The sequence below is a fragment of the Pseudomonas sp. W22_MBD1_FP4 genome, assembly GCF_052113765.1.
GTDB classification, from domain to species: Bacteria; Pseudomonadota; Gammaproteobacteria; order Pseudomonadales; family Pseudomonadaceae; genus Aquipseudomonas; species Aquipseudomonas sivasensis.
On record NZ_JBGQOI010000026.1, the window covers coordinates 1 to 55,442 of the forward strand.

Sequence of the window (55,442 nt, forward strand, 5' to 3'; positions counted from 1 at the left end):
GCGGTAGACCAGTCAACAGATTCATTGACTGGTCCACCGCCATCGGGAGCAAGCCCCCTCCCACAGTTGTTTCCGGTGTTCTCTAACGCAGGTTCAGGCTGAACCCCACTCGTGTCAGCCACTCCGCTTCCTGGGCGAAGTCCGCCTGGGTCAGTTGGTTCTCATCCAGCCAGCCTTTCGGGAACACGACATCCAGGCTCTCGCCATTGGCGCGCAGGCTCACCTGGGGCATTTCCTGGGTGCCGCGAATGTGGTGGAACAGGATCGCGAAGCGCAGCAGTACGCACAGGCGGATCAGCTTGATGCCTTCATCACCGAACTCGGCAAACTTATCCTTGGGAATATTGCGACGATGACCGCGCACCAGCAGTGCGAGCATCTGCTGGTCTTCCCGGGAGAAACCGGCCAGGTCGGAGTGCTCGATCAAGTAGGCGCCGTGCTTGTGGTAATGGTAGTGGGCGATATCCAGGCCTACCTCATGCACCTTGGCGGCCCAGCCCAGCAGCTCTCGCCATACGCCGTCTTCCAGGTCCCAGTCCTCGGCCACTTGGTCGAACGCGTGCAAGGCTTTGCGTTCCACACGGGCGGCTTGTTCCAGGTCGACGTGATAACGCTCCATCAGCGAGCTGAGCGTGCGCTCACGTACGTCCTCGTGGTGATGGCGGCCCAGCAGGTCGTAGAGCACACCTTCGCGCAGGGCGCCGTCACAGTGGTCCATGCGTTGCAGTTCGAGGGCGTCGAAGATGGCTTCGAGAATCGCCAGGCCGGCCGGGAAAATGGTGCGACGGTCGGGCTTGATGCCGTCGAAGTCGATTTTCTCGGCGTCCCCCAGTTTGAATAGCTTGCGCTTGAGCCACGCCAGGCCTTCGGCGTTGACCTCACCCGTGCCATGGCCGCCGGCCTTGAGTGCCAGGCCGATAGCACGGATGGTGCCAGACGAGCCGATGGCCTCATCCCAGGTCAGGCGGTGCAGGGCGTGTTCGATACTCATGATTTCCAGCCGCGCTGCGGTGTAGGCCTGGGCGTAGCGCGCCGGAGTGATCTTGCCGTCCTTAAAGTAACGTTGGGTATAGCTGACGCAACCCATCTGCAGGCTTTCGCGCAGCAGCGGTTCGAAACGCTGGCCGATGATGAACTCGGTACTGCCGCCGCCGATGTCCGCCACCAGACGCTTGCCGGGGGTGTCGGCCAAGGTGTGGGACACGCCTAGATAGATCAGGCGCGCCTCTTCACGGCCGGAGATGACTTCTACCGGGTGGCCGAGGATTTCCTCGGCGCGGCGGATGAATTCGCCGCGATTGCGCGCTTCGCGCAGGGCATTAGTGCCGACAATCCGCACCGCGCCCAGGGGCATACCGTTAATCAGCTGCGCAAAACGCTTGAGGCAATCGAGCCCGCGCTGCATGGATTCTTCATTGAGCTGGCGGGCGTCGTCGATCCCGGCAGCCAGTTGCACTTTCTCGCCGAGCCGTTCAAGGATGCGTATTTCGCCGTTCTGGGCCTTGGCCACGACCATGTGAAAGCTATTGGAACCCAGGTCTATGGCGGCGATCAGGGACAGATTCTTGGCTTGGGATTGCGGCATGGTTTGGGGGTCTCGGTCGATAACCTGACCATCGTGCCACGATCGACCGCTGGCGCCAACGCGTAGCGCCATAGGATTTCCAATCAGGGCTTCAGCGGAAATTGCCGATGCGGGTTGTAGGAGATTTTCATGACGATTGCATTACAAAGTTAACAGATGCCGTAGTCCTTGATTTCCGGGGCTTTATTTATGGGGTTGGTAACTAATTCCTACATGCTTCTGTATTAGTCCTCCAAGTTGTTGTTTTGATTCGCACAACGAATATTCCAGTGTGGAATGGCTGCCGCTGAGTACTCTTACAACCATTGATATTTTTTCCGGTTTAATTGAAGGGGTGGAGTGTTAATACTTCGGTCCGGCGATTTTGCCTAGGTGTTATTTATTTATAGTTGAGCGTTCGGTGTGGGCGGCTTTTAAATGTGGGCTTGTAAGATTGGCTTTTAGATAGTTTGAGTTTTTAGTTGTACGCGGATAAATGATCTTTGATAGTAAGGTGGACTGTATATGAAAAATAAAAGTGCTTTGTTTGGGGGCGTGTTCCTTGCAGTTGCTTGCCTGAGCGTTCAAGCTGCGGACTTACGTGTCAAAGGCTCCATTGCACCTTCCAGTTGCAGTTTTACACTCACAAATTCGACCATTGATTATGGCAAAATCAATCCGAGCTCTTTAAGCGCCACCCAATATAATCCGTTACCAAACAAAAGCACTCCGTTCGTCATAAAGTGTGCTGCACAAGCTCGGGTCGCTATAAGTGCAACGGATAATCGTGTGGCAAGTAAAGTGGGTGGCATAACACTTCAATATGGCTCGCAGTACAATGATAACTATAACTACGGGCTTGGTAATACCGGTAATGGTGAGCATATCGGCGGTTATATTTTATACATGAGAAGTTCGGTGGCTGATGGCAAGGCTGTCAATATTATGCAGTCATTCGACAATGGTGGCGTTTGGCGCGGTATCGCCGGTGCCATGGCGCAAACTCCTGTCTTGACCAGCTGGTGGTCGGGTGACCTTACACCGCTGAAGTTTTCCACGCTGTCCGGTACGCTAAACGTTCGGGCCATTCTTAATAAGACATCCGCTCTCAGCCTCAGTAATGAAATCAAGCTGGACGGTCATGCCACGCTGGAACTGAAGTACATCTGAACATAACTACCCTAATGGTCAACTGGCGCTGATTGCTTTTCGGCGGGGCGACGGCGCTCTGCAGTGAATTTTTTCAGTGCCAGGCCTATGGGCGAGTTTTATCTGTGGCTATCCATTTTTTTGTTAAAGGTGATAAGTTTGAAAAATAAAATTATTGTAATGATGGGTGTATGTTTGGCTGCGACGGGGCTCAATGCCCAAGCAGCTGATGTCCGTGTTAAAGGAACCATCGCGCCCGCAAGCTGCAGCTTTACGATAGTCAACTCGGTATTTGATTACGGTATGATTCGACCGAGTTCGCTAAGTGCCACCCATTACACAAAGTTGGATAAAAAAAGCACGCCCTTTACCGTCAAATGCGATGCACCTACTTTGGTAAGCATCAAGACACAGGACAATCGTGCAAGCAGTAAAGTGCCTGGTATGATGCGAAGTGCATTTAATCAGACCTATGTTGACACCTTTAACTATGGGCTAGGCACGTCATCCAAAGGTGAGAAAGTTGGCGGTTACGTTATGTTCATGGCCAATACCGTTGCTGACGGTAAAACGGTCAGGGTTAATGGTTCGAACAATAACGGCGTTACTTGGTCCGTCGGCGACGGGGCCCTGGCACAGCCTCCGCATTTGACAAGCTGGGCGTCTGGGACCACTACGCCGATTAAGCTTTCAGTGGTTTCCGGAAACTTGCAAGTGCAAGGGGTTATCAACAAGACCTCTGCTTTCTCCGTCGGTGAGGGTATCAATCTGGATGGCCATGCCACCTTGGAGTTACGTTACTTGTAAGCAATGTTGAGTCGGTCAGCACACGTTGAAACTTTAGGTGTTTGAAGTTTTAACGTGTTCTGACTGTTTTGCTGTGTTCGAAGTAAAGGAAACGTCGGATGTGTATCGTCTCCAAGTCGAAGTTCTTTTTAGCGTTTAGCGTGTGCGTTAACTTTCTTTTATGCGGTGTGGCGTACGCCGATGGCATGGAGCCTGAAACCACTGTCATTGTGCTAAATGAGTCCGATGGCGAGGCCAGTATTAACGTCAAAAATACTGACGTCGGGCCTGCGCTACTCCATTCGGCTATTGAAGATGTTCCGGAAGACCTGGAACCCTTGGTGGTTGTCACTCCCCCGGTTGCAAGGGTGGATGGTGGCCAACTGCAAATGGTGAGGTTCATGTTGATTGGCAAGGAACCGCTCAAGACTCAGCGTTTGAAGCGTGTCACCTTCGAGGGTATCCCACAAACCCAGCCAGGCTCGGGTGCGACGATCGGTATCAGCCTGCGACAAAACCTGCCGCTGATTCTCCATCCCAAGGGACTGCCACAGCACAATGCGCCTTGGGAGTTACTGACCTGGCGCCTGCAGGGCAAAACGTTGAGCGTGCATAACGACAGCCCCTATGTCGTTCGTTTGGCCGCCGAGGTGCAACTGAACCCGCAAAAAGCCAAAGCCTATCTTTCACGCACCTATATCTTGCCGGGTGAGGTGCTGAGCGCTGAATTTTCAAGCGCTCACCCTGATGCCACGTCAGTCACCATCATGCCTGCCACTGTTTATGGATTTACCGTAGACAACTACGATGCCTTGCTCCTAGCCAACATGCCTTGACCTCGTATGGGAAAAATAAACGAGGTTACCGGCGCTGTTGGTAAAAAACGGTGTGGGGGTAAAAAGGCCGCAGCGCCTTTTAAGTTCAACCGAGTCAGTCTCTCAGCCTGCGTAGCGATGTTTTCTGGCGCCGCAGGACACGTTTACGCCGGGCCCGGGGCGCACCCGCTGGAATTCGATCTGACTATCTTGCAGCATCGCGGACTCGATCCTTCAGTTGCCCGCTATTTTCGAGACGCGCCACGATTCACTGAAGGTGTTCGGGTTGTTGATCTGACGGTCAATGGTGATCGCGTTGGATTGACCGATGCGCGGTTCAACCATGAAGGGGCGTTGTGCTTTACCCGTGGCTTGCTGGACCGAGCAGGGCTGCGTGTACCTGCTTCAGTGATAGATAAACAGGTTTCTGCTGACCAGGCCTGTCATGACTTCCTTACCGAGTTTCCCAGCACGGAATTGAACCTGCGTCCGGGCAACGAGGAGGTAGCGATCGTCGTTCCCACCCAGGCGATCCGTGAGCCGCAACGAGCCACTGGCCATTTCGCTCGAGGTGGAGCGGCGGGCTTGCTCAACTATGACGTGCAAGGTATCAACAGTCATTCGCGCGATGCCAGGGGCCGTTTTCTATCGGCGTCCACGGAGGTGGGGTTTAACGTAGGCGATTGGATTGCGCGCAGTCGTCAGCTCTATATCTCTACCGATGGTCGGTCTGGGGCCGAGCACCTGTACGCCTATGCGCAACGGGATATTGCGCGGTTGGCGTCGACCCTCCAGGTGGGGCAGATATCCGGTAACAGCCCGGTGTTCGGCGGGGTGCAACTGACCGGTTTCCAACTGTCTCCAGACGGTGTCGACGGCGGTGCCGGCGTTAATGGAGTAGTGGTCGAAGGCCAGGCCCTTAGCCAGTCTCGGATAGAGGTACGCCAGTCGGGCGCTCTGATCTACACAACAGTCGTGCCGGAAGGGCCGTTTGCATTGAGCAACCTGCCGTTGCTCAACGGCACGAGTGACCTTGATGTACGGGTCATTGAGACCCGTGGCGGACAGCGTAGCTTTGTAGTGCCGGCCGCTTCGTTTCGCGATGCTATGCCGGTGAAGTCTGGGTATACCGCGGCCGTCGGCAAGATACGGGATGTGGAACGTAGCGGTGCCGATGAGCCTATGCTGGCCGTGGCAAGCGGGACCTGGGCGCTCACCCCCGCCACGGCCCTCAGTTCGGGTGTGCAGGTTACCGATCATTACAATTCGGTGGGGCTTGCGCTGGACAGCAGTTTCGCGCAGCGATTCTCTGTTGGCCTGCGTAACAACCTCTCACGGGACGACAAGAACAACGTACGGGGTGTGCGTAATAGCGTTTCGTTGGGCAGCGTGCTGCCGGGTGACGTGCAGATGACCCTGAGCGCTACGACCCAGACACCTGGCTATCGTGATGTGCTCGATAGTGTGCGCGCTGACAGTGGTGAGTTGGCGAACTCGCGGTTCAAAAACCAATACACGGCAGGTCTCAGCTGGGCGGACCCGCAATTGGGTGTGTTCACGATTGGGTACACCCGTGCTGCAAACTTCAACAGTAGCACCTCTCAGTATGTACATGGCGCCTGGAACAAGCAGTTCAGGTACGCCAATGTCGGGTTGAGCGTGGACTCGCAAGTTGGCACTTCTGGCACTAACAAGAACAACAACGATGGGCTAGGCGTGCGTTTGCAAGTCAGTGTTCCCTTGGGGGGTGATCGTTCGCTCACTTCTACCGCCAGGCACCAGGGGCGTCGATCGAGTATTGGCGCAGCCTTCAACGAACGCGTCGACGACACACTCAATTATGAACTGCGCACTGACAGCGACCTTGGTACGGCCGCCCGGCATGCGCAGGGCGGTTTGCTGAACATGACGTCCCGTTATGCTCAGTTGGGCCTGGGCATCAACCGGGACTCGACCAACACCAGCTATAGCGGTCAGTTGCAAGGCGCGGTCGTGGCTCATGAACGGGGGCTGACGCTGTCTCCGTACAGGGTCGAGGATACGTTTGGGATTGCGTCGGTCGGCGATGTGTCGGGCGCGCGTATCACTACACCCCAGGGGCCTGTATGGACCGATCGGTGGGGAATGGCGGTGATACCGGGATTGCCCGCTTATCAGAGCAGCCTTGTCGAGGTGGAAGGCAAATCCCTGCCACGGCAGGTAGATATCAAGAACGGCACCCAATCCCTGGAAGTTGGACGAGGCTCATTCAGCAAGGTCGACTTTGAAGTGGTTAAGGTCAGGAGGGTGCTGTTGCGTGCCGTCGATCAGAGTGGCCAAGCGTTACCCAAAGGTGCTTCGGTGCTTACGGCAGACAATGCATTCCTGACCTCCGTCGTCGGAGACGGCCTGATTTTCCTGAATAACATCGACGCGCCACAAACCTTGACCGTGTCATCGCCGAACGCGACCTCCTGCAAACTGCAACTCGAACTGTCGGAACAAATCGATGAAAGCCAACTTTATGAAAATACAGCGGCGGTCTGCAGCTAAAAGTGCTTTGACGTCAGGGATGCTCGCGGCGGTGGTGAGCCTATTGACGGTTTTTGAGGCGTCGGCTTCTGAGTGCCACCTGTCAGTGAGCCAACCGCAAATTGATTACGGGCTTCTGCGCCCCGTTTCAAAGCCTGATGCTCGCGGGGTTTTCCTGGGTAAGCGCATGGTGCGTGTGAGCGTGGTGTGCACTGATGCTAGGTTTATAGCCCTGCGTTTTATGGGCGTGCCTGCCGACGGTCAAGGTTTCAGGTTTGGTCGTGAGGGGCGGTTTGACCTGACGCTGCAGCAGCCAGTGCTCGATGGCCAGGCGATAGAGTTGGCGCCGATGCACAACAGGGCCGAGCGGGGTGGTCACCTGAGGCCGGACCAAGCGCTGGTGCTGTTGAAGGCAGGGCAGCCTGTCAGCGGGCGGGTGTTTTCAGCGCAGGTGCAGATTGACACCTATCTCTCGAACGCCGCCGCCTCAGTACGCGATAAAACGTTATTGGAGGGCGGCGGGCGCTTCGAGTTGGTACCTGGCGGCTAATCGATCAGGCGTGGGCTTCTGTTGTACCGATGAAGTTTGCCAACTCGGCGGTCTGGGGATTGGCAAACAGCAGTTTTGGATCGCCGACTTCATGCACCTTGCCCTGGTGCATGAATACCAGCTTGTCACCGACTTCCCGGGCGAAGCGCATTTCGTGCGTCACCATGATCAAGGTCATACCGTCCTTGGCCAGCTGGCGCACCACGCTGAGCACTTCGTTGACCAGCTCCGGGTCCAGGGCTGAGGTGATTTCATCGCACAGCAGCACTTTGGGTGACATAGCCAGGGCCCGGGCAATGGCGACGCGCTGTTGCTGGCCGCCGGACAAGCGATCTGGGAAAGCGTCGAATTTCTCTCCCAGCCCAACGCGTTCCAGCATCTGCTTGGCCAACTGTGCCGCTTTGGCCTTGGGTACTTTCTGCACCACTTGTGGCGCGAGCATGACGTTTTCACCCACCGTCAGGTGCGGGAACAGGTTGAACTGTTGGAACACCATGCCGACTTTCTGCCGCAGGCTGCGCAAGTCAGCGCGGGCGGCATCAAGGTATTCGCCGTCGACCTCGATCACTCCATCGTTGATCGACTCCAGGCCATTGAGGGTGCGCAGCAGGGTGGATTTACCCGAGCCGCTGCGGCCGATGATCGCCACCACCTGGCCTTCTTCAACCGTCAGGTCGATGCCCTTGAGGACGTGGTGATCGCCGTAATACTTATGCAGGGCGGAAATTCTAAGCAGAGGCATGCAGTCTCCTTTCCAGGTAGCGAGCACTGAGGGACAAGGGGTAGCAAAGCAGGAAGTAACCGAGGGCCACCAGGCCGTAGACCATGAAGGGCTCGAAGGTCGCGTTGGCGAGCATGCCGCCGGTCTTGGTCAATTCGGTGAAGCCGATGATGGAGGTCACGGCGGTGCCTTTGACCACCTGCACCGAGAACCCCACCGTTGGCGCCACGGCGATCCGCAGGGCCTGGGGCAGGATCACGTAGCGCAGTTGTTCAAGAGGATTCAGCGCCAGGCTGGCCGAGGCTTCCCACTGCCCGTGGGCGATGGAGTCGACACAACCGCGCCAGATTTCAGCGAGGTAGGCGCTGGTAAACAATGTCAGGGCAATCGCCGCTGCCAGCCACGGTGAAATATCCACCCCCAGCAGCGCGATGCCGAAGAACACCAGGAACAGCTGCATCAACAACGGTGTGCCCTGGAACAGCTCGATGTAGGTGCGCGCAAGATTGCGCGCGAACGCCTTGCTGCTGATGCGCATGGTCATCACCAGCAAGCCGATCAGGCCACCGCCGATAAACGCCACCAGTGACAGCAACAGCGTCCACTGCAGGCCCGTAAGCAGATTTCGTACGATGTCCCAGAAGGAAAAATCACTCATCGGCTATTCCTCATCACAAAGCGGCGGCCGATCCAGTTGAGCAACTGGCGAATCATTAACGCCATGCACAGGTACACCAGGGTGGTCAGGGCATAGGTTTCAAACGCGCGAAAATTACGCGACTGAATAAAGTTGGCGGCGAAGCTCAGCTCTTCGGTGGCGATCTGTGAACACACCGCCGAACCGAGCATCACGATGATGATCTGGCTGCTCAGTGCCGGCCACACTTTGCCCAGCGCCGGCAGCAACACCACATGGCGGAACGCTTCGAAACGCGTCATTGCCAAGGCTGCCGCAGCCTCCAGTTGCCCGCGCGGGATGGCCTGGATGCCGGCGCGAATGATCTCCGTGGAGTAGGCCCCCAGGTTGATCACCATCGCCAATACGGCGGCTTGCCACTCAGTAATCTTTAGCCCCAGGGACGGCAGGCCAAAGAAGATGAAGAACAGTTGCACCAGGAACGGCGTGTTGCGGATCAACTCGACATAGACGCCGAAGAACCAGGCAAACGGCTGGATCTTCCACGCCCGCACCACCGCGCCGACGGTGCCCAGGGCCACCCCCAGGATCGCACCGATGGCTGTCAGCTCAAGGGTGAACAACGCGCCGCGCAACAGCAGATCGGTATTGGCCAGCACCGGCACAAAGTCAAATTGATACGCCATGAGTCAGCTCCGTCGTATCAAAGATCGGCGGGCAGCGGCTCTTTCAGCCATTGCATCGCGTTCTTTTCCAGGCTGCCATCGGCCTTGGCCGCGACCAGGATCTGGTTGACCTTCTCCAGCAGCGCCGGCTCGTTTTTGTTCACTCCGACGTACACCGGCGAATCTTTGAGTTTCACTTTCAGCGCTGGCACGCGTTTCGGGTTGCGCTCGCTGATCGCCACCATCACCACGTTGCCGCTGGCGATCAGGTCGACCTGGCCTGCCAGGTAGGCGGCGATGGTGGAGTTATTGTCTTCGAAGCGCTTGATGGTCGCTTCCTTGGGCGCTACTGCGGTCAGCTCGATGTCTTCGATGGCGCCACGGGTCACGCTGATGGTCTTGCCCTTAAGGTCGTCGGTGCTGCTGATGGCGGCATCAGGTGGGCCGAATACGGCCAGGTAGAACGGCGCGTAAGCCTTGGAGAAATCGATGACTTTTTCCCGCTCCGGGTTTTTGCCCAGGCTGGAGATCACCAGATCAACCTTGCCGGTGGTGAGGAACGGGATGCGGTTGGTGCTGTTGACCGGGGTCAGCTCCAGCTTGACCTTGAGTTGGTCGGCCAGCAGCTTGGCAGTATCGATGTCCAGGCCGCGCGGCTTCATGTCGGGGCCGACCGAGCCAAACGGCGGGAAGTCCTGGGGCACGGCTACCTTAAGGGTGCCACGGGCGACGATATCGTCCAGCCCATTGGCCTGGGCGGGTGCCTGGCTCAGCATCAGGCTGGCAAACAGGGCAGTGAGCAGGGCGCTGTAGCGCTTAGTCATGGCAACTCTCCGAAAAGGGCGAAAGGATTTTCTGGATTTGGCTTGCTTGCGTGATTGCACAGCCCATGCCAGTAGGCTCGAAATCGTCTGTAAGGCTGGGATTTGTTGAGCTTCATTGGTCTTACTGGTCTGAACAGTGGCATAGCCTTTCGCACCCTTTTCGAGCGCCGGCAAAAACATGCGAGCCCCTTTGGGGCGTGGCTTGCCGCCGGCCGCGAATAGCTTTACAACTAGCCGCTCTGCTGACTGAAACCTTGAGTTTTTTATGAATTCCATCGCCCAAGCCGTACCGGAAGCGGCCCTGCAGGCCATTCGCAAACTGATCAAGGAGCAGGGCTTCGGGCCAGGCGACGCGTTGCCGTCACAACGCGACCTGGCGGTGCAGTTGGGCGTGAGCCGAGCGTCGTTGCGTGAGGCGTTATCGTCCCTGAGTGCGTTGGGCGTGGTCAGCGTGCAGCCGGGCAAAGGCGTATTCGTGCAGGCGGCGGAGGACGCGCCGGGCTTTGCCTGGCCTTTCGCGGCCCAGGCCACGCCGTTGGATATCTTCCAATTGCGCTATGCGCTGGAGGGGTTTGCGGCGGGGCTGGCAGCGGTCACGCTGACCATCGATGAGCTGGACAGTCTTGAGGACAACGTTGAGGCGATGCGCAAGGTGCTCAAGGCCGGCGACTTCGACGCCGCGGCGCGGCTGGACTTCGAGTTTCACCAGCGCATCCTGTTGGCCAGCGGCAACCAAGCGATGGTGAGTATTCTCAGTGCCAGCGCCGAGGTGTTCCTGGAAAGTCAGAAATTACCGTTCATCCGGCCAGAGCGGGCCATGGAAACCTGGCAGGAACATCGCAAAATTTTGCGTGCCTTGGCCCGGCGTGCGAGTGCGACAGCGCAGAAAACCATGCAGGAACACGTACGTAATGCAGCGTTACGCACGGGCATTACCTTTGTGAGTCCCGTCGCGTCTTGAATTGGGCTATACCCAAACTCATGCATCACCATAGCAAGACTCAATCAGAGGCGGCTTCCTGAACGGGGGAAGGGCGGCTATGATGGGCAACGTTTTTTTTGCTTACAATCCGGAGACATCCATGAGCAACGATCTTATCAAGCACGTCACCGACGCGACCTTTGAGGCCGAAGTACTCAAGGCTGCTGGCCCGGTGCTGGTTGACTACTGGGCTGAATGGTGCGGCCCTTGCAAAATGATCGCTCCGGTCCTGGACGACATTGCAACTACTTACGAAGGCAAGCTGACCATTGCCAAGCTGAACATCGACGACAATCAGGAAACCCCGGCCAAGCACGGTGTGCGCGGTATTCCTACACTGATGCTGTTCAAGAACGGCAACGTTGAAGCCACCAAAGTAGGTGCGCTGTCGAAGTCCCAGCTGCAAGCTTTCCTCGACGCCAACATCTAAGCGTCGTCAAAAAGGCCCCGCAAATTGCGGGGCTTTTTCGTTAAACAGGGCTAGACGCTCCGAAATTCAGGTGGTACATTCGGCCCCGCACTGGTTTCTCCACTGCCCCCTGCAAGCCGTCGCCGACGCATTCCTTTTCGATTAGTACGCGATCCTGTCGCCTTCTCTGCGGCGCGGCCTCATTAAGCCAAAAGCTTAATTTCCCCCCTCCATAAATGATTACGTCATTCCTATATGAATCTGACTGAACTCAAGCAAAAGCCGATTACCGACCTGCTCCAATTGGCCGAAGAAATGGGCATAGAAAATATGGCCCGTTCGCGCAAGCAGGACGTGATTTTCTCCCTGCTCAAGAAGCACGCGAAAAGCGGCGAGGAAATCTCCGGTGATGGCGTGCTGGAGATTCTCCAGGACGGCTTCGGCTTCCTCCGCTCTGCAGACGCTTCCTATCTCGCCGGCCCAGACGATATCTACGTCTCGCCGAGCCAGATCCGTCGCTTCAACTTGCGCACCGGTGACACCATCGTTGGCAAGATCCGTCCACCGAAGGAAGGCGAGCGTTACTTCGCCCTGCTCAAGGTCGACACGATCAACTTCGATCGTCCAGAGAACGCGAAAAACAAGATTCTCTTCGAGAACCTGACCCCGCTGTTCCCGACTGTGCGCATGAAGATGGAAGCCGGTAACGGTTCCACCGAAGACTTGACCGGTCGCGTGATCGACCTGTGCGCTCCGATTGGCAAAGGCCAGCGTGGCCTGATCGTCGCACCGCCGAAAGCCGGTAAGACCATCATGCTGCAGAACATTGCAGCGAACATCGCGCGTAACAACCCTGAAGTTCACCTGATCGTATTGCTGATCGATGAACGTCCGGAAGAAGTGACCGAAATGCAGCGCACCGTGCGCGGCGAAGTGGTTGCCTCGACGTTCGATGAGCCGCCAACCCGCCACGTGCAGGTTGCTGAAATGGTGATCGAGAAGGCCAAGCGCCTGGTCGAACACAAGAAGGACGTGGTGATCCTGCTCGACTCCATCACCCGTCTGGCCCGTGCTTACAACACCGTGATCCCGAGCTCCGGCAAGGTATTGACCGGTGGTGTCGATGCCCACGCCCTGGAGAAGCCGAAGCGTTTCTTCGGCGCCGCGCGGAACATCGAAGAAGGCGGCTCGCTGACCATTATCGCCACCGCGCTGGTTGAAACCGGCTCGAAGATGGACGAAGTGATCTACGAAGAGTTCAAGGGTACCGGCAACATGGAACTGCCTTTGGACCGTCGCATCGCGGAAAAACGCGTGTTCCCGGCAATCAACATCAACCGTTCCGGCACCCGCCGCGAAGAGTTGCTGACTGCCGACGACGAACTGCAGCGTATGTGGATCCTTCGCAAGCTGCTGCACCCGATGGACGAAGTTGCAGCCATCGAGTTCCTTATCGACAAGCTGAAAACCACCAAGACCAACGACGAGTTCTTCCTGTCGATGAAGCGTAAGTAATACGACGTTTCAGGTCCGAAAGAATGGCGCCCCCAGGGGCGCCATTTTTTTTTGCGCGTTTTTTAAGCGCATTCGGCAGTCAAATGCACCGCGATAAGCTGCCAGCCAGCCTCAGAGCAGGTAGGATGTACGCCTATTTTACGGGTGGCATGGTTAATGAAATTCAAGGATCTTCGGGATTTCGTGCAGCAACTTGAGCAGCGCGGAGAGTTGAAACGTATCCAGGTGCCGGTTTCCCCAGTGCTGGAAATGACTGAGATTTGCGACCGTACCCTGCGTAGCAAGGGCCCGGCGCTGCTGTTCGAAAACCCGACCGGCTTTGATATTCCGGTGCTCGGCAACCTGTTCGGCACGCCCGATCGCGTGGCGTTCGGCATGGGCGCGGAGTCGGTCAGCGAACTGCGCGAGATCGGCAAACTGCTGGCCTTCCTCAAGGAGCCCGAGCCGCCCAAGGGGCTGAAGGACGCCTGGTCGAAGCTGCCGATCTTCCGCAAAATCATTGCCATGGCCCCCAAAGTGGTCAAGGACGCGGTGTGCCAGGAAGTGGTCATCGAAGGCGATGACGTCGACCTGGCCATGCTCCCGGTGCAAACCTGCTGGCCCGGCGACGTCGGCCCGCTGATCACCTGGGGCCTGACCGTCACCAAAGGCCCGAACAAAGACCGTCAGAACCTCGGTATCTACCGTCAGCAAGTGATCGGCCGCAACAAGGTGATCATGCGTTGGCTGAGTCACCGTGGCGGCGCGCTGGACTTCCGTGAGTGGTGCGAAAAACACCCTGGCCAGCCGTTCCCGGTTTCCGTGGCCTTGGGTGCAGACCCCGCCACCATCCTGGGCGCTGTGACCCCTGTGCCGGATAGCCTGTCCGAATACGCCTTCGCGGGCCTGTTGCGTGGCAACCGTACCGAGCTGGTCAAATGCCGTGGCAACGACCTGCAAGTGCCGGCCACTGCTGAAATCATCCTCGAAGGCGTGATCCACCCTGGCGAGATGGCCGACGAAGGTCCTTACGGCGACCACACCGGCTATTACAACGAAGTCGACAGCTTCCCGGTATTCACCGTCGAACGCATCACCCACCGGATCAAGCCGATCTACCACAGCACTTACACCGGCCGTCCGCCGGATGAGCCGGCCATTCTCGGCGTGGCGCTCAACGAAGTGTTCGTGCCTATCCTGCAAAAGCAATTCCCGGAAATCACCGACTTCTACCTGCCGCCGGAAGGCTGTTCGTACCGCATGGCCATCGTGACCATGAAGAAGTCGTACCCTGGCCATGCCAAGCGCGTCATGTTGGGTGTGTGGTCGTTTTTGCGACAGTTCATGTACACCAAGTTCGTTATTGTCACCGACGACGACATCAACGCCCGCGACTGGAACGACGTGATCTGGGCCATCACCACGCGCATGGACCCCAAGCGCGACACGGTGATGATCGACAATACGCCGATCGACTACCTCGACTTCGCGTCGCCGGTATCGGGCCTGGGCTCTAAGATGGGCCTGGATGCTACCCACAAATGGCCGGGTGAAACTACCCGCGAGTGGGGTCGGGTGATCGTCAAGGATGAAGCCGTGACCGCGCGCGTCGATGCGATGTGGAAAGAATTGGGAATAGATTGATGCGTGTAACCCTGCAACCTTCCGGCGCCGTGCTGGAGCTGGTCCCCGGCGAGCGAATCCTCGAAGGGGCGCGCCGCCTGGGCTACGAATGCCCGCAGGCCTGTCGCAATGGCGTCTGCCACGTGTGTGCCGCGCTGCTGGTGGAAGGCCGGGTGCAGCAAGCAGGTGAGGTGCGCGACCACGGTGAGTTCTACACCTGCATCGCCGAACCGTTGGAAGATTGCATTGTGTTGTGGGATGGCGTGTTGGCGCCGGGAGAGTTGCCGTTGCGCAAGTTGTCGTGCCAAGTGAGTGAATGCGTAGAGGTCGGTGGTGATGTGTGGCGCGTGCGCCTGCTGGCCCCGGCCGGCAAGGCGGTGCGCTACCACGCCGGGCAATACCTGATGATCGAACGGGAAAATGGCGAAAAATCCGCATTCTCCCTAGCGTCGGCGCCTCACTCCGGGCGCGAGCTGGAACTGCATGTGCTGGCCCGCGAGGACAGCGCGCGCGCCCTGCTGGAACAGCTGCAACGCAATCAGATGGCCCGTGTGGAGTTGCCGTTTGGCGATACCCATCTGGCTGAACTGCCGGACGGTCCGCTGGTGTTGATCGCCGCCGGCACCGGTATGGCACAGATGCATAGCCTGATCGAACATTGCCGCGCCTCCGGCTTCAAGCACCCGGTGCACCTGTACTGGGGCGTGCGACGCCCGGAAGACTTCTACCAGATCGAACACTGGGACCAATGGCTGCAACTGCCAAACCTGTTCCTGCACAAAGTCGTCAGTGATCTGTGCGGTTGGGAAGGACGCTGCGGTTTGCTCCATGAGGCGGTGTGCGAGGACATCGCCGACCTCAAGGCCGTGCACGTCTACGCCAGCGGCTCACCGGCGATGATCTACGGCACGCTGGATGCGCTGGTCGACGCCGGCATGGATGCGCATCAGATGCGCGCCGACGTATTCGCCTACGCGCCGCGCTGATCCATTCCAAGAGCCGCCGGCTTTTTGTGGTGAGCGGGCAAGCCTGCTCATCACAAAAGCCCCGCTCAGTGCTTGCTTAGAAGCGCACGCCGGTCGTCACCATCGCCGCATTGAACCCCAACAACACCAACTCCGCCGCCACCGGCCCGTAATGGGTGCCTACCGACGGAATAATCACCGGCGCCACACCGAAACGGTTCAATGGGATCTTGTCGCGGTACTTGCCGCGATAGCCCTGGATCGCCCCGCCCGTGACCTTCAGGTACACCGGATAGTCGGTCATGTCATAGCGCTTGCCCGCGTAGGCGTAGTACGAGCGCTGGCGGAACGAGTTGCGAAAGGTTGCCGCGCCATATACCAACCCTGAAGCTTCATTGCGCTCCAGGCCAATCAGGTCTTGGTTGTTGTTGTGGTCCTTGTCCGGCGCGAAGTGCCGAGTGTAGACGCTGGTCTGCGCGTACCAGAAGCCCTTGTCGTCTTCGGTGACGGGCGATTCGCCAGCTAGCGCGGTGGTGGCCTGGGCCAGCAATAACAGGCCAGGCAGTCGAAAATTCTTCATGGGTGCGACCTCGGTAGTCGGTTTGATGGGCGGCTAAGTGGGTCGTGATGTGAACCCTATTTTGACGGCTTGGCGCGTGCCCAGGCTGAACCGGGGCTGAAAGTAACGGGATCGCTGCGGATAATCCTGACGGAGGGGACCCTGGGCTTATGCATTCTCTTATTCCTTAAAGGTATTTAATTTGTTACATGAATATCTTTAAGCTATATCGCAACGGACTACCGATTTTCTGCCAATCACCAACAACTGACCGCCACCGCCCGCCAGCCGGATCGATCGTATGAGCTCAGAGCACTGACGTTCTGATGTTTGATTACTGATTCATAAGGGAAAGGGGAGCGGTATGGGGAGCTACAAGAAACACGCGCTGTACTCGGCGATTTTGTCGGCCAATTTGCTGACCGCTGTGAGCTTCAATCCAGTCTTTGCGGCCGAAACGTCCGCCACCGATGCACCCAAACTCGACACCGTGATTGTCACCGGCACCCGCGCTCAGGAGCGTACGGCCAGTGCTTCACTGTCACCCATCGATGTGATTTCCGGTGACAGTCTGCGCAGCACCGGCTCCGATGAGCTGGGCGCAGTGCTGGCGCGCCTTATTCCATCAATCAATTTCCCACGCCCAAGCCTGGTGGACGGCGCCGAATTGGTGCGGCCTGCACAGTTGCGCGGCCTGTCACCTGATCAGGTGCTGGTGCTGGTCAACGGCAAGCGCCGCCACACCAGTGCCTTCGTCAACCTGGGCGGCGCAGTGGGCCGTGGGTCGGCACCGGCGGACCTGAATGCGATCCCGCTGTCGGCGGTGGACCATATCGAAGTGCTGCGAGACGGTGCTTCCGCGCGCTACGGCTCGGATGCGATTGCCGGGGTGATCAACGTGATCCTCAAGCACGCTGACCATGGCGGCTCGATCTCCACCAAGTTCGGCGAATACAAGAAGGGCGACGGCATCCAGCGCAATGTCAGCGGCAACACCGGCCTGGCATTGGGCGACAACGGCTTTATCAACCTGTCGGCCGAAGGGGCTGACAACGACTACACCAACCGCGCCGGTGATGACTACCGCACCGGAAGCGTCGGTTCTACCACCTATGGCCAGCGCGTGTTCCGCCAAGGTGAGCCGGCCACCAATGAAGGCAAGTTCCAGTTCAACTCCGAATATTCCTTCAACGACGCGGCCGAGTTCTACACCTTCGGCGGTTACAGCAAGCGGCGTGGCGAGACGGCGGCGTTTTACCGCGCGAGCAATGCGTCCAACAACATCCCGGCGCTCAACCCCAACGGTTACCTGCCGCTGATCAAGGGCAACCTTGAAGACACGTCGTTGGTGGTAGGCCTGCGTGGCTTGCTGGCGTACGACTGGCATTACGACCTGTCGGCCAACTACGGCAAGAACCAGTACGCACTCAGCACTGAAACCATCAACACCTCCCTGGGCCTGGCGACACCGCGCAAGTTCGACAACGGCACCCTGAGCAACGACCAGAAGCAAGTCAGCCTGGACCTTTCCCGCGAGTTCGACGTGGGCTGGCTGCCTTACCCGGTGTCCGTGGCGTTCGGCGGTGAATACCTGCATCAGGGTTATGAAATCGAGGCGGGCGAGCCAGCGTCCTACTTCCAGACCGGCAGCTCCGGGCTGGGCGGCTTCCGGGATGCCGACGCGGGCACCAGCTCTCGTCACAATTGGGCGCAGTATCTGGACCTGGAAACCAACTTCACCGAAAAACTCAGCGCCTCGGCCGCCGTGCGCCATGAGGACTACAGCGATTTCGGCTCCAATGTGAGCGGCTCGCTGTCAGCCCGTTATGACTTCACCCCGCAAGTGGCCTTGCGCGGCAGTGTATCCAACGGTTTCCGCGCGCCGTCCCTGGCCCAGCAGAACTTTGCCTACACCTCATCGCAGCTGATCGGCAGCACCATCCAGGAAGCCGGTACCTTCCCGGCCAACAGCCAGGTTGCGCGCTTGCTCGGTGCTGAAGACCTCAAGGCCGAGAAGTCGCGCAACTACAGCCTTGGTCTGGTACTGGAGCCGGCCGATGACCTGACGGTGACGGTGGATGTGTACCGTATCGACATTCGCGACCGTATCAGCCTGTCCTCCAACCTCGGCATAAACGCGGCGACGCGTGCCTACCTGCAGGCCAACGGCGTGGGCAACATTGATTACACCACCGCCCGCTACTTCACCAACGCCACCGACACCAGCACCGACGGCGTCGATCTGGTAGCCAACTATCGCTACCAATTCGATAGCGGTATCCGCTGGAACAGCACCGTGGGCTACAACTACAACCACACCAAAGTGACCGATGTGAAACCCAACCCGGCCATCCTCGATAGCCTTGGGGCGAACCTGGTGAGGGTGGACCGTCGCGAGCGCATCGGTTTGCTCGGCGATACCACGCCCCAGCACAAGCTGAGCTTGGGTAACGACTTCACCTACGGCAATTGGGCACTGCACAGCAATTTGGTGCGCTATGGTGAGTTCACCAGCTACCAGGCGGACAAGGTCAACGACCAGACTTTCAAGGCCGCCTGGGTACTGGATTTATCGGCTGACTACAAGCTGAAGAACTGGACCTTCACCTTGGGCGGCGACAACGTCACCGATAAATACCCAGAGAAGGTCAACGCCTTCGCCAGCAGTGGTGGCAATTTGGCCTATAGCACTTTTTCGCCGTACGGTTACAGCGGCGCGTTTTATTACGGTAAAGTTGCTTACAACTGGTAACACACAGGAGGCGTACCGCTTTTCGCCATGACCGCCATAGAAACCGATCTTCAGCAGTTGGCTTACCCTCCGCGGCTCGATCTGGGGCCGCAACTCACTCACGAACAGTTAATGAGCTCGATGCAGGCCACCATGGGCCGGCATAAAGGTGGGCCGGTCTGGCTATTTGCGTACGGTTCGCTGATCTGGCGTCCTGAATGCTCGTCCTCCGAGCGGGTGCGGGCGCGGGTCCACGGCTATCACCGCGGCCTGTACCTGTGGTCCCACGAGCATCGGGGCACGCCGGAAACGCCAGGGTTGGTGTTTGGGTTGGATCGCGGTGGCTCTTGCAGCGGGTTCGCTTACCGCTTGCCCGAAGATCAGTTGGAGGCCTCGCTTTACGCCTTGTGGCAGCGCGAGATGCCTTACCCGTCCTACCGGCCGCACTGGCTCAGCTGCCGTCTTGAGGATGGCAGTCAGGTGCAGGCGTTGGGGTTTGTCCTGGAGCGGCACTTGCCCAGCTATGCTGGCAACTTGCCGGATATCGTGCTCAACCATGTGCTGCAAAGCGCTTGCGGGCGTTACGGCACTACTCGCGATTATGTCGAGCAGACCGTAAACGCCCTGCGTAGCCACGCCATGCCAGATAAGAATCTGGAGGCGCGGCTCAAGCGTTGTGCAAAGGGTTGCTCTGGCGATTAACGCGCCGAGCTGACGCTGTTGGTGTGCCACAGCGTTGGGATCAGGAACGCGATAGCCAGCAGGCACGCACCGATCAGCAGTACGAAACCACCGTCCCAGCCGAAGTGGTCCACGGTGTAGCCCATTGCCGCACTGGCTGCCACCGAACCGCCCAGATAACCGAACAGACCGGTGAAGCCCGCGGCCGTACCGGCGGCTTTCTTGGGTGCCAACTCCAGGGCCTGCAGGCCGATCAGCATCACCGGGCCGTAGATCAGGAAACCGATGGAGAACAGCGCAATCATGTCGACCATCGGGTTGCCCGGCGGATTGAGCCAGTACACCAGGGTTGCCACGGTCACCAGCGCCATGAACACCACGCCCGTCAGGCCACGGTTGCCACGGAAGATCTTGTCCGACATCCAGCCGCACAGCAGCGTGCCTGGAATGCCTGCCCACTCGTAGAAGAAATACGCCCAGGACGTTTTATCCACGTCGAAGTGCTTGGCTTCCTTCAGATAAGTTGGCGCCCAGTCCAGCACGCCGTAGCGCAACAGGTAGACGAACACGTTGGCGAAGGCGATGTACCAAAGCATTTTGTTGCGCAGCACGTATTTGACGAAGATTTCCTTGGCGCTGAATTCTTCCTCATGGCTGGCGTCGTAGCCTTCGGGATAGTCGTTCTTGTATTTCTCGATGGGCGGCAGGCCAACCGATTGCGGTGTGTCGCGCATGGTGATGAAGGCAAAGGCCGCTACCGCCAAGGCCACAGTGGCCGGCACGTAGAAAGCTGCGTGCCAGTCGTTGAACCACGCCATGCCCAGCAGGAACAGCGGACCGATCAGGCCGCCACCGACGTTGTGCGCCACGTTCCACACCGACACTACACCGCCGCGTTCTTTCTGCGACCACCAGTGCACCATCGTCCGCCCACTTGGCGGCCAGCCCATGCCCTGGGCCCAGCCGTTGATGAACAGCAGAATGAACATCATGGTCACGCTGGACGTTGCCCAAGGTGCGAACCCGAAAATGAACATCACACCCGCCGATATCAGCAGGCCGAAAGGCAGGAAGTAGCGTGGGTTGGAACGGTCGGACACCAGGCCCATGAGGAACTTGGACAGGCCGTAGGCAATGGCGATGGCCGACATCGCCAAGCCCAGTTGACCACGGGTGTAACCCTCGTCGATCAGGTAGGGCATGGCCAGGGAGAAGTTTTTACGCAGCAGGTAATAACCGGCGTAACCGAAGAAAATACCGGCGAAGATCTGCCAGCGCAGTCGTCGGTAGGTACTGTCTATTTTTTCTTCAGGCAGGGGCGCCTGATGCGCGGCAGGACGAAAGAAAGCAAACATTCAAGAGCTCCAAATTTCTTGTTTTGACTGCGGATGCGAATGTTACAGTTTCGTTACCGAAAATAGCATCGCTTCTCATGCACAAACACAGGAAATGGGAGCAATTGCATGTTCTTTTACGAACATGTCGTAAATGGATAAGTGTGGGTCGTTATCGATTTTATGATCGCAGGAGATCAAATGTGGGAGGGGGCTTGCCCCCGATAGCGGTAGGTCAGCCAGCTTATCTATAGCTGACCCACTGCCATCGGGGGCAAGCCCCCTCCCAGATTTGATTGCATTTCAGGTCGGTTAGCGGGTCTGGACGACCACCTTGCCGACAGCCTTGCGCTGGCCGAGGTCATTGATCGCCTGGGCGGCTTGGTCCAGTGGATACACCTGCGACACCAACGGCTTGAGCTTGCCCTCACCGTACCAAGTGAACAGTTGCTGGAAGTTCGCCGCATTGTCCTGCGGCTGGCGCTGGGCAAACGAGCCCCAGAACACCCCGACCACCGCTGCGCCCTTGAGCAAAGCCAGGTTCACCGGCAGCTCTGGAATACGCCCGCTGGCGAACCCAACCACCAGCAAACGCCCGTTCCAGGCGATGGCGCGGATGGCCTGGTCAAACAGGTCACCGCCCACCGGGTCGTAGATCACATCGGCGCCGTTGCCGTCTGTGAGGCGCTTGATCTCTTCTTTGAGGCTGGTTTCGCTGTAGTTGATCAGTTCATCGGCACCCGCGGCCTTGGCCACGGCGAGCTTGTCGGCGCTGCTGGCTGCGGCGATCACACGGGCGCCCATGGCCTTGCCGATTTCCACCGCGGCCAGGCCTACGCCGCCGGACGCACCGAGCACCAGCAAGGTTTCGCCCGGTTGCAGGTTGGCGCGTTGTTTGAGCGCATGCATCGAGGTGCCGTAGGTCATGCTGAAGGCGGCAGCGGTGTTGAAGTCCATGCTCGGCGGGATCGGTAGCACGTTATAGCCCGGCACCGCGACCTGCTCGGCAAAGCTGCCCCAGCCGGTGAGTGCCATGACCCGGTCGCCGACTTTCAAATGGCTTATCTTCTCACCCACTTGGCTGACCACGCCCGACGCCTCGCCACCCGGCGAAAACGGAAAGGGCGGCTTGAACTGGTACTTGCCCTCGATGATCAGGGTGTCCGGGAAGTTCACCCCCGCCGCGTGTACGTCCAGCAGGATTTCGTTCTTCTTGATCGCCGGGCTGGCGATTTCTTCCAGCACCAGGGTTTCGGCGGGGCCGAAGGCCTTGCACAGCACAGCTTTCATCGGGCTATTCCTTTTGGTGTCGTGGCCGATAAGTGTAGGAGGGTAGGCCCGTGGGTCAACGAGCATGCCCGGCCCTGATAAGCCGCCATAAGCTTGTGCTCTGCCTTGCTAGCGTTATGCTACCCGGCAACCGAATGTGAGGAATGAACTGTGAAAGCGTGGATCCTGTTGATGCTGGCCCTGACCTTGCCCATGGCTGCCCAGGCCGAAGAAGCCAAAGAAGGCGAGGCGCCGAAGGTCAGCTATATCAGCCTGAGCCCGCCGTTCGTGGGTAACTACGGCCTGGACGGCACGGCGAAACTCAAGGTGTTCAAGGCTGATATCGCCCTGCGCGTGACCGGTACCGAAGCCGCTGCTGCTGTCAAAGCCAACGATGCGTTGATTCGTAACCAGTTGGTGGCGCTGTTTACCCAGCAGACCAACGAGGCCATGAGCACCGTCGAAGGCAAGGAAAAACTGCGCCAGGAAGCCCTCAAGCAAACCCAGCAAGTGATGAACGACGAGACCGGCAAGCCGGTGGTGGAAGACCTGTTGTTCAACAACCTGATCATTCAGTAATCAGCCTGGCTGGCGGTTCAGGAAGCCAAACTCTTCCTGAACCGCACCAATGCCACCGCAAAAAACAACAATCCAATTGCCGCCAGCGCCAGCAAGTCCGGCCATACCACACTGACGCCCGCGTCCCGAAACAGGATCGCTGCACTCAGGCTCACAAAGTGCGTCGACGGCGAGCCCTGCATCACCCACTGCAACCACTCGGGCATGCTGTCCAGTGGCGTACTGCCGCCGGATAGCAACAGCATTGGGATAATCACCGGGATTGCCAGTAAGCCGAACTGCGGCGTCGAGCGGGCAAGGGTGGCGAGGAAGATTCCCAGTGCGGTGCTGGCAAACAGGTACAGCGCGGTCACGAATAGAAACAGGCCCATCGATCCCGCCAGTGGCACGCCGAGCAAGCCTTTGACCACCACCTCCAGCGACACCCAAGTACACACCACCACAACCAACATGTTGCTCCAGATTTTTGCCAGCATGATTTCCAGCGCGGTCAGCGGCAGCACCAGCAGATGGTCGAGGGTGCCGTGCTCTCGCTCACGCAACAGCGCGGTGCCGGTCAATACGATGGCGAGAATGGTGATGTTGTTGACGATCTGGATCACCGCCAGGAACCAGCCACCTTCCAGGTTGGTATTGAACAGCGCCCGTGTGGTCAGCAGCGCCGGGGCTTTGCTGGCGGTATCGGTTTGGCCGCTGTAGCTCAGCAACTCCCGTTGGAAAATCCTGCCGATATAGCCCGCGCCCATGAACGCCTGGCTCATTGCCGTGGCATCGACGTTCACCTGTACGCCGGGCTGGCGACCCGCGAGCAGATCGGCCTGGAAGTTGGCCGGCACGTTGATCACGAAGGTGTACTGGCCGCTGTCCATCACCTTGTCCAATTGGTCGTAGGCCAGCGGCGCAGGCGCCTGGAATTCCGGCGGTTGCAGCGCCTCTGCCATCTGCCTGGAGAGCGCGCTGTGATCCTCGTCCACAAAGGCGACGCTGGCGTTGTGTACGCCAATTACCGATCCGGCGGCAGGCATATAGATGGCGACAGTGAAGGCGTAGAACAGGAACAGCAGCAATACGCTGTCGTGGCGCAGGCTGGTGAGTTCCTTGATGCCCAGGCGCAGGATATGAGTGAGCGTGTGCATCAGGCCTCCTGCTTCTTGAGCATGATCAGGCTTAGCCCGGTGAATCCGATGAAGAACCCGAACAGCGCCAGGCATTGCGGCCACAACTGGCGTAGGTCCAAAGCCTTGGTGAACGTGCCGACTGCGATATCCAGGAAGTGCCCGGCTGGAAACAGCATGCCCATCAGTGCCGCCGCGCCTTCCAGAGAGGAGCGCGGCACGATCAGCCCGGAAAACTGGATGGTCGGCAGGCTGGTGATGATCATGGTGCCGAGGATCGCCGCGATTTGAGTACGGGTGAACGCGGAAATCAGCAGGCCCATGCTGGTGGTGGCCAGCACGTAAAGCAGTCCGCCAAAGGCCAACGTCAGGCCGCTGCCCTTGAACGGTACGCCAAACAGCCAGCGATTCATGGCCACCAGCAGCGCCAGGTTGATCAGGCTCACGGCGATGTAGGGCGCCTGCTTGCCCAGCAGGAACTCCAGGCGCGTCAGTGGTGTGGCATAGAAGTTAGTGATCGAGCCCAGTTCTTTCTCACGCACGATTCCCAGAGCCGTGAGCATCGCTGGGATAAACGCCAGGATCAGCGCCATCACCCCTGGGCCGATGGCATTCACGCTGACCACGTCCTGGTTATAGCGAAAGCGGGTTTCCAGCTTGGCGGCGGCCTGGGTGGTCTGCGGCAGGCTGCTCAGTTCGGCCAGTTGTTGCAGGTTGCCCTGGTGTACCGCTTCTACATAGTTGCGGCTGGTTTCCGCGCGAAACGGCATGCCGCCGTCGAGCCAGGCGGCGACTGTGGGTTGGCGGCCAGCGTAGAGGTCACGGCCAAACCCTGGCGGTATCTCCAGGGCCAGTTTGATTTCCGAGCGCTGCAGGCGCCGGTGCAACTCACTGGAATCCTGGATGGGCGCCTGTTCGGCGAAGTAGCGCGAGCTGCGGAAGGCTTCCAGATAGGCTCGGCTTTGGGGGCTTTGGTCCTGGTCGTAGACGGCAAAGGCGAGGTTTTCCACGTCCAGGGAAATGCCGTAGCCGAAGATCACCATCATGAACATCGCGCCGAGGAGGGCGAAGGCCATGCGCACTTTGTCGCGCAGTAGTTCTTTGCCTTCACGGCTGGCCACGGCCAACAGGCGAGAAAGGCTGAAGCCGCGTTTGCTCACGGGCGTCGCACTGATTTCGCTGACGGTTTTGGCCGGTGCGGCAGGCTCGGGTTCGCCTTGGGCCTGTTCCAGGCAGGTGACGAACGCAGCTTCCAGGGTGTCGCCGTGGAACTGCTGTTGCAGTGCCTCCGGTGTGTCGCAGGCCAGCACTTTGCCGGCGTGCATCAAGGAAATGCGGTCGCAGCGCTGGGCTTCGTTCATGAAGTGGGTGGACAGGAAGATGGTCACGCCTTGCTCCCGAGACAACTCGACCAGCAGCCGCCAGAAATCATCCCGAGCTGCCGGGTCGACGCCGGAAGTGGGTTCATCGAGGATCAGCACTTCCGGGCGATGCAGCACGGCCACGGCCAAAGACAAGCGCTGGCGCAGACCGAGGGGTAATTCGCCGGAGGGTTGCTCGGCTATCTTGCTCAGGTCAAAGCGTTGGATCAATTCATCGATACGCGGCCCACTGTCTGCTTTGGGCAGGTCGAACAGTTGCGCGTGCAGCACCAGGTTCTGGCGCACGCTGAGCTCGCCGTACAGCGAGAAACTCTGGGACATGAAACCCACGCGCTTGCGGGTGGCCAGGTCCTTGGCGTTCACAGGGTTGCCCAGCAGTGTCGCGCTGCCTTCGGTGGCCGGCATCAGCCCGGTGAGGACTTTCATGGTGGTGGTCTTGCCGCAACCGTTGGAGCCGAGGAAGCCGAAAATCTCGCCTCGACCAATAGCAAAGCTAACCTTGTTCACCGCCGTGAAATCACCGAAACGCAGGGTCAACTCGTGCGCTTCGATGGCGATATCGGCGTTGGCGTTTTCCCTTGGCGGGATCACCAGCGGCTGGTTGTCATGGGCGCCATCGCCCTGGAAGTGGGTGAAGGCCTCATCCAGTTTGCCACTCGGCGTCGCTGCCGCCAGTTCGCGACTGAGACCGTCGGCGATCAGTTTGCCGCGGTCGAGCATCATGCAATGTTCGAACTGCTCGGCTTCCTCCATGTAGGCCGTGGCTACCAGCAGCGTCAGTTGCGGGCGTTCGCTGCGTACGGTTTCTACCAGCTCCCAGAAGCGTCGACGGGACAGCGGATCGACGCCGGTGGTGGGCTCATCAAGGATAAGCAGGTCCGGGTCGTGGATCAGCGCGCAGCACAGGCCGAGCTTCTGCTTCATGCCGCCGGAGAGTTTGCCGGCTGGGCGCTCGGCGAAGCGAGCCAGGTCGGTGGCCAGCAGCAGGTTGTGCATGCGCTGGTCGCAGTCGGCTTTGGACAGGCCGAACAGGGTGGCGAAGAAGCGGATGTTCTCGCTGATGGACAGCTCGGGGTACAGGTTGCCACCCAAACCCTGAGGCATGAAGGCAATGCGCGGGTACAGGCTGTTGCGGTGACGGCGATCCTGAATGGAGCCGCCGAGTACCTCCAATTGGCCGGCCTGGAGTTTCTTAACGCCGGCGATCAACCCCAACAAACTCGATTTTCCCGCACCATCCGGGCCGATCAGCCCGCAGCGTGTACCGGCGGGCAGGCTGAAGGCGATGTCGATCAGCGCCTGTTGTTTGCCGTAATGGTGGTTGATGCCTTTGGCGTGCAGCGCCAGGCCGGTCATTGCAGATTGGCCGGCCAGTCGATATCAGCTGTGCGCACATAGCCGGAGCCGGGCATGCCCGGTTTGGCTTGGGGCACGGCGCTCGGTTGAGTCAGGTGCAATTTGACGCGGAATACCAGTTTCTGGCGTTCGTCGCGAGTCTCCACTTCCTTGGGGGTGAACTGCGACTTGGCGGCGACAAAACTGATCTTGGCCGGCAACGGCTGCTGGGGCAGGGCGTCGAGCAGAATCCGCGCGTCACTGCCGACGGTCAGGCGTCCGGTCACGGAGGCGGGTAGATAGAGGTTCATGTACTGATCATTGGGGTCGATCAGCAGCAACACGCGCCCGCCCGCGCCAAGCACTTCACCCGGTTCGGCCAGGCGCAGTTGGATAATGCCGTCGATAGGCGCGCGCAGGCTGCTGTCGTCGATTTCACTGGTGAGCTGCGCGACCTGGGCTTGTGCGGCACCGATGGTGGCTTTTGCCGAATTGACCTGGGCCTGGGCGGCGGTCACGGCGGCGTTGCCGGTGTTCTGGCGGGCTTGCTGCTGGTCGATCAACTGGCCGCTGGCGAAGCCGCGTTTGTAAAGCTCCTGGGTACGCTTGAGTTCCTGGTTGGCTAGCAGTTGTTCGCTCTGGCGCAGTTGCACGTTGGCCTCGGCGGCGGCGAAGTTCTCCTTGGCCCTCAGCACTTCGGCTTCGGCCTGGGCGCGCTGGGCTTCCAGCGTGCGGGTGTCCATGCGCGCCAGCAGTTGGCCCTTGAGGACGTTGTCGCCTTCGTCGACCCGCACTTCGGCCAGGCGCCCTGGGATCTTGGCGGCGATCTGCACTTCGGTGGATTCCAGGCGGCCATTGCCCATGCCCAGACCTTCGGGCAGACGGTCCTGGGTGGAGCGCCAGTAACCGAAGCCGCCGGCACCGAGCAACAACGCGATCAAGAGAACGGCAAACAGGTGGGAAGAGCGGGGTGTGGTCGACATGGGTGCATCCTGCGGCTTTAGCATCCTAGTTTGATCGGTGCTGCCCAAGGGGCGTTGATACCGATCAAATGAAGCGCAAGCCTAACCCGGTTAAGGGGCAGATGCATGCGTCGAGCGCGTGACCGCAGGGTTCTCGTCAGCGCAGCGCCAGCACCGTCGCCCATTGCTCGGCGGTGACCGGCATCACCGACAGGCGGCTGCCTTTTTGCACCAGGGGCAATTCGGCGAGGGCGGTTTGCTGTTTCAGGTAGCCGAGCCCCAGCACCTTGGGGAAGGTTTGGACGTGCGCGACGTTGATCGCAGTCCACGGGTTTTTCTCCGGGGTGGCTTTGGCGTCGAAATAGTGGCTGTCCGGTTCCAGTGCGGTCGGATCCGGGTAGGCCGCTTCGACAATTTTGCCGATACCCGCAATGCCTGGCTCTGGGCAACTGGAGTGATAGAAGAAAAACTCATCGCCCACGGCCATGGCGCGTAGGAAGTTGCGCGCCTGGTAGTTGCGTACGCCGTCCCAGCGCGCTTCGCCAAGCTTTTCCAGGCCGTTGATGGACAGTTCGTCGGGCTCGGATTTCATCAGCCAGTAGGCCATTTTTGGGCTCCTGAAAAAGGCAGTGGGCAAGTTGTCAGGCAATTTGATGACAAACCGACAGTCGGTTGGCGCCAAGGTTTGCGTGTTGGTTCACGTTACCGCAAAATGCCGGCCTTTAAGCTTGACGCAGCTGCAACGGACTACTTTGGAACGTTGTTGTCATCGTGTACGAGATGCCTGAAGGGGGGCAATCGATGCAACGTAAACCGGATTTACTATGGATTTTGGTGATTTTGTTTGGTCTGGGCGTCGTGACCACCGGGTATGCCCAAAGCTTGTGGTCGAACAAGACCGATGCTCCCGTTGAACTGGCTCAACAGCAGCCGCAACCGTTCAAGCGTTAACCCTTCTTCAAGACGCCGCTGCTTCAAGCGGCGTTTTTGCGACATACCACTGCTTATCAGTGACAGTGCCAGCCAATGGCACATCCCAACTAGCTTGTGCCAATCGATCGACCTTCTGACATTCATGGGCCAGGCCTAGCAGCGTCGGCTTGCGCCAGCTTTGACGGCGTGCCAGATACGCCAGGCTGCGGTCGTAGAAACCGCCGCCCATGCCCAGGCGGCCACCTGCGTCATCGAACCCCACCAACGGCAGCAACACCAGGTCCAGCGCCCACACCTTGCGCTGGCGCTTGGCATTGACCCTTGGTTCCAGAATCCGAAAGCGGTTGGGCAGCAGCTTGTCCCCAGGCTTCACGCGCTGGAACACCATCTTGGTACGCGGCCAAGCGCTGAGCACCGGCAGATAGGTGGCCTTGCCCCGGCGCTGAGCGGCGCGCAGCAGCAGGCGCGGATCGATTTCACCGTCCGTCGGTAGATACAAGGAAATATGTTTGGCCCGGCGAAACAGCGGGTGCTGTGCCAGTTGCCGATACAAGCCGTGGGCGGCTTGGCGCTGCTCGCTCGGCGTAAGGGCGCGGCGGGCGTTGCGTAACATGCGTCGAAGTTGCGGACGGGAAAGCGGCGCAGGTTCGGTCATGGTTTTTCGGCTCATAAAACAATGCCAGTCCTTAAGACTGGCATTGAGTTTGGAATTCAGGCTCCCCGACAGAACCGCTGTCGACTAAGCCCTTGAACCCGAAAGTTCAAGGTGGAAGAAGCAGTAGGCTTTAAGGCTTTCCGTCTAGCGGACATGCACACCAGCCCAACGTGCAACTTCCAGGGTAGTGCGAATCGGCTCCGGGACATCGCCGACTGGCAAGCACGCCAGGGAGTGGGGCGAGTATACCTTAAACAGTCGCGGGGATCAGCCCTTGGGTTGCTCTGTGTCGCTGGAAAGCACCAGATCAACACGTTCGAGCAGATCGCGAACCTGCTCGCGGGTCGAGCCGCTGGCCTGCACGTCAGGGCGTTCCTGCTTATGCAGCAGATCGTGGGTAATGTTCAGCGCGGCCATCACGGCGATACGGTCGGCGCCGATCACTTTGCCGCTGCTGCGGATTTCACGCATTTTGCCATCCAGGTAACGGGCGGCGCTCACCAGGTTGTTGCGCTCTTCCTGGGGACAGATGATCGAATATTCTTTGTCGAGGATCTGCACGGTGACGCTATTGCTTGAACTCATGAGTCTTGCTCCAGGGCCTTCAGGCGCGAAATCATCGATTCGACCTTACGCCGGGCGATTTCGTTTTTTTCAATGAGGTGAGCGCGTTCCTCGCGCCAGGTCTTTTCCTGAGCTAATAGGAGTCCGTTTTGACTCTTAAGTTGCTCGACCCGAGTAATTAGCAATTCGAGTCTGGCCATCAGCGCTTGCAGGTCGGTGTCTTCCATTGGGTTCCACTGGATTTTGTCTGATGAATGGCAACTGCAGGATAAACGATCTGACGCCCTTGATAGTCTTGGTACGTCTGCCGGTGCTAGGATACAGCGCTCCATTCTAGACATTGCGCCGTCTGGCGCCTAGCTCACCATGCCCATTCAGAACTCCCCGTACGATGCTTTTTCCAAACTGCTGAGCACCAGCGGCCACCCATGCTCGCCTGCCGAACTGCACGGCGTGCTGTTGGGGCGCAGCTGCACCGGTGTTGGCTTTGATGCCGACAACTGGTTGGCCGATGTCGCCGAGTTGTTGGAAACCGAACCGACCGACAACGTGCGTAACGCGCTGATCGGCCTGCAAGAGATGGTCAAGGGCGAACTGACCGGTGATGACGTCACCGTAGTCCTGTTGCTACCGACCGACGACGCTCCGCTCACCGAACGCGCCGCCGCATTGGGCCAATGGTGCCAGGGTTTCCTCCACGGTTTCGGCGTGAACGCCGGCGGCCTGGAGCTGAGCACCGACGCGAAGGAAGTGCTGCAGGACCTCGCCGCGATCTCCCAAGTGCAAGATGCGCTGGAAGAGTCCGAAGACGGCGAAGGCGACTACATGGAAGTCATGGAATACCTGCGCGTCGCGCCGTTGCTGCTGTTCACCGAGACCAAGAAGTCCGCTGAGCCTGCTGCACCCAAGCCGTCGCTGCACTAAGAAAGGAAGCCCATCTGCCCATGATCCATATCCCCAAAGCGGAATACACCCGCCGCCGCAAGGCGCTCATGGCGCAGATGGAACCCAACAGCATCGCGATTCTGCCGGCCGCCGCCGTGGCCATCCGCAATCGCGATGTCGAGCACGTTTACCGCCAGGACAGCGACTTCCAGTACCTGAGCGGTTTCCCCGAACCCGAAGCAGTGATCGTGCTGATGCCCGGTCGCCAGCATGGCGAGTACGTGCTGTTCTGCCGCGAACGCAATGCCGAGCGTGAACTGTGGGACGGCCTGCGTGCCGGTACCGAAGGCGCAATCCGTGAGTTTGGCGCCGACGATGCCTTCCCCATCACCGATATCGACGACATCCTGCCCGGCCTGATCGAAGGCCGTGACCGGGTGTATTCGGCCATGGGCAGCAACGCTGAATTTGACCGGCACGTGATGGAGTGGATCAACGTGATCCGCTCTAAAGCACACCTCGGCGCCCAGCCCCCGAACGAATTTGTTGCCTTGGATCATCTGCTCCACGACATGCGCCTGTATAAATCGGCGGCAGAAGTGAGGGTGATGCGCGAGGCCGCGCGGATTTCCTGCGCTGCCCACGTCAAAGCGATGCAGGCCAGCCGCGCTGGGTTGCATGAGTTCAGCCTGGAAGCCGAGCTGGATTACGAATTCCGCAAAGGCGGCGCGAAGATGCCGGCTTACGGCTCCATCGTCGCCGCCGGGCGCAACAGCTGCATCCTGCATTACCAGCAGAATGACGCGCTGCTCAAGGATGGGGACCTGGTGCTGATCGACGCCGGTTGCGAGATCGACTGCTACGCCAGCGACATTACCCGCACCTGGCCGGTCAACGGAAAGTTTTCACCTGAGCAAAAAGCGATCTACGAGATTGTGCTGGCCTCCCAGGAAGCCGCCTTTGCCGAGATCGCGCCGAATAAACATTGGAACCAGGCCCATGAGGCGACCGTGCAGGTCATCACCGCTGGGCTGGTTAAGTTGGGACTGCTGCAAGGTGACGTTGACGAACTGATCGCCAGCGAAGCCTATAAACCTTTCTATATGCACCGCGCCGGCCATTGGCTGGGCATGGATGTGCACGATGTGGGCGAGTACAAGGTGGGCGGTGAATGGCGGGTGCTGGAAGTCGGCATGGCGTTGACCGTGGAGCCGGGGATCTATATTTCGCCGGACAACCAGAACGTGGCGAAGAAATGGCGTGGCATTGGCGTACGCATCGAGGACGACGTGGTAGTGACCAAGCAAGGCTGTGAAATCCTGACCGGCGGCGTTCCCAAGACCGTCGTCGAGATCGAAGCGCTGATGGCGGCCTCCCGATGAGCCGGGTCAATCTTGCGATTATCGGCGGTGGCCTGGTGGGCGCCAGCCTGGCGCTGGCGTTGCAGGCCGGGGCCAAGGCGCGGGGCTGGAAGATCATGCTGATCGAACCCTTCGCTCCGGGCGACAGCTACCAGCCAAGCTACGATGCACGATCGTCGGCGCTGTCGTTTGGCGCGCGCCAGATTTATCAGCGGCTGGGTATCTGGCAGGAGGTTTCCCGCCGAGCCGAGCCGATCAAGCAGATTCACGTGTCGGACCGTGGGCGTTTCTCCACCGCACGTTTGTCCGCCATGGAGGAGGGCGTGCCAGCACTCGGCTACGTAGTGGAAAACGCCTGGCTCGGCCAATGCCTGTGGCAAGGCCTGGACAAAGACGTGGTCAGCTGGCGCTGCCCGGCGGAAGTCACCCGCATGGAGCCGCTGCCCGACGGCTATCGCCTGACGCTCAACGATGAAACCGTGTTGGAATGCGACCTCGCCGTGCTCGCCGATGGCGGCCGATCCGGCTTGCGCGAGCAATTGGGCATTGGCGTGAAGACCCGTCCGTACAACCAGAGCGCGCTGATTGCCAACATCACTCCCAGCGAAGCCCATAACGGCGAAGCCTTCGAGCGCTTCACCGACGAAGGCCCGATGGCCTTGCTGCCGCTGCCAGACAACCGCTGCGCGCTGGTGTGGACACGCATCGGCATGGACGCCCAGCGCCTGGCCGCCCTCGACGAACGCAGTTTCCTCAGCGAATTACAGAGCGTGTTCGGCTACCGTCTGGGCACCTTGAAGCAAGTCGGCGCGCGCCATTTGTATCCGCTGACCCTGGTGGAAGCCGAAGAGCAGGTACGTTCCCACCTGGTGATCCTCGGCAACGCCGCCCACAGCCTGCACCCAATTGCAGGGCAGGGTTTCAACCTTTCCCTGCGCGATGCGAGTGCCTTGGCCGAGGCCCTGCTCGCCGGGCCAGCGGTGCCCGGTGACCTGGCGACATTACAGGCGTACCGCGAGCGCCAGCGTATGGACCAGAAGTTGACTGTCGGTTTCTCCGATCAGGTCACGCGCCTGTTTGGCAGTGCACAACCGCTGGTAGCGCTGGGCCGCAATATGGGTCTGCTGGGCCTGGATTTGTTGCCGCCGGCCAAACGCTGGTTCGCCCGTCAGGCCATGGGCTTGGGGACACGTCCCGATGCGTAAGTGGCTGGTGGCGCGGTTGGGCAAGGCGCGCTTGCTGCGTTGGATCATGACCCTGTACCCGCCATACCTGGGCGCTGGCGTCAGCGTGCAGCATATGAGCGCGGATTTTCGTCACGTCAAAGTGCGCATGGGGCTGGGTTGGTACAACCGTAATTACGTCGGCACGCAGTTCGGCGGTAGCCTGTATTCGATGGTCGACCCGTTCTACATGCTGATGCTGATGGAAAATCTGGGCCGCGACTACATCGTCTGGGACAAGGCCGCGAGCATCGACTTTATCTCGCCGGGCAAAGGCCCGGTGTACGCCGAATTTTTCATCGACGAGGCCTTGCTTGACGAGGTGCGCCGACAGACCGAAGGCGGCGAGAAATACCTGCCTCACCTCACGGTCCAGATTCATGACGGCTCCGGCACCCTGGTGGCGCGGGTCGACAAAACCCTTTACGTGCGGCGCAAGCCGCAAGCGAGACAGGCTTAAACCATGGACATGCGCGCAGATGTGCTGATTGTCGGGGCCGGAATGGTCGGAAGCGCGCTGGCGCTGGCGTTGCAGGGCAGTGGCCTGCAAGTGCTGCTGCTCGATGGCAGCCCGCTGAGCGTCAAACCGTTCGACCGTGACGCGGCCTTCGAACCCCGCGTGAGCGCCTTATCGGCCGCCAGCCAGCGCATCCTGGAGCGCTTGGGCGTGTGGGACGGCATTGTGTCGCGCCGGGCCAGCCCTTACGGCGAGATGCAAGTGTGGGACGGCAGCGGCACTGGGCAGATCCACTTTTCGGCGGCCAGCGTGCACGCCGAGGTGCTCGGGCATATCGTCGAAAACCGTGTGGTGCAGGATGCTTTGCTTGATCGCCTGCACGACTGCGACCTGGGCCTGCTGGCCAACGCGCGGTTGGAGCAGATGCGCCGCTCCGGCGATGACTGGCTGCTGACCCTGGCCGATGGCCGCACCTTGCGCGCGCCGTTGGTGGTCGCCGCCGATGGCGCCAACTCCGCCGTGCGTCGCCTGACCGGCACCGCCACCCGTGAATGGGATTACTTGCATAACGCCATCGTCACCAGCGTGCGTAGCAGTCAGCCGCACCAGCGTACGGCGTGGCAACGCTTTACCGACACCGGCCCGTTGGCGTTTTTGCCGTTGGTACGCGATGGGCAGGAAGATTGGTGTTCGATCGTATGGTCCACCACACCGGCTGAGTCCGAGCGCCTGATGGCCTTGGATGATGAAAGTTTTTGCCGTGAGCTGGAGCGCGCCTTTGAAGGGCGGCTTGGCACTGTGGTCAGTGCTGATCCACGGGTTTGCGTACCGTTGCGCCAGCGTCACGCCAAACGCTACGTGGCTGAGGGCTTGGCGTTGATCGGCGATGCGGCTCATGTGATCCACCCGTTGGCCGGGCAGGGCGTCAACCTGGGTTTCCTTGATGCTGCGGTGCTGGCCGAAGTGTTGCTGTCGGCTACTGAACGCGGCGAGCGTCTGGCGGATGTGAAAGTGCTGAGCCGTTACGAACGTCGTCGGATGCCCCACAACTTGGCGCTGATGGCCGCAATGGAAGGTTTTGAGCGGTTGTTCCAGGCCGATCAACTGCCGTTACGTTGGTTGCGTAACGCCGGGCTGAAGATGGTCGACCAGATGCCCGAAGCCAAAGCGGTATTTGTGCGCCAGGCCTTGGGCTTGACGGGCGATCTGCCAACACTCGCGAAACCCTGAGGCATCTGTGCAACATCTGGTAACGCCTCCACCGAGCGTTACCAAATGTGAGTCCCTATCATTTGCGCTCACTTTGCAAATGAGAGACCGCACCCATGTTGGCACCCAAGCGCCTACTGACTGCCCTGGCACTCACCCTGATCGGCAGCACGACTGTGCAGGCAGCCGACGAAGTGGTGGTCTACTCCTCGCGCATCGACGAACTGATCAAACCCGTGTTCGATGCCTACACCAAAAAGACTGGCGTCCAGGTGAAGTTCATCACCGACAAGGAAGCCCCGCTGATGCAGCGCATCAAGGCCGAGGGCGAAAACGCTACCGCCGACCTGTTGCTCACCGTGGATGCCGGCAACCTCTGGCAGGCCGAGCAAATGGGCATCCTGCAACCCTTCACCTCGCCCGTGATCGACAAGAACATTCCTCTGCAATACCGCTCATCCGCCCACGCTTGGACTGGCTTGAGCCTGCGTGCGCGGACCATCGCCTATTCCACTGACCGGGTAAAACCGGGTGACTTGACCACCTACGAAGCCCTGGCCGACAAACAGTGGGAAGGTCGTCTGTGCCTGCGCACGGCGAAAAAGGTCTACAACCAGTCGCTCACCGCGACCCTGATCGAAACCCACGGCGCGGCCAAGACCGAAGAAATCGTCAAGGGCTGGGTGAATAACCTCTCTACTGACGTGTTCTCTGATGACATCGCCGTGCTGGAGGCGATCAACGCCGGGCAGTGCGACGTGGGTATCGTCAACACCTACTACTACGGCCGCCTGCACAAGCAGAAGCCGGACCTGGCTGTGAAGCTGTTCTGGCCGAACCAGGGCGACCGTGGTGTGCATGTGAACCTGTCGGGTATCGGCTTGACCAAGCACGCGCCACACCCGGAAGCCGCCAAGGCTCTGGTGGAATGGATGACCACACCTGAAGCGCAGAAGATCTTTGCCGATGTGAATCAGGAGTTCCCGGCCAACCCGGCTGTACCGCCGTCGGCCGAAGTGGCGACCTGGGGCAAGTTCGTTGCGGACACCTTGCCGGTGGAAGTGGCGGGTAAGCGCCAGGCTGAAGCCATTCGCTTGATGGATCGCGCCGGCTGGAACTAAGTACAATTTGTAGGACGCCGCAGATCCAAATGTGGGAGGGGGCTTGCCCCCGATGGCGGAGGATCAGTCACCGATGAGTCGACTGACATTCCGACATCGGGGGCAAGCCCCTTTCCACATTGGGTTGTGGTGATTTCAAGATCTTCATTATCGAGAACCCACCTTTGGCCCACCCCGCCCAACGCCGCTGGTACCTGCCGGTTTTCACCGTCGCTGCCCTGGTGCTGCTGCCTCTGAGCGTGCTGTTGCTGTCCTGGCAAAGCATCGATGCGCAAATCTGGTCCCATCTGTGGGAAACCCAGATGCCCCGGCTGCTGGGCAATACCCTGACCCTTGTGGTTGGGGTGGGTTTGGGCGTGACCCTCTTGGGCGTAAGCCTGGCCTGGCTCACTAGCCTCTGCGAATTCCCCGGCCGGCGCTGGCTTGACTGGGCGTTGATGCTCCCTTTCGCCATCCCCGCCTACGTGCTTGCCTTCGTCTTTGTTGGCCTGCTGGATTTCGCAGGCCCAGTGCAGACCCTGCTGCGAGAGTGGTTCGGCACCGGTCTGCGCCTGCCTCGCGTGCGTTCCACCAGTGGCGTGATCATCGTGTTGGTGCTGGTGTTCTACCCCTACGTCTACCTGCTGGCGCGCACTGCATTCCTGGCCCAGGGCAAAGGCCTGATGGAAGCCGCGCGAGTGTTGGGGCAATCGCCGTGGCAAGCGTTCTGGCGCGTGGCGCTACCCATGGCGCGGCCGGCGATTGGCGCCGGGGTCGCCCTGGCGTTGATGGAAACCCTGGCGGATTTCGGTGCGGTCTCGGTGTTCAACTTCGATACCTTTACCACCGCGATCTATAAAACCTGGTACGGCTTTTTCAGTCTTTCCAGCGCAGCCCAACTGGCCAGCCTGTTACTGCTGGTGGTGATGCTGGTGCTGTACGGCGAACGGCGTGCCCGTGGCGCGAGCCGTCCCAGCAATGAGCGGCCTCGGGGCAAGGCGCTCTACCACCTGCGTGGGTTCAAAGCGTTAGCCGCCAGTGCCTGGTGTGGGCTGGTGTTTGCGTGCGCCTTTGTCATTCCGGTGCTGCAGTTGATCGCGTGGTTCTGGCAGCGCGGCCGGTTCGACCTGGATGAGCGCTATTCGGGCCTGATCGTCCACACCCTCTATCTCGGTGGTATTGCGGCATTGATCACGGTCAGCGTGGCGCTGGTACTTGCCTTCGCCAACCGCCTGTCGCCGACCCGGGCGATTCGCTCCGGTATCAGCCTGGCCAATGTTGGCTATGCATTGCCGGGTTCGGTGCTGGCGGTGTCGATCATGTTGGCGTTCAGTTATCTGGACCGCGAACTGGTGGTGCCGCTGTCCGGCTGGCTCGGTGGTGCGGGCAAACCGCTGTTGCTGGGCAGCCTGTCGGCGCTGGTGCTGGCGTATCTGGTGCGTTTTCTAGCGGTGGCCTACGGGCCGCTGGAAAATAGCCTGGCGCGCATCCGGCCTTCGTTGCCGGAAGCGGCGCGTAGTTTGGGCGTGAGTGGGCCGCGACTGTTTTGCAAAGTGTATCTTCCGCTGTTGCTACCCGGCACCCTGAGTGCTGCGCTGCTGGTGTTCGTGGATGTGCTCAAGGAAATGCCCGCAACCTTGCTGATGCGCCCGTTCGGCTGGGACACCCTGGCGGTGCGGATCTTTGAAATGACCAGCGAAGGCGAGTGGGCACGGGCTTCGCTGCCGGCACTGACACTGGTACTGGTTGGCCTGCTGCCGGTGATCGGGCTGATCCGACGCTCTGCCCGACCAATCGGTTAGGTGTCAGTCCTACGGCTTGAGGCTACAATGCGCGGCATTCGGTGCGCTCCGCCTTTCGGATCGGGTCGCTGTACGTGGCTGCAGCCCTTGTAATTCAAGGTCTTCAGCACGAACAGCAACGCTGCGCACCTTCGCCAAGCCCGGAAGGAGAAACCCATGGGACAGCGTACGCCTCTGTATGACCTGCATCTCGCCCTCGGCGCGAAAATGGTCGATTTTGGCGGTTGGGATATGCCTTTGCATTACGGCTCGCAAGTTGAAGAGCACCATCAGGTGCGACGCGACTGCGGGGTGTTCGATGTATCTCATATGACCGTGATCGATATCAGCGGCCCCCAGGCCAAGGAATGGCTCCAGCACCTGCTGGCCAATGATGTCGAACGTTTGCATGGCTGTGGCCGTGCGTTGTATAGCGCCATGCTCAACGAGCAGGGCGGCGTGGTGGACGACATGATTGTCTATCGCACTGATGCCGGGTACCGGTTGGTGGTCAACGCCGCCACTCGTGACCAGGACATCGCCTGGATGCAGGCGCAACTCGGCAGCTATCAAGTGCAACTGCACGAGCGGCCCGAGTTGGCCATGCTCGCCATTCAAGGCCCCCATGCTCGGCAGAAGATCGCCGAGTTGGTCACCCAGTCTCGCGGCACCCTGATCCACCAGCTCAAGCCATTTGAAGGCGAGGCCGACGGCGATTGGTTTATCGCACGCACGGGTTACACCGGCGAAGACGGCCTGGAAATTGTGTTGCCTGCCGATCAGGCACCGGGATTTTTCAACGATCTGGTGGGTGCAGGCATCTCACCTATCGGCCTCGGCGCGCGGGACACCCTGCGCCTGGAAGCCGGCATGAACCTGTACGGCCAGGATATCCACCAGAACGTTTCGCCCCTGGCGGCCAACATGGCGTGGAGTATCGCCTGGGAACCAGCCGAGCGCGATTTCATCGGGCGTGCGGCGTTGGAAGCAGAGCTGGCCGCCGGTGTGCAGTTCAAACTGGTCGGGCTGGTACTGGAAGAACGTGGGGTTTTACGCGCTCATCAGGTAGTTCGCATCGCCAATGTTGGCGAAGGTGAGATCACCAGTGGTAGTTTCTCTCCTACGCTGAGCAAATCCATTGCCTTGGCGCGTGTACCGACGGCAACTGCCGACCGGGCCGAAGTGGAAATCCGCGGCAAGTGGTACCCGGTTCGAGTGGTCAAACCGACCTTCGTGCGCCATGGCAAAACCTTGATCTAACTATTTCCGGCAGGCCGATGGCCGCTGACACTACTTCTGAGGACACAGACTATGAGCAATATCCCGGCCGACCTGCGTTTTGCCGAGAGTCATGAATGGGCCCGTCTGGAAGCTGACGGTACCGTGACCGTCGGGATCTCCGACCACGCCCAGGAAGCGTTGGGTGATGTGGTGTTTGTTGAGTTGGCCGAAGTCGGCGCCCAGTTTGGCGCGACTGATCAGGCAGGTGTGGTGGAGTCGGTCAAGGCCGCTTCGGATATCTACGCCCCGGTTGCAGGCGAAGTGATTGCAGTCAACGAGGAACTGAGTGGTAGCCCCGAGTTGCTGAACTCTGACCCTTACGGCGCCTGGATCTTCAAGCTCAAGCCAAGCAACCCGGCTGACCTGGAAAAACTGCTGGATGCTGCTGGTTACAAAGCCGCCATCGGCGAGTAACACCGCACATAACCCTATAGGGGCCGGCAAACCGGCCCCTATAGGGTTAGCGTTTGAGCACCGCTTTCACTGCCGCCACCGACCGCTCCACATCCGCCTCAGTCATCGCCGTGAACATCGGCAATGAAACAATCAAGCGCCCAACCTTTTCCGCCACCGGGAACATGCCTTCCTTGAAACCCTGTGCCCGATAAAGGCTCAGCAGGTGGATCGGTGGGTAGTGATAACCAATGCCCACGCCATGAGCCTGCATCTGTTCCATGAACGTTGCGCGGGCCGGCAGGCCGTCCTGACGCTCCGGCAGCACTAGCTGGAACAGGTGCCAGTTGCTGTTTTCGAAGTCGGCGGGTGGCAGTTGTGCGCCGTACTTCTCTTCAAAGTCACTGCCGAAACACTTGAAGTAGTGCCTCGCCAGGTTCTGGCGGTGGGCGGTGATTTTCTCGATATGGGCAAACTGCCCCAGGCCAATGGCCGCAGCGATATCGGTCATATTGAACTTGCCACCCAGCACATCAACATCCAGGCCGTCGAAGCCGGTACGGGTGACGCCCTGCAGGCGGTATTTTTCTGCCAGGCGTGCCTCTTCGGCGCTATTCAAAACCAGGCAACCACCCTCGGACGAGGTGATGTTCTTGTTGGCCTGGAAGCTGAACGAAACGAAGTCCCCGGTGGCGCCAATGCGTTCGCCATCCCAACTGGAGCCAAGTGCCTGGGCCGCGTCTTCGACGATACGCAGTTTGTACTTGTTGGCCAGCGCGTAAAGCATTGGCATATCTAGCGGCAGCCCGGCCAGGTAAACGGGGATGATGGCCTTGGTGCGCGGTGTGATCGCGGCTTCCACCTGGGACAGGTCGATATTGCGGGTGATTGGGTCGATATCGGCGAACACAGGTGTGGCGCCGACTTCCAGAATCACGTTGGCCGTCGCCACCCAGGAAATCGGTGTGGTGATGACTTCATCCCCAGGCCCGATACCGGCGATGCGCAAGGCAATCTCCATGGTGCAGGTGCCCGAGTTGAAGGTGCGAACGTGGCGGCCGCCAAAGTATTCCGACAGCTGCGCCTCGAACGCCTGAACCTTCGGCCCGCTGGTGATCCAGCCCGAACGCAATACATCGCCCACCGCCGAGATGGTGGCTTCATCGATGGTGGGTTTGGAGAACGGCAGAAAGGGCAGTTGGCTCATAACGACGAATGCATCCGTTTCAGGTTGGCGATGAGTACGGGAGGTATCAGTGCCGGCATGGTTGCACGGCTTGACTGAATATAGCCTGTCACCTGTGAATGAATCGTCATGTTACGGGCAAAAAAAATGCCGCTTCGAAAGCGGCATTCTTCAGAGTGCGGAAATCACTCGGTGACAGCGTTTTTCGCGAGGATAGCGTTAGCCAGCTCCATATCCGTGGCCTGCAGGCCAGGATTGTCGGCGCGGACTTTCTGCATGGCGGCTTCCAGGTATGGGCCACGGATGCCGCCGTCGCTGGCAACAAAGCTGCCTGCGTCGTCTTGTGCGGCAACGACCAGCTTGTGGTCCTTGAAGGTCAGGTACGTCGAGCCGGTGGTGGCGCCCGACGAGATGACATTGCGCCAGAAACTGTCGGCCATGGCTGAACCGACAGGAAGGGAAAGCACAGCAAGGGTAGCGACAGCATATTTGAGACGCATGGTGGGTGACTCCGGGTGGGTGATCTGTACCGTTTGATTGTAGTTAGCCCAACCGAGTTCCATCACTGACTAAACAGTTTCTACCTTCAAAATCACGCCATCCAGGCCAACCACCCGTACTTGAGCGCCTACAGGGCTGTCAGGACCGGTCACCATCCATACGCCATCACCGACTTTTACCTTACCCCGACCGCCCGCGATCGCCTGGTGCACTACAAATGTGCGGCCGATCAGCTCCGAGCCGCGCTCGTTGAGCCCCGGTTGGTCACTGGCCTTTGCGCTGCTTCGTTGGCGTTTCCACCAGTAGACCGCTGTCAATATCGACAATACGGCGAACAGCAGCAGTTGCCATTCCGGTCCCAGGGGCGGCACCAGGAACTTGATAACGCCTACGGCTGCTGCTGCGATACCCATCCATAGCAGGTAACCACCGGCGCCGAACACTTCAAGAATCAACAGCACTGTACCCAGCGCCAGCCAATCCCAGAATGAAAGATGCTGCAGGAAATCCCACATGGCGACGGCCTCAACCTTTCTTGTTATCGAACGTTGCCTTGACGATCTCGCCGATGCCGCCCACCGCACCGATCACCTGGCTGGCTTCAAGCGGCATCAGGATGACCTTGCTGTTGTTGGCCGAGGCAAGTTTGCCCAAGGCGTCGATGTATTTTTGCGCAACGAAGTAGTTGATGGCCTGCACGTTACCGGTGGCGATGGCCTCGGAGACCACCTGGGTTGCACGGGCTTCAGCCTCTGCTTGACGCTCACGGGCTTCAGACTCCAGGAATGCGGCTTGGCGTCCACCTTCAGCTTCAAGAATCTGTGCCTGCTTCTTGCCTTCGGCAGTCAGGATTGCCGATGCTCGCAGGCCTTCGGCCTCAAGGATTTGCGCACGCTTGATCCGCTCGGCTTTCATCTGGCCGGACATGGCGGCCATCAGGTCGGCGGGCGGGCTGATGTCTTTGATCTCGATACGGGTGATCTTGATACCCCACGGAGCAGTGGCTTCATCCACAGTGCGCAGCAGTTTTTCGTTGATGCCGTCACGCTGGCTGAGCATGGCATCCAGCTCCATAGAGCCGAGCACGGTGCGGATATTGGTTTGCAGCAAATTGCGGATGGCGTGTTCGAGGTTGTTGACCTCGTAGGCGGCCTGGGCGGTATTGACAACCTGGAAGAAACACACGGCGTCGATCTGTACGGTGGCGTTGTCGGCGGTGATGACTTCCTGGGGTGGAATATCCAGCACGCTCTCCATCACGTTGATCTTGCGACCGATGCGATCCATGACCGGGATGATGATGTTCAGGCCAGGCTTGAGGGTGTTGGTATAACGGCCGAAACGCTCGACGGTCCACTGGTAGCCTTGAGGCACCACCTTGAAGCCCATGAATAATATGGCGGCGGCCAAGCCCACGAAAAGAAGCAGTACGGTTCCGATCTGCATAGCGATTCCCTATCTGATGGTGTCAGTTAAACGACTGTTGGCCGAGTGTAACGGTGTTGTCACAGATAAGAACGATTTCAGCGCGCCGTAACCAAAGGATTTGTTACCGAATCCCCAGGCGTTACTCGCAACACTTCGGCCATCGTGGTCAGCCCAGCTTGCGCCTTCCTCAATCCGGCCATGCGCAGGCTGCACATGCCTTGCGCAATAGCTGCCTGGCGTAAGGTCTGCACGTCGGCGCCCGGAGTGATCAGTGCTTTGATCGACTTATTCAACACCATGATTTCGTAGACCCCTGCGCGTCCCCGGTACCCGCTGTTCCGACATTCCGCACATCCGACGGCCTCGTGGACATCGCCCGTCGAGCGCTTGCAATGGGGGCACAGCACTCGTACCAAGCGCTGCGCCATAACACCCAACAAGGTGGCCTTGATCAAATAATGAGCGATGCCCAGTTCCTGCAAGCGGCTAATGGCGCTGGGCGCATCGTTGGTGTGCAGCGTCGAGAGGACCAAGTGCCCGGTCAGTGCGGCCTGGATAGCCATTTCTGCGGTTTCCTGGTCGCGAATCTCGCCGATCATGATGATGTCCGGGTCTTGGCGCAGCAGAGCGCGGATGCCGCTGGCGAAGGTCAGGTCGATGTTGTGCTGCACCTGCATCTGGTTAAAGGCCGGCTCGACCATCTCGATCGGATCTTCCACCGTGCACAGGTTGACCTCCCGGGTCGCCAGTTGCTTGAGCGTGGTGTAAAGAGTGCTGGTCTTGCCTGAGCCGGTAGGACCGGTGACGAGGATGATGCCGTTGGTCTGGCGCGTCATCGCGTGCCAGCGGTGCTGGTCCTCGGTGGATAAACCCAACTGGTCAAAATCCTTGAGCAGCACCTGAGGGTCGAAAATCCGCATCACCAGTTTCTCGCCGAAGGCTGTGGGCAAGGTCGACAGGCGCAACTCAACTTCTGCGCCCGTCGGGCTTTTGGTCTTGACCCGGCCATCCTGGGGCTTGCGCTTTTCTGCCACGTTCATCCGCCCCAGGCTTTTCAGGCGGCTGACCACCGCCATCGTCACCTGGGGTGGAAATTGATAGACGTCGTGCAGCAGCCCATCAATGCGAAAACGTACCCGGCCCTGCTCACTGCCAGGCTCGATATGAATATCGCTGGCCCGCTGTGCGAAGGCGTACTGCAACAGCCAGTCGACGATATTAACGATATGTGCGTCATTGGCGTCCGGCTCTTGGTCGCTGGCGCCAAGGTTCAGCAACTCGAAGTTACCCGGCACCGCGACCTTTTGATCGGCCCCGCTGACGGACTTCGCCAGCCGGTAAAACTCGCTGATACACCGCTGGATGTCCTGAGGGTTTGCAACCACTCGCTTGATCGAACGCTTGAGTACTTGCGCCAGTCCGGATTCCCAACTGCTGACGTGGGGCTGGGCGCTGGCGACGGTAACGGTATGCGCATCCACGGCCACGGCAAGAATGGCGTGGCGCTGGGCGAACGCGTGGGACATCAGTGGCACCACTGTTGCGACATCTATCTTCAACGGGTCGATACGCAGATAAGGTTGCCGGACACGCTGGGCAAGCCATTGGGTCAGGGTTTCCAGGGAAGGCCCATGGGCGGCGATACGCTCCAATGGGTGTTGAGCGTTGTCGGGGTGCGCCGCCGATAACCGCTGCGCGGCGTCGGGAGTGATCAAACCTTCCTCCACCAAGGCCGGCAGCAACGCATGCAGTTCCAATCGCTGATCAACAGACATGAAGGTGTTCCTGGGTAGCCTTGGACGAAATTTCAGGCTAGCCAGCTCCCGAGTTTCATCCTCCCAGTGTGTGTTGCAGGTCTTTACTGAGCGGCTGCAACCACCGCTATAGGCCCCACGGAATCAGCTGACCACATGTCCAGCGCGCACACGCTGATCAGGTTTCGAATCTTTTCACCGATGACTTGGGCCCGATGCCAGCTCAGGCCGTCGATCACGATATCGATGTTCAGCAGGTCGTCTTCCCGATTCACGGCGACGTGCCGAGGCGTCAGAAACTGCAACGCAAAATAGTTGAGTACTCGGCACAACACATCGGACTCCGCCTCGGCGACGATCTGGTAGTGCGCCTGACAATGGGCGCTGGTGACAGCCCACGCATCGGCGCGCGCAGCAGGTTGGATGGTTTCGACGGCGTGCATGCTGACTCTCCAGATTCGATGGAAGGAATTTTTACATTCGCCAGCGGAGATTTCTTATCTAAGATGGGCATGTTTTGCTAAAAATCGAATAGATCAATTCGAGCTAGAATCAATAATAGGTATTTCTATGCATAGCGAGTTAGACGCTTACGACCGTCGCATCCTGGCCCTGTTGCAGGAGGACGCTTCGCTTTCCAGTGCACAGATTGCCGAACAGGTGGGTTTGTCCCAGTCGCCATGCTGGCGACGAATCCAGCGGCTGAAGGAGGAAGGTGTGATCCGCGGGCAGGTGACGTTGTTGGATCGCAAGAAGATCGGCCTCAACACGCAGATTTTTGCCGAGGTCAAACTCAACGCCCACGGCCGATCCAACTTCACTGAGTTCACCGATGCGATTCGCGGCTTTCCGGAAGTGTTGGAGTGCTATGTGCTAATGGGGGCGGTGGATTTTCTGCTGCGCATCGTGACGTCGGACATCGAGGCGTACGAGCGGTTTTTCTTTGAGAAATTGTCGATGGTGCCGGGGATTCAGGAGGTGAATTCGATTGTGGCGTTGTCGGAAATCAAGTCCACCACTTCCCTGCCAGTCTAGCGCTGACAGCGGGGGCTTCATCGGGGGCAAGCCCCCCACAGTTGAAACGCGTCCAAATGTGGGAGGGGCTTGCCCCCCGATGGTGGTATTACAGACGCAGAAGAGTCTTCCAGGCACGGTTCTGATACACCGCAATCGCCTGATGCATACGCGCATCCAGCGATTCATCAGTGATCGGCTGGTTGGCCAATTGCGCCAACTTGTTCAGTTCGCCGTACAAACGGTCCAGCTCAGGAATATCCACCACGTTACGCGCATGGTGCAGCCAGGCCTGGATGCGTTCGATACGCGGCAGTTGCTCGGCCAGGTCTTCCGGTTGTTGCTGGTAGCGCGGCAGTTGCAGGGCGACGGCATCTTCGGCCAACAGGCGTGGCAGCCAGTTGGTGATTTGCGCAGCGCCCTGACGGTTGCCACGCACGTTGCGGTCGGCGGTCCAGGTGCGGGCGAGCAGCCATCGCGACAGGTTCAGTGAGAACAGGCCCCAACGCACGTCTTCCAACTCTTCGACGAATTGTTCCGGTGCGGCTTTGCGGATGTCTTCATCGTCGTCACCGGCTTGTACCAGTGGGCGCCAATCTTCCAGCAAGGCATCAAGTACGCTGCGCAGGTCGCTGGTGGATTGACGCGGTGCGGCCTGGCCGAGGCTGCCGATCAGGGCGCGCAATTCGCCGAGGTTGTCGACCCAGTCTTGCAGCAGGCGCCAGTGGCCATTGAAGCGATATTGTTCGGCCAGGCGTTGGCTGCTGCCCAACAGGTGCCACATGATCGCGGCAAAGGCGTCGTCCAACGGCATTTCGGCGTGAATCTGCGGCGCCGGCAGGCTCAGGGAGTAGCTGCTGGCGTCGTACAGGCGATAGCCGCGCTCGGCCTTGCTGATATCGCACGGCATCAGGGCAAGCGTCGCGGCCAGTTCAGCTGCCAGCTCCAGCAGGGCCGCTGGTTCGCCTTCGCGCAGTTCCAACTCCAGCTCGCAGATTTCTTCTTTCTGTTTGCCGACCACCACGTGGCCCAAGTCCAGGGCGGCTTCGATCACGACTTTGGCCTTACCGCGGCCCCAGGCGATTTCAGCGCGTTCACGTACGAAGTCGGTGGTGAAGATCGGCTTGAGGGTCTTCTTGTCCAGCTCGGCCAATTGCTCGGGCCAGCATTCGCCGTCGAGTTTCTTCACGTCGAGCTTGGCTTTGGGCAGGTCCCAGTTGTACTCATTGCGTTCCGACAAACCGGCGACGCTTTGGCCACGGGTCTTGAGGGTCTGGATAATGTCGTCACCGTCTTTGCGCAGGCGCAGGGCGACTTTTGCCTGGGCCAGGTCGCGCTCGGGGGTGTCAAAGTACTGGTTCATCAACTCACGGCGTTCCCAGCCACTTTTGTTGCGTTTTTTCAGTAACGGGTGCTCACGCAGCGCGGCGAGTGTTTCGCGGCTGACGCGTAGCTTGATTTCGGTTTCTTTCTGCATGGCCGGAAAATCCAGGATCGGGAGCGCAGCCGGGGAAAAGTGTGGCTGCCAAGGTCGTGCAGTGTACAGGACTGAGCCCGGCAACGTGCCGCAACGGTTTATTGTGTCGTGCAGATGGCTCTATAGTGGGACTCATCCGGGAAGTTGAGAGACCGCGCATGCCGTTACCGTCCATGAAAGAGCAGTTTGCCGCCTTGATTGCCGCGCCGTCGGTCAGTTGCACCCAAGCGTCTCTCGACCAGACCAACCGGCCCGTGATCGATTTGCTCGCCAGTTGGCTGGGTGATCTGGGTTTTGCCATCGACATCCAGCAAGTCAGCCCCGGCAAGTTCAACCTCTTGGCCACCTTCGGCAGCGGCCCCGGTGGACTGGTGCTGGCCGGTCATAGCGACACCGTCCCTTATGACGCCGCCCTGTGGAAAACCGACCCGCTCAAGCTGACGGAAGTCGACGGCCGCTGGGTAGGATTGGGTAGTTGCGACATGAAGGGCTTTTTCGCCCTGGCCATCGAAGCCGTGCTGCCGCTGCTGGACCAACCGTTCAAGCAACCGCTACTGATCCTCGCCACCTGCGACGAAGAAAGCTCCATGTCCGGCGCCCGCGCGCTGGCCGAAGCCGGGCGCCCTCTGGGCCGTGCGGCGGTGATCGGCGAGCCCACCGGGCTCAAGCCGATCCGCCTGCACAAGGGCGTGATGATGGAGCGCATCGACATCCTTGGGCGCAGCGGCCACTCGTCGGATCCAAGCCTGGGCCACAGCGCCCTCGAAGCCATGCACGATGCCATCGGCGAGTTGCGTGGTCTGCGCCTGGCCTGGCAGCGCGAGTACCGCAACCCGCAATTCAGCGTACCGCAGCCGACCATGAACTTCGGCTGTATCCACGGCGGCGACAACCCGAACCGCATCTGCGGTCAGTGCTCCCTGGAGTTCGACCTGCGGCCCTTGCCGGGCATGGACCCACAGGTGTTGCGTGCAGCCATCCGGCAGAAGCTCGAACCCTTGGCCGAGCGGCATCAGGTCAAGATCGACTATGCGCCGCTGTTCCCCGAGGTGCCGCCGTTCGAACAATCGGAAGACGCCGAACTGGTGCGGGTTGCGGAACGATTGACCGGTCATCGTGCCGAAGCAGTAGCGTTCGGCACCGAAGCGCCTTATCTTCAGCGCCTTGGTTGTGAAACCCTGGTGCTTGGCCCTGGCGACATCGCCTGCGCCCACCAACCGGGTGAGTACCTCGAAATGTCACGCTTGACGCCTACAGTGCGTCTATTGCGGGAACTGATCGACCATTACTGCCTGAAACCTGCATAAATTAACCCCAGCCTATTCGTACATAGAAGGAGAGCGAGCGTGTCGCCAAGCCTGTTCCGACGATAACCATCAGCCCGCTGTGCGTTTTCACGATTCATCCTTTTTTGGCTGCTTTTTATTACAGGCCCAGGTGTTATGCCCGAATACGTCAATTGGCTTCGTCACGCTTCGCCCTACATCAACGCCCACCGCGACTGCACTTTTGTAGTCATGCTGCCTGGCGACGGTGTGGACCATCCCAACTTCGGCAATATCGTCCACGACCTGGTGCTGCTGCACAGCCTGGGCGTGCGGTTGGTGCTGGTTCATGGCTCGCGCCCACAGATCGAAGCGCGCCTTGAAGCGCGCGGCCTGATCCCGGCTTATCACGAAGGTATGCGTATCACCGACGCGCCGACGCTGGAATGCGTTATCGACGCCGTCGGCCACCTGCGTATCGCTATCGAAGCGCGCTTGTCGATGGACATGGCCTCGTCGCCGATGCAAGGCTCGCGCCTGCGCGTGGCCAGCGGCAATCTTGTGACCGCGCGTCCGATCGGCGTGTTGGAAGGCGTGGACTATCACCACACCGGCGAAGTGCGTCGGGTCGACCGCAAAGGTATTAATCGCCTGCTGGACGAGCGCTCCATCGTGCTGCTGTCGCCATTGGGTTACTCGCCTACCGGTGAAATCTTCAACCTGGCCTGCGAAGACGTCGCCACCCGCGCCGCCATCGACCTGGGAGCCGACAAACTGTTGCTGTTCGGCGCCGACCTCGGCCTGATCGATGAAAATGGCCGGTTGGTGCGCGAACTGCGTCCGCAACAAGTACCGGCTCACCTGCAACGCCTGGGCAGTAGCAACTACCAGGCCGAACTGCTCGATGCCGCGGCCGAGGCTTGCCGGGGCGGGGTAGGGCGCAGCCATATCGTCAGCTACGCCGAAGATGGCGCGCTGCTCACCGAACTGTTTACACGCGATGGCGGCGGCACGCTGGTGGCCCAGGAGCAATTCGAACTGGTGCGCGAAGCGGCGATCGAAGACGTCGGTGGTTTGCTTGATCTGATCAGCCCGCTGGAAGAGCAGGGGATCCTGGTACGCCGTTCGCGGGAAGTGCTGGAGCGTGAAATCGAACAGTTCAGCGTGGTCGAGCGCGAAGGCATGATCATCGCCTGTGCGGCGCTTTATCAGATTGCCGATTCGGATGCGGGTGAGCTGGCGTGCCTGGCGGTGAACCCGGAGTATCGCCATGGCGGTCGTGGTGATGAGTTACTCGAGCGCATCGAAACACGCGCCCGTGCCCAAGGCTTGAAGACCTTGTTCGTCCTCACCACTCGCACCGCGCACTGGTTCCGTGAGCGTGGTTTTGTACCGAGTACTGTGGACCGACTGCCGTCGGCGCGGGCGTCGCTGTACAACTATCAGCGTAATTCGAAGATTTTCGAAAAGGCGCTGTAAACCCGATCTTCAAAGCGCTGGAGATCCAAATGTGGGAGTGCGCTTGTTCCCGATAGCGGTGTATCAGTCAGAGAGATGTCGACTGATACACCACCATCGGGAGCAAGCCCCCTCCCACGTTTTTTACCGAGTTTAGTCTTTGATGAATTTGTCGGTCACAAAGGCCGAATAGTCCGGTAGCACCGTCTCAACCTTCCCTTGCTCCTTCAAGAATTTCGCTGTTTCCCCAATCGCCTTCGCCGTGCCGCCTTTGAGCAGCGCATCGGTTTGCTGCGCTTGGGCATCCGGGAATGTGGTGCCGGCCAGCAGCTCGGGAATGTCCGCGGCATTAGCGCCTGTCAATTTAGCGATTTTCTGCACCGGCTCCGAGTCCACCGTCCAGCTGTCTTTATGGGCGGCATAATCGGCGAACGAGTCCAGGGTCACCTTGGCAAACTTGGCCACTGCCTCAGGATGTTTCTCCGCAAAATCCTTGCGCGCCACCCAGACTTCAAACGTCGGAGCGCCCCACTGGCCCACCTGGGCCGCGTCAGTCAGGGTTTTGCCGGTCTTGCGGATTTCTCCCAGCGCAGGCGACCACACGAAGGCTCCATCGATATCCCCACGTTTCCACGCAGCGGCAATTTCAGCCGGTTGCAGGTTGACCACTTTGACTTGCTTGGTGTCCAGACCCCAGTGCTTCAAGGCGCCGAGCAGGCTGTAATGAGACGTCGAGACAAAGGGCGTCGCGATCGTCTTGCCGATCAAGTCTTCGGGTTTATCGATGCCGCTGCCGTTGCGAACTACCAGGGCTTCAGAACTATTGATCTGCGCCGATACGATGAACGCGACGATGGGTAGATTGCGCGAGGCAGCAGCTGCCAGGGGGCTGGACCCGAGGTTGCCGATTTGCACATCGCCGGAGGCGATGGCTGTTACGACTTCCGGACCACTGTTGAAGCGGCGCCAGGCAATCTTCTCGCCAATGGCCTTTTCATAGGCGCCATCGGCCTGTGGGACCTTGCTGGGATCGATGCCGGTTTGGTAGCCGATGGTCAAATCGGCGGCTTGGACAGCAAAAGAAACTATTAGTGACACAAAAACTGTAACAAATTGACGGGAGGATATGCGTTTGGCCATGATGGCGTCGCCTTTTTGATCGTGGGTGACGTATGCAGCAGAGTCGTCACACTAATCGATCTAAAAAAGCGCTAATAAATACCCTTTAGGAATTAGCTTATGGAGAAGGTGGTCTATCCTGACCGGTCCTTTTCATGCAAAGGCTTATTCCCAGATCGTATGAAAAAGAATGAAATAATTCTTTTTGGGTGTATGAAAAACTCATTACCCTGCAGGGACCAAATCAACTGCGATTAGACGAAGGTAGTAGACACACAAGGTTACGATTGACTTGTCAGTCACTATCCGGTGGTAATCGCGCATCTGTGGATCGAGGGCGTCAGACCCGAGACCAAAGAAATACAAAAATTAGAAATGAGAGGAGCGGTACATGAAGAAGTCCACCTTGGCTTTGGCTGTAGCTTTGGGCGCAATCGCCCAGCAAGCAGGCGCTGCCGGTTTCATCGAAGACAGCAAGGCCACACTGGGTCTGCGTAACTTCTACATCAACACTGATAACCGTGACGACGCTACCAAAGCAGCCGGCGCGCAGAACAAGTCGGAAGAGTGGGGCCAGGCTTTCGACCTGCGCTTCATCTCCGGTTACACCCAAGGCACCGTAGGCTTTGGTCTTGACGCTATCGGCCTGCTGGGCGTGCGTCTGGATTCGGGCGGCGGCACCAACGGCGCCAGCGGTAAGACTGCCACCAACTACGGTTCTTACGGCGGCACGGTTTTCCCGAGCAAGTCCAATGGCGAAGCCGTTGATAACTACTCCAGCCTGGGCCTGACTGCCAAAGCCAAGATCTCCCAGACCGAATTGAAGCTGGGCACGCTGCAGCCAAAGCTGCCGGTTCTGGTGACCAACGATGGTCGTCTGCTGCCGCAAACCTTCCAGGGTGGCCAGATTACTACCAACGATATCAAGGACTTCACGCTGGTAGCGGGTCAGATCGAAAAGGCCAAGGGTCGTAACTCCAGCAACGTTGAAAACCTGTCTATCGCAGGTGCCAACGGTCGTACGGCCTCTGGTCGCGACAGCAACAAGTTCTATTACGCCGGTGGTGACTACAAAATTACCAAAGACCTGACTGCCCAGTACTACTACGGCAACCTGGATCAGTTCTACAAGCAACATTTCCTGGGCCTGCTGCACAACTGGGCCATCGGTCCTGGCGTGTTGAAAACCGACTTGCGCTACTTCAATAGCCGCTCTGACGGTAACAACAGCAACGACGCCAACTACTACACCAGCGGTGACTACGGTACTAACGCCGCCGGTAACAACATCACCAAGGGTAAAGTCGACAACAACCTGTACAGCGGCTTGTTTCTGTACACCGTTGAAGGTCACACCTTCGGTGGCGGTTACCAGGCAAGCAACGGCGACAGTGACTTCCCGTTCCTGAACCAGGGCGACGGTGCGTCGGCCTATCTGACCACTGACATGCAGATCGCCAAGTTCGCTCGCGCTGGCGAACGTACCTGGCAAGCTCGCTACTCTTATGACTTCGCCAAGGTTGGCGTACCTGGCCTGACCGCCGGTGTGGTTTACCTGCGTGGCGATAACATCGACACTGCCGGCAAGGTCGGCTCTACAACGCCGCAACCTACTGTGAACTCCAATGGTGCTAGCGAGTGGGAACGTGACATCACTGTTGCCTACGTCGTACCAGAAGGTCCGCTGAAGAACGTTGGCGTAGCCTGGAAAAACGCCATGTGGCGCAACGATATTGCCGGCCAGCGCGATCAGGACGAAAACCGCCTGATCGTCAGCTACTCGCTGCCACTGTTCTAGTAGCGTGAAGCTGTTGTAAGACTGTAAAAACCTTGCCCGGCGCAACGCCGGGCAAGGTGTCTTGCTTTTCAAGTCGGGCTCAACCCCCGCAAGCCCTTCCTGAACCCCTCTTTGTACAGCGTCTCAAGGCCTTCTCGAACCTTGGAAACGATGGTGCCCTTCACCGTTTCCGGCGTCCAATGAACACATTTTTAATATTCCTTTATCGTCTAGATAAATCGATATTTATTCTTTTTAAATAATCTCTAATCCATGCACAGTGGGCTCCATAAGCACTCACCAGGAGCCACACCATGAGCCTAAGACTGGGCGATATCGCCCCCGACTTCGAACAGGATTCCAGCGCCGGCAAGATTCGTTTCCACGAATGGTTGGGCGATAGCTGGGGTGTGTTGTTTTCCCATCCGGCGGACTTCACCCCGGTGTGCACCACCGAGCTTGGTTTTACCGCCAAGCTCAAGGATGAATTCGCCCAGCGCGGCGTCAAAGCCATCGCCCTGTCGGTCGACCCGGTGGATTCGCACCACAAGTGGATCGAAGACATCAACGAAACCCAGAACACTATCGTCAACTTCCCGATCCTCGCCGACGCCGACCGCAAGGTTTCGGACCTCTACGACCTGATCCACCCAAACGCCAATGACACCCTCACTGTGCGCTCTCTGTTCGTGATCGACCCGAACAAAAAGATACGCCTGACCATCACTTATCCGGCCAGTACGGGTCGCAACTTCCACGAAATCCTGCGGGTCATCGACTCGCTGCAACTGACCGACAACTACAAAGTCGCCACTCCTGCCAACTGGCAGGACGGTGATGAAGTGGTGATCGTGCCGTCGCTCAAGGATGAGGAAGAGATCAAGAAGCGCTTTCCGAAGGGTTATCGGGCGGTGAAGCCGTATCTGCGGCTTACTCCACAGCCCAATCGTTAGCACATAACTGTGTGGGAGAGGGCTTGCCCTCGATTTCGGTGGATCAGCCAATTCGTTGGTCACTGACACACCGTATTCGGGAGCAAGCCACCACATTTTGACTGCATTTCAAGTTGCAAACCGAATCACATAGCAGGGGTTTTCAGGCCGTTTTTACGGCCTTTTTTTTCGCCTGGCGGTTTACGAACTGCATATGCATTTAAAGAATAAACAAATGAAAAAATAAGATTTATAGATATATAAATCTGCTGATAAGGTCTGTCACATATTGGCGCCATCGCCGCACAGCGAACCGCCGGCACTTGCTCAAGGAATTCCTGCATGTTGGTCGTAACACTTGGAGGCAGTCCCAGCCAGCGTTCCCGCTCCGGGGTCTTGCTGGAAAAAACCCGTCAATGGTTGCAAGACAAAGGCGTTGAAGTGGTGAGTTATCAGGTACGGGACTTCCCGGCCGAAGATTTGCTGCACGCGCGCTTCGATAGCCCAAAGGTCATCGACTTGCTGCAACAGGTGGCTAATGCGGATGGCCTGGTAATCGCCACTCCGGTGTACAAGGCTTCGTTCTCGGGTGCGCTGAAAACCGTGCTCGACCTGCTGCCCGAACGCGCCCTGGCCCACAAGATCGTATTGCCGATGGCAACCGGCGGCAGCATCGCCCATATGTTGGCGGTGGACTACGCGCTCAAGCCAGTGTTGTCGGCGTTGAAAGCCCAGGAATTGCTCCACGGCATTTTTGCCGAAGATAGCCAGATTGCTTACGCCGAAGGCAGCGCCCAGGCGCAACTGGTGCCGGTGCTTGAACACCGTTTGCATGAGGCTTTGGAAACGCTCTACAGCGCCATGGCCCGCCGCCCTAAACCGCTGGACCCCCATGTGTTGAATGACCGCTTGTTGACTGCTCGCTGGAGCATCTGAGCCTCACCCTGTAAGAAACACTCACCTTACTCAGCCGCTAACGGCCAAGCAGGTGCAGCCAAAACCCTAATCGCATATTTGGAGAGAGCGCCATGCGCACTGTCATCTTGCGTCGTGGTCTGGTCGCACTGTTTGCTGCGGCTGTGTCCTTCGGCGCCATCGTTCAAGCTCAAGCCGCCGAGACACTGCGGATCGGCTATCAGAAATACGGCACGCTGGTGCTGCTCAAAGCCAAGGGCACCCTTGAAAAGCGTCTGGCCGCCCAGGGCGTGCAGGTGCAATGGACCGAGTTTCCCGGTGGTCCGCAACTGCTTGAAGGCCTGAACGTGGGCTGCATCGACTTCGGCGTGACCGGCGAAACCCCGCCGGTGTTCGCCCAGGCCGCCGGTGCCGATCTTCTCTACGTGGCCTACGAGCCGCCAGCGCCCACCAGTGAAGCGATCCTGGTACCGAAAGACTCGACGATCAAATCGGTGGCCGAGCTCAAGGGCAAGAAAATCGTGCTCAACAAAGGCTCCAACGTGCACTACCTGCTGGTACGTGCCCTGGAAGACGCCGGCCTCAAATACACCGATGTACAAACCGTGTTCCTGCCGCCCGCCGATGCCCGCGCCGCGTTCGAGCGTGGCAGCGTAGACGCCTGGGTGATCTGGGACCCGTACCAAGCTGCCGCCGAGAAACAATTGCAAGCCCGCACCCTGCGTGACGGCACCGGCATCGCCGACAACCATCAGTTCTACCTGGCGACCAAGCCCTACGCTGAGCAGCACCCTGAAGTCGTCAAGGCACTGATTGAAGAAGTGCGCGCCGTGGGCGAGTGGTCCAAGGCCAACCCCCAGGAAGTGACTGAACAAGTCGCGCCACTGCTCGGCCTGCCGGCGGATATCACCCTGACCTCGGTGAAACGCCAAGGCTACGGCGCGCTGTTCCTGACCCCGGAAGTGGTCGCCGCCCAGCAAAAGATCGCCGACAGCTTCTACCAACTCAAATTGATCCCCAAACCCTTGAGCATCAAGGACGTGATCTGGACGCCACCCGCCGCTGTGGCCAAAGCGCCGTAATTCGACTTCTTCAGGAGACAACTCCATGAGCCTCAATATTTTCTGGTTCC

Annotated in this window: 55 protein-coding genes and 1 other RNA gene (1 of these 56 running past the window's edge); 31 read left to right on the forward strand and 25 right to left on the reverse strand. The window is 59.2% G+C overall.

Annotated elements, in window-relative coordinates:
* Positions 1-82: 82 nt before the first annotated feature.
* On the reverse strand, positions 83-1,585 hold the full coding sequence (gene ppx / locus ACEN2T_RS25635) for an exopolyphosphatase (protein WP_032884523.1): 1,503 nt from the start codon (positions 1,583-1,585) through the stop codon (positions 83-85).
* Between the two features lie 504 nt (positions 1,586-2,089).
* Between ppx and ACEN2T_RS25640 the strand changes: the two genes are divergently transcribed.
* The 5 genes from ACEN2T_RS25640 (at position 2,090) to ACEN2T_RS25660 (ending at position 7,375) form a co-directional block, all read left to right on the forward strand.
* Positions 2,090-2,734: a DUF1120 domain-containing protein gene (locus ACEN2T_RS25640; RefSeq protein WP_442117769.1), complete on the forward strand. Its 645-nt coding sequence runs from the start codon at positions 2,090-2,092 to the stop codon at positions 2,732-2,734.
* 63 nt (positions 2,735-2,797) lie between these two features.
* Entirely contained in the window at positions 2,798-3,520 is a 723-nt protein-coding gene (locus tag ACEN2T_RS25645) for a DUF1120 domain-containing protein (RefSeq protein ID WP_155989931.1), read from the forward strand.
* A 98-nt stretch (positions 3,521-3,618) separates the two neighbouring features.
* Positions 3,619-4,335: a fimbria/pilus chaperone family protein gene (locus ACEN2T_RS25650; protein ID WP_081797568.1), complete on the forward strand. Its 717-nt coding sequence runs from the start codon at positions 3,619-3,621 to the stop codon at positions 4,333-4,335.
* 117 nt (positions 4,336-4,452) lie between these two features.
* Entirely contained in the window at positions 4,453-6,846 is a 2,394-nt protein-coding gene (locus ACEN2T_RS25655; protein ID WP_442117770.1) for a fimbria/pilus outer membrane usher protein, read from the forward strand.
* Positions 6,803-7,375 (forward strand): hypothetical protein, encoded by a 573-nt coding sequence (locus tag ACEN2T_RS25660; RefSeq protein ID WP_442117771.1) that lies wholly within the window; start codon positions 6,803-6,805, stop codon positions 7,373-7,375. The genes ACEN2T_RS25655 and ACEN2T_RS25660 overlap by 44 nt, the downstream gene beginning before the upstream one ends.
* A 4-nt stretch (positions 7,376-7,379) precedes the next feature.
* On the opposite strand, the gene ACEN2T_RS25665 is transcribed toward ACEN2T_RS25660, so the two are convergent.
* The 4 genes from ACEN2T_RS25665 to ACEN2T_RS25680 are packed head-to-tail and all read right to left on the reverse strand — an operon-like array spanning position 7,380 to position 10,222.
* The gene (locus ACEN2T_RS25665) at positions 7,380-8,117 is read right to left on the reverse strand and encodes an amino acid ABC transporter ATP-binding protein (RefSeq protein WP_032884313.1); all 738 of its coding nucleotides are present in this window, start codon (positions 8,115-8,117) and stop codon (positions 7,380-7,382) included.
* Positions 8,104-8,754 carry an amino acid ABC transporter permease gene (locus ACEN2T_RS25670; protein WP_095185177.1) on the reverse strand — a complete coding sequence of 217 codons (651 nt, stop codon included), beginning with the start codon at positions 8,752-8,754 and terminating at the stop codon, positions 8,104-8,106. Before ACEN2T_RS25670 ends, ACEN2T_RS25665 begins: the two co-directional genes overlap by 14 nt.
* Positions 8,751-9,419: an amino acid ABC transporter permease gene (locus ACEN2T_RS25675; RefSeq protein WP_017736949.1), complete on the reverse strand. Its 669-nt coding sequence runs from the start codon at positions 9,417-9,419 to the stop codon at positions 8,751-8,753. Before ACEN2T_RS25675 ends, ACEN2T_RS25670 begins: the two co-directional genes overlap by 4 nt.
* A gap of 17 nt (positions 9,420-9,436) precedes the next feature.
* The gene (locus tag ACEN2T_RS25680) at positions 9,437-10,222 is read right to left on the reverse strand and encodes a transporter substrate-binding domain-containing protein (protein WP_017530859.1); all 786 of its coding nucleotides are present in this window, start codon (positions 10,220-10,222) and stop codon (positions 9,437-9,439) included.
* Positions 10,223-10,487: 265 nt separating this feature from the next.
* Between ACEN2T_RS25680 and ACEN2T_RS25685 the strand changes: the two genes are divergently transcribed.
* The 5 genes from ACEN2T_RS25685 (at position 10,488) to ACEN2T_RS25705 (ending at position 15,716) form a co-directional block, all read left to right on the forward strand.
* Complete coding sequence (locus ACEN2T_RS25685) at positions 10,488-11,183, forward strand: FCD domain-containing protein (protein ID WP_122756252.1); 696 nt, start codon at positions 10,488-10,490, stop codon at positions 11,181-11,183.
* 121 nt (positions 11,184-11,304) lie between these two features.
* Positions 11,305-11,634: a thioredoxin TrxA gene (trxA, locus tag ACEN2T_RS25690; RefSeq protein ID WP_015886460.1), complete on the forward strand. Its 330-nt coding sequence runs from the start codon at positions 11,305-11,307 to the stop codon at positions 11,632-11,634.
* 234 nt (positions 11,635-11,868) lie between these two features.
* Complete coding sequence (rho, locus tag ACEN2T_RS25695; protein WP_003176825.1) at positions 11,869-13,128, forward strand: transcription termination factor Rho; 1,260 nt, start codon at positions 11,869-11,871, stop codon at positions 13,126-13,128.
* A gap of 156 nt (positions 13,129-13,284) precedes the next feature.
* Positions 13,285-14,751 (forward strand): 4-hydroxy-3-polyprenylbenzoate decarboxylase, encoded by a 1,467-nt coding sequence (ubiD, locus tag ACEN2T_RS25700; protein ID WP_032884305.1) that lies wholly within the window; start codon positions 13,285-13,287, stop codon positions 14,749-14,751.
* Entirely contained in the window at positions 14,751-15,716 is a 966-nt protein-coding gene (locus ACEN2T_RS25705) for a CDP-6-deoxy-delta-3,4-glucoseen reductase (RefSeq protein ID WP_122681938.1), read from the forward strand. Before ubiD ends, ACEN2T_RS25705 begins: the two co-directional genes overlap by 1 nt.
* 76 nt (positions 15,717-15,792) lie before the next feature.
* Here the strand turns inward: ACEN2T_RS25705 and ACEN2T_RS25710 are convergent, their stop codons facing one another.
* Positions 15,793-16,275, reverse strand: a complete 483-nt coding sequence (locus ACEN2T_RS25710) for a sn-glycerol-3-phosphate transporter (protein ID WP_442117772.1) — start codon at positions 16,273-16,275, stop codon at positions 15,793-15,795.
* A 343-nt stretch (positions 16,276-16,618) separates the two neighbouring features.
* Here ACEN2T_RS25710 and ACEN2T_RS25715 point away from each other — a divergent pair, with 343 nt between their 5' ends.
* Both ACEN2T_RS25715 and ACEN2T_RS25720 read left to right on the forward strand, forming a co-directional pair.
* Positions 16,619-19,006, forward strand: a complete 2,388-nt coding sequence (locus ACEN2T_RS25715; protein ID WP_032884301.1) for a TonB-dependent receptor plug domain-containing protein — start codon at positions 16,619-16,621, stop codon at positions 19,004-19,006.
* A gap of 27 nt (positions 19,007-19,033) precedes the next feature.
* Positions 19,034-19,687, forward strand: coding sequence for a gamma-glutamylcyclotransferase (locus ACEN2T_RS25720; RefSeq protein ID WP_032884300.1), 654 nt, complete (start codon positions 19,034-19,036; stop codon positions 19,685-19,687).
* Here the strand turns inward: ACEN2T_RS25720 and glpT are convergent.
* Positions 19,684-21,021: a glycerol-3-phosphate transporter gene (gene glpT / locus ACEN2T_RS25725; RefSeq protein WP_032884299.1), complete on the reverse strand. Its 1,338-nt coding sequence runs from the start codon at positions 21,019-21,021 to the stop codon at positions 19,684-19,686. The genes ACEN2T_RS25720 and glpT overlap by 4 nt on opposite strands.
* A gap of 291 nt (positions 21,022-21,312) precedes the next feature.
* Positions 21,313-22,290 carry an NADPH:quinone oxidoreductase family protein gene (locus tag ACEN2T_RS25730; protein WP_442117773.1) on the reverse strand — a complete coding sequence of 326 codons (978 nt, stop codon included), beginning with the start codon at positions 22,288-22,290 and terminating at the stop codon, positions 21,313-21,315.
* 150 nt (positions 22,291-22,440) lie between these two features.
* Here ACEN2T_RS25730 and ACEN2T_RS25735 point away from each other — a divergent pair, with 150 nt between their 5' ends.
* Positions 22,441-22,848: a flagellar basal body-associated protein FliL gene (locus ACEN2T_RS25735; RefSeq protein WP_032884296.1), complete on the forward strand. Its 408-nt coding sequence runs from the start codon at positions 22,441-22,443 to the stop codon at positions 22,846-22,848.
* 17 nt (positions 22,849-22,865) lie between these two features.
* On the opposite strand, the gene ACEN2T_RS25740 is transcribed toward ACEN2T_RS25735, so the two are convergent.
* The 4 genes from ACEN2T_RS25740 to ACEN2T_RS25755 form a co-directional block, all read right to left on the reverse strand.
* Positions 22,866-23,984, reverse strand: coding sequence for an ABC transporter permease (locus ACEN2T_RS25740; protein ID WP_032884291.1), 1,119 nt, complete (start codon positions 23,982-23,984; stop codon positions 22,866-22,868).
* Complete coding sequence (rbbA, locus tag ACEN2T_RS25745) at positions 23,984-26,701, reverse strand: ribosome-associated ATPase/putative transporter RbbA (RefSeq protein ID WP_442117774.1); 2,718 nt, start codon at positions 26,699-26,701, stop codon at positions 23,984-23,986. The genes ACEN2T_RS25740 and rbbA overlap by 1 nt, the downstream gene beginning before the upstream one ends.
* Positions 26,698-27,663 carry an HlyD family secretion protein gene (locus ACEN2T_RS25750; RefSeq protein ID WP_442117775.1) on the reverse strand — a complete coding sequence of 322 codons (966 nt, stop codon included), beginning with the start codon at positions 27,661-27,663 and terminating at the stop codon, positions 26,698-26,700. The genes rbbA and ACEN2T_RS25750 overlap by 4 nt, the downstream gene beginning before the upstream one ends.
* A gap of 136 nt (positions 27,664-27,799) precedes the next feature.
* A complete protein-coding gene (locus ACEN2T_RS25755) occupies positions 27,800-28,249 on the reverse strand; it encodes an EVE domain-containing protein (protein ID WP_032884287.1) in 450 nt (149 codons plus the stop codon).
* 194 nt (positions 28,250-28,443) lie between these two features.
* Here ACEN2T_RS25755 and ACEN2T_RS25760 point away from each other — a divergent pair, with 194 nt between their 5' ends.
* Positions 28,444-28,593, forward strand: coding sequence for a hypothetical protein (locus ACEN2T_RS25760; RefSeq protein WP_010207387.1), 150 nt, complete (start codon positions 28,444-28,446; stop codon positions 28,591-28,593).
* Between the two features lie 7 nt (positions 28,594-28,600).
* Here ACEN2T_RS25760 and ACEN2T_RS25765 read toward each other — a convergent pair whose 3' ends face one another.
* The 4 genes from ACEN2T_RS25765 to ACEN2T_RS25780 all read right to left on the reverse strand — a co-directional run bounded on the left by ACEN2T_RS25765 (position 28,601) and on the right by ACEN2T_RS25780 (position 30,021).
* A complete protein-coding gene (locus ACEN2T_RS25765; protein WP_032884520.1) occupies positions 28,601-29,230 on the reverse strand; it encodes a 5-formyltetrahydrofolate cyclo-ligase in 630 nt (209 codons plus the stop codon).
* 58 nt (positions 29,231-29,288) lie between these two features.
* A non-coding RNA gene (gene ssrS / locus ACEN2T_RS25770) (6S RNA) lies at positions 29,289-29,467 on the reverse strand.
* A 30-nt stretch (positions 29,468-29,497) separates the two neighbouring features.
* The gene (locus ACEN2T_RS25775) at positions 29,498-29,815 is read right to left on the reverse strand and encodes a cell division protein ZapA (RefSeq protein WP_027608375.1); all 318 of its coding nucleotides are present in this window, start codon (positions 29,813-29,815) and stop codon (positions 29,498-29,500) included.
* Positions 29,812-30,021, reverse strand: a complete 210-nt coding sequence (locus ACEN2T_RS25780; protein WP_007982902.1) for a TIGR02449 family protein — start codon at positions 30,019-30,021, stop codon at positions 29,812-29,814. The genes ACEN2T_RS25775 and ACEN2T_RS25780 overlap by 4 nt, the downstream gene beginning before the upstream one ends.
* Positions 30,022-30,160: 139 nt before the next feature.
* Here ACEN2T_RS25780 and ACEN2T_RS25785 point away from each other — a divergent pair, with 139 nt between their 5' ends.
* From ACEN2T_RS25785 to gcvH, 9 genes are all read left to right on the forward strand, one after another.
* Complete coding sequence (locus ACEN2T_RS25785; RefSeq protein WP_015886444.1) at positions 30,161-30,718, forward strand: YecA/YgfB family protein; 558 nt, start codon at positions 30,161-30,163, stop codon at positions 30,716-30,718.
* Between the two features lie 20 nt (positions 30,719-30,738).
* On the forward strand, positions 30,739-32,061 hold the full coding sequence (gene pepP, locus ACEN2T_RS25790) for a Xaa-Pro aminopeptidase (RefSeq protein WP_032884285.1): 1,323 nt from the start codon (positions 30,739-30,741) through the stop codon (positions 32,059-32,061).
* Positions 32,058-33,245: a 2-octaprenyl-6-methoxyphenyl hydroxylase gene (ubiH, locus tag ACEN2T_RS25795; RefSeq protein WP_099601730.1), complete on the forward strand. Its 1,188-nt coding sequence runs from the start codon at positions 32,058-32,060 to the stop codon at positions 33,243-33,245. The genes pepP and ubiH overlap by 4 nt, the downstream gene beginning before the upstream one ends.
* On the forward strand, positions 33,238-33,723 hold the full coding sequence (locus ACEN2T_RS25800) for a DUF4442 domain-containing protein (protein WP_032884283.1): 486 nt from the start codon (positions 33,238-33,240) through the stop codon (positions 33,721-33,723). Before ubiH ends, ACEN2T_RS25800 begins: the two co-directional genes overlap by 8 nt.
* Positions 33,724-33,732: 9 nt before the next feature.
* On the forward strand, positions 33,733-34,950 hold the full coding sequence (locus ACEN2T_RS25805; RefSeq protein WP_163033280.1) for a 2-octaprenyl-3-methyl-6-methoxy-1,4-benzoquinol hydroxylase: 1,218 nt from the start codon (positions 33,733-33,735) through the stop codon (positions 34,948-34,950).
* Between the two features lie 95 nt (positions 34,951-35,045).
* Complete coding sequence (locus tag ACEN2T_RS25810; protein WP_032884279.1) at positions 35,046-36,050, forward strand: extracellular solute-binding protein; 1,005 nt, start codon at positions 35,046-35,048, stop codon at positions 36,048-36,050.
* A gap of 164 nt (positions 36,051-36,214) precedes the next feature.
* Positions 36,215-37,831: an ABC transporter permease gene (locus tag ACEN2T_RS25815; RefSeq protein WP_122754214.1), complete on the forward strand. Its 1,617-nt coding sequence runs from the start codon at positions 36,215-36,217 to the stop codon at positions 37,829-37,831.
* A gap of 156 nt (positions 37,832-37,987) precedes the next feature.
* A complete protein-coding gene (gene gcvT / locus ACEN2T_RS25820) occupies positions 37,988-39,070 on the forward strand; it encodes a glycine cleavage system aminomethyltransferase GcvT (protein WP_032884277.1) in 1,083 nt (360 codons plus the stop codon).
* A gap of 51 nt (positions 39,071-39,121) precedes the next feature.
* Positions 39,122-39,505 carry a glycine cleavage system protein GcvH gene (gene gcvH / locus ACEN2T_RS25825; RefSeq protein WP_095185169.1) on the forward strand — a complete coding sequence of 128 codons (384 nt, stop codon included), beginning with the start codon at positions 39,122-39,124 and terminating at the stop codon, positions 39,503-39,505.
* 46 nt (positions 39,506-39,551) lie between these two features.
* Here gcvH and ACEN2T_RS25830 read toward each other — a convergent pair whose 3' ends face one another.
* The 6 genes from ACEN2T_RS25830 to ACEN2T_RS25855 form a co-directional block, all read right to left on the reverse strand.
* Positions 39,552-40,691 (reverse strand): DegT/DnrJ/EryC1/StrS family aminotransferase, encoded by a 1,140-nt coding sequence (locus tag ACEN2T_RS25830; RefSeq protein WP_032884274.1) that lies wholly within the window; start codon positions 40,689-40,691, stop codon positions 39,552-39,554.
* Positions 40,692-40,855: 164 nt separating this feature from the next.
* Positions 40,856-41,170, reverse strand: coding sequence for a DUF2388 domain-containing protein (locus tag ACEN2T_RS25835; RefSeq protein WP_003176799.1), 315 nt, complete (start codon positions 41,168-41,170; stop codon positions 40,856-40,858).
* A gap of 69 nt (positions 41,171-41,239) precedes the next feature.
* Positions 41,240-41,686 (reverse strand): NfeD family protein, encoded by a 447-nt coding sequence (locus ACEN2T_RS25840; RefSeq protein ID WP_032884272.1) that lies wholly within the window; start codon positions 41,684-41,686, stop codon positions 41,240-41,242.
* 10 nt (positions 41,687-41,696) lie between these two features.
* Entirely contained in the window at positions 41,697-42,617 is a 921-nt protein-coding gene (locus tag ACEN2T_RS25845; RefSeq protein WP_032884271.1) for an SPFH domain-containing protein, read from the reverse strand.
* A gap of 77 nt (positions 42,618-42,694) precedes the next feature.
* Positions 42,695-44,374 (reverse strand): GspE/PulE family protein, encoded by a 1,680-nt coding sequence (locus ACEN2T_RS25850; protein WP_442117776.1) that lies wholly within the window; start codon positions 44,372-44,374, stop codon positions 42,695-42,697.
* A gap of 83 nt (positions 44,375-44,457) precedes the next feature.
* Positions 44,458-44,796, reverse strand: a complete 339-nt coding sequence (locus tag ACEN2T_RS25855) for a hypothetical protein (protein ID WP_442117777.1) — start codon at positions 44,794-44,796, stop codon at positions 44,458-44,460.
* A gap of 127 nt (positions 44,797-44,923) precedes the next feature.
* On the opposite strand from ACEN2T_RS25855, the gene ACEN2T_RS25860 reads away from it, so the two are divergent.
* A complete protein-coding gene (locus ACEN2T_RS25860) occupies positions 44,924-45,388 on the forward strand; it encodes an Lrp/AsnC family transcriptional regulator (RefSeq protein ID WP_032884266.1) in 465 nt (154 codons plus the stop codon).
* An 88-nt stretch (positions 45,389-45,476) separates the two neighbouring features.
* On the opposite strand, the gene ACEN2T_RS25865 is transcribed toward ACEN2T_RS25860, so the two are convergent.
* Complete coding sequence (locus tag ACEN2T_RS25865) at positions 45,477-46,844, reverse strand: CYTH domain-containing protein (protein WP_099601726.1); 1,368 nt, start codon at positions 46,842-46,844, stop codon at positions 45,477-45,479.
* A 158-nt stretch (positions 46,845-47,002) separates the two neighbouring features.
* Between ACEN2T_RS25865 and argE the strand changes: the two genes are divergently transcribed.
* Together argE and argA are read left to right on the forward strand one after the other, a co-directional pair.
* Positions 47,003-48,151 carry an acetylornithine deacetylase gene (gene argE, locus ACEN2T_RS25870; protein ID WP_122763951.1) on the forward strand — a complete coding sequence of 383 codons (1,149 nt, stop codon included), beginning with the start codon at positions 47,003-47,005 and terminating at the stop codon, positions 48,149-48,151.
* A 135-nt stretch (positions 48,152-48,286) separates the two neighbouring features.
* Positions 48,287-49,588 (forward strand): amino-acid N-acetyltransferase, encoded by a 1,302-nt coding sequence (gene argA / locus ACEN2T_RS25875; protein WP_032884260.1) that lies wholly within the window; start codon positions 48,287-48,289, stop codon positions 49,586-49,588.
* Positions 49,589-49,720: 132 nt separating this feature from the next.
* On the opposite strand, the gene tauA is transcribed toward argA, so the two are convergent.
* The gene (gene tauA / locus ACEN2T_RS25880; RefSeq protein ID WP_181639298.1) at positions 49,721-50,707 is read right to left on the reverse strand and encodes a taurine ABC transporter substrate-binding protein; all 987 of its coding nucleotides are present in this window, start codon (positions 50,705-50,707) and stop codon (positions 49,721-49,723) included.
* A 370-nt stretch (positions 50,708-51,077) separates the two neighbouring features.
* Here tauA and ACEN2T_RS25885 point away from each other — a divergent pair, with 370 nt between their 5' ends.
* On the forward strand, positions 51,078-52,484 hold the full coding sequence (locus ACEN2T_RS25885) for an OprD family porin (protein ID WP_442117778.1): 1,407 nt from the start codon (positions 51,078-51,080) through the stop codon (positions 52,482-52,484).
* Between the two features lie 293 nt (positions 52,485-52,777).
* On the forward strand, positions 52,778-53,416 hold the full coding sequence (locus ACEN2T_RS25890; protein WP_032884255.1) for a peroxiredoxin: 639 nt from the start codon (positions 52,778-52,780) through the stop codon (positions 53,414-53,416).
* A 125-nt stretch (positions 53,417-53,541) separates the two neighbouring features.
* On the opposite strand, the gene ACEN2T_RS25895 is transcribed toward ACEN2T_RS25890, so the two are convergent.
* Positions 53,542-53,739, reverse strand: coding sequence for a hypothetical protein (locus ACEN2T_RS25895; RefSeq protein ID WP_143499368.1), 198 nt, complete (start codon positions 53,737-53,739; stop codon positions 53,542-53,544).
* Here ACEN2T_RS25895 and ssuE point away from each other — a divergent pair.
* From ssuE to ssuD, 3 genes are all read left to right on the forward strand, one after another.
* On the forward strand, positions 53,738-54,331 hold the full coding sequence (gene ssuE / locus ACEN2T_RS25900) for an NADPH-dependent FMN reductase (protein ID WP_032884253.1): 594 nt from the start codon (positions 53,738-53,740) through the stop codon (positions 54,329-54,331). The genes ACEN2T_RS25895 and ssuE overlap by 2 nt on opposite strands.
* 92 nt (positions 54,332-54,423) lie before the next feature.
* On the forward strand, positions 54,424-55,392 hold the full coding sequence (locus ACEN2T_RS25905; RefSeq protein WP_442117779.1) for a sulfonate ABC transporter substrate-binding protein: 969 nt from the start codon (positions 54,424-54,426) through the stop codon (positions 55,390-55,392).
* Between the two features lie 25 nt (positions 55,393-55,417).
* On the forward strand, positions 55,418-55,442 hold the 5' portion of the coding sequence (gene ssuD / locus ACEN2T_RS25910) for an FMNH2-dependent alkanesulfonate monooxygenase (RefSeq protein WP_442117780.1). The gene runs 1,124 nt beyond the window's last position; 25 of the gene's 1,149 nt are visible here — the first part of the coding sequence; the start codon lies at positions 55,418-55,420; the stop codon falls past the right edge of the window.

Excerpts from the sequence above, each read along its gene's own strand:
- trxA (WP_015886460.1), top strand. The coding sequence starts at position 11,305 with ATGAGCAACGATCTTATCAAGCACGTCACCGACGCGACCTTTGAGGCC.
- ppx (WP_032884523.1), bottom strand. The coding sequence starts at position 1,585 with ATGCCGCAATCCCAAGCCAAGAATCTGTCCCTGATCGCCGCCATAGAC.
- rbbA (WP_442117774.1), bottom strand. The coding sequence starts at position 26,701 with ATGACCGGCCTGGCGCTGCACGCCAAAGGCATCAACCACCATTACGGC.
- ACEN2T_RS25680 (WP_017530859.1), bottom strand. The coding sequence starts at position 10,222 with ATGACTAAGCGCTACAGCGCCCTGCTCACTGCCCTGTTTGCCAGCCTG.
- ACEN2T_RS25785 (WP_015886444.1), top strand. The coding sequence starts at position 30,161 with ATGCCCATTCAGAACTCCCCGTACGATGCTTTTTCCAAACTGCTGAGC.
- ACEN2T_RS25720 (WP_032884300.1), top strand. The coding sequence starts at position 19,034 with ATGACCGCCATAGAAACCGATCTTCAGCAGTTGGCTTACCCTCCGCGG.
- ACEN2T_RS25865 (WP_099601726.1), bottom strand. The coding sequence starts at position 46,844 with ATGCAGAAAGAAACCGAAATCAAGCTACGCGTCAGCCGCGAAACACTC.
- ACEN2T_RS25730 (WP_442117773.1), bottom strand. The coding sequence starts at position 22,290 with ATGAAAGCTGTGCTGTGCAAGGCCTTCGGCCCCGCCGAAACCCTGGTG.
- ACEN2T_RS25895 (WP_143499368.1), bottom strand. The coding sequence starts at position 53,739 with ATGCAGGAATTCCTTGAGCAAGTGCCGGCGGTTCGCTGTGCGGCGATG.
- ACEN2T_RS25835 (WP_003176799.1), bottom strand. The coding sequence starts at position 41,170 with ATGCGTCTCAAATATGCTGTCGCTACCCTTGCTGTGCTTTCCCTTCCT.
- ACEN2T_RS25710 (WP_442117772.1), bottom strand. The coding sequence starts at position 16,275 with ATGAAGAATTTTCGACTGCCTGGCCTGTTATTGCTGGCCCAGGCCACC.
- ACEN2T_RS25660 (WP_442117771.1), top strand. The coding sequence starts at position 6,803 with ATGAAAGCCAACTTTATGAAAATACAGCGGCGGTCTGCAGCTAAAAGT.
- argA (WP_032884260.1), top strand. The coding sequence starts at position 48,287 with ATGCCCGAATACGTCAATTGGCTTCGTCACGCTTCGCCCTACATCAAC.
- ACEN2T_RS25780 (WP_007982902.1), bottom strand. The coding sequence starts at position 30,021 with ATGGAAGACACCGACCTGCAAGCGCTGATGGCCAGACTCGAATTGCTA.
- ACEN2T_RS25800 (WP_032884283.1), top strand. The coding sequence starts at position 33,238 with ATGCGTAAGTGGCTGGTGGCGCGGTTGGGCAAGGCGCGCTTGCTGCGT.
- ACEN2T_RS25715 (WP_032884301.1), top strand. The coding sequence starts at position 16,619 with ATGGGGAGCTACAAGAAACACGCGCTGTACTCGGCGATTTTGTCGGCC.
- ACEN2T_RS25840 (WP_032884272.1), bottom strand. The coding sequence starts at position 41,686 with ATGTGGGATTTCCTGCAGCATCTTTCATTCTGGGATTGGCTGGCGCTG.
- tauA (WP_181639298.1), bottom strand. The coding sequence starts at position 50,707 with ATGGCCAAACGCATATCCTCCCGTCAATTTGTTACAGTTTTTGTGTCA.
- gcvT (WP_032884277.1), top strand. The coding sequence starts at position 37,988 with ATGGGACAGCGTACGCCTCTGTATGACCTGCATCTCGCCCTCGGCGCG.
- ACEN2T_RS25685 (WP_122756252.1), top strand. The coding sequence starts at position 10,488 with ATGAATTCCATCGCCCAAGCCGTACCGGAAGCGGCCCTGCAGGCCATT.
- ACEN2T_RS25665 (WP_032884313.1), bottom strand. The coding sequence starts at position 8,117 with ATGCCTCTGCTTAGAATTTCCGCCCTGCATAAGTATTACGGCGATCAC.
- ssuE (WP_032884253.1), top strand. The coding sequence starts at position 53,738 with ATGTTGGTCGTAACACTTGGAGGCAGTCCCAGCCAGCGTTCCCGCTCC.
- ACEN2T_RS25855 (WP_442117777.1), bottom strand. The coding sequence starts at position 44,796 with ATGCACGCCGTCGAAACCATCCAACCTGCTGCGCGCGCCGATGCGTGG.
- glpT (WP_032884299.1), bottom strand. The coding sequence starts at position 21,021 with ATGTTTGCTTTCTTTCGTCCTGCCGCGCATCAGGCGCCCCTGCCTGAA.
- ACEN2T_RS25705 (WP_122681938.1), top strand. The coding sequence starts at position 14,751 with ATGCGTGTAACCCTGCAACCTTCCGGCGCCGTGCTGGAGCTGGTCCCC.
- ACEN2T_RS25885 (WP_442117778.1), top strand. The coding sequence starts at position 51,078 with ATGAAGAAGTCCACCTTGGCTTTGGCTGTAGCTTTGGGCGCAATCGCC.
- ACEN2T_RS25655 (WP_442117770.1), top strand. The coding sequence starts at position 4,453 with ATGTTTTCTGGCGCCGCAGGACACGTTTACGCCGGGCCCGGGGCGCAC.
- ACEN2T_RS25760 (WP_010207387.1), top strand. The coding sequence starts at position 28,444 with ATGCAACGTAAACCGGATTTACTATGGATTTTGGTGATTTTGTTTGGT.
- argE (WP_122763951.1), top strand. The coding sequence starts at position 47,003 with ATGCCGTTACCGTCCATGAAAGAGCAGTTTGCCGCCTTGATTGCCGCG.
- ACEN2T_RS25765 (WP_032884520.1), bottom strand. The coding sequence starts at position 29,230 with ATGACCGAACCTGCGCCGCTTTCCCGTCCGCAACTTCGACGCATGTTA.
- ACEN2T_RS25675 (WP_017736949.1), bottom strand. The coding sequence starts at position 9,419 with ATGGCGTATCAATTTGACTTTGTGCCGGTGCTGGCCAATACCGATCTG.
- ACEN2T_RS25830 (WP_032884274.1), bottom strand. The coding sequence starts at position 40,691 with ATGAGCCAACTGCCCTTTCTGCCGTTCTCCAAACCCACCATCGATGAA.
- gcvH (WP_095185169.1), top strand. The coding sequence starts at position 39,122 with ATGAGCAATATCCCGGCCGACCTGCGTTTTGCCGAGAGTCATGAATGG.
- ACEN2T_RS25810 (WP_032884279.1), top strand. The coding sequence starts at position 35,046 with ATGTTGGCACCCAAGCGCCTACTGACTGCCCTGGCACTCACCCTGATC.
- ACEN2T_RS25755 (WP_032884287.1), bottom strand. The coding sequence starts at position 28,249 with ATGGCCTACTGGCTGATGAAATCCGAGCCCGACGAACTGTCCATCAAC.
- ubiD (WP_032884305.1), top strand. The coding sequence starts at position 13,285 with ATGAAATTCAAGGATCTTCGGGATTTCGTGCAGCAACTTGAGCAGCGC.
- ACEN2T_RS25845 (WP_032884271.1), bottom strand. The coding sequence starts at position 42,617 with ATGCAGATCGGAACCGTACTGCTTCTTTTCGTGGGCTTGGCCGCCGCC.
- rho (WP_003176825.1), top strand. The coding sequence starts at position 11,869 with ATGAATCTGACTGAACTCAAGCAAAAGCCGATTACCGACCTGCTCCAA.
- ACEN2T_RS25670 (WP_095185177.1), bottom strand. The coding sequence starts at position 8,754 with ATGAGTGATTTTTCCTTCTGGGACATCGTACGAAATCTGCTTACGGGC.
- ACEN2T_RS25750 (WP_442117775.1), bottom strand. The coding sequence starts at position 27,663 with ATGTCGACCACACCCCGCTCTTCCCACCTGTTTGCCGTTCTCTTGATC.
- ACEN2T_RS25850 (WP_442117776.1), bottom strand. The coding sequence starts at position 44,374 with ATGTCTGTTGATCAGCGATTGGAACTGCATGCGTTGCTGCCGGCCTTG.
- ACEN2T_RS25805 (WP_163033280.1), top strand. The coding sequence starts at position 33,733 with ATGCGCGCAGATGTGCTGATTGTCGGGGCCGGAATGGTCGGAAGCGCG.
- ACEN2T_RS25775 (WP_027608375.1), bottom strand. The coding sequence starts at position 29,815 with ATGAGTTCAAGCAATAGCGTCACCGTGCAGATCCTCGACAAAGAATAT.
- ACEN2T_RS25905 (WP_442117779.1), top strand. The coding sequence starts at position 54,424 with ATGCGCACTGTCATCTTGCGTCGTGGTCTGGTCGCACTGTTTGCTGCG.
- ACEN2T_RS25740 (WP_032884291.1), bottom strand. The coding sequence starts at position 23,984 with ATGCACACGCTCACTCATATCCTGCGCCTGGGCATCAAGGAACTCACC.
- ubiH (WP_099601730.1), top strand. The coding sequence starts at position 32,058 with ATGAGCCGGGTCAATCTTGCGATTATCGGCGGTGGCCTGGTGGGCGCC.
- pepP (WP_032884285.1), top strand. The coding sequence starts at position 30,739 with ATGATCCATATCCCCAAAGCGGAATACACCCGCCGCCGCAAGGCGCTC.
- ACEN2T_RS25650 (WP_081797568.1), top strand. The coding sequence starts at position 3,619 with ATGTGTATCGTCTCCAAGTCGAAGTTCTTTTTAGCGTTTAGCGTGTGC.
- ACEN2T_RS25860 (WP_032884266.1), top strand. The coding sequence starts at position 44,924 with ATGCATAGCGAGTTAGACGCTTACGACCGTCGCATCCTGGCCCTGTTG.
- ACEN2T_RS25890 (WP_032884255.1), top strand. The coding sequence starts at position 52,778 with ATGAGCCTAAGACTGGGCGATATCGCCCCCGACTTCGAACAGGATTCC.
- ACEN2T_RS25640 (WP_442117769.1), top strand. The coding sequence starts at position 2,090 with ATGAAAAATAAAAGTGCTTTGTTTGGGGGCGTGTTCCTTGCAGTTGCT.